Origin of the sequence: Psychrobacter immobilis, assembly GCF_904846235.1 — a bacterium.
Lineage (GTDB): Bacteria > Pseudomonadota > Gammaproteobacteria > Pseudomonadales > Moraxellaceae > Psychrobacter > Psychrobacter immobilis_C.
Window position 1 is genome coordinate 1 of the sequence record NZ_CAJGZN010000015.1, and the last position, 57671, is coordinate 57671.

The 57671-nt window shown below is 43.4% G+C and carries 44 protein-coding genes, 1 tRNA gene, 1 pseudogene and 1 riboswitch (1 of these 47 running past the window's edge); of the genes and pseudogenes, 25 read left to right on the plus strand and 21 right to left on the minus strand.

The window, feature by feature from the left end; translation table 11 throughout:
- Nucleotides 1-115, plus strand: a pseudogene (locus JMX07_RS10425) (IS5/IS1182 family transposase); the annotation flags it as partial.
- Nucleotides 116-350: 235 nt separating this feature from the next.
- Here the strand turns inward: JMX07_RS10425 and JMX07_RS10430 are convergent.
- Nucleotides 351-1541, minus strand: a complete 1191-nt coding sequence (locus tag JMX07_RS10430; protein ID WP_201607909.1) for an MFS transporter — start codon at nucleotides 1539-1541, stop codon at nucleotides 351-353.
- A gap of 541 nt (nucleotides 1542-2082) precedes the next feature.
- Here JMX07_RS10430 and JMX07_RS10435 point away from each other — a divergent pair.
- The 3 genes from JMX07_RS10435 (at nucleotide 2083) to JMX07_RS10445 (ending at nucleotide 4938) form a co-directional block, all read left to right on the plus strand.
- On the plus strand, nucleotides 2083-3015 hold the full coding sequence (locus JMX07_RS10435) for a dienelactone hydrolase family protein (protein WP_201607820.1): 933 nt from the start codon (nucleotides 2083-2085) through the stop codon (nucleotides 3013-3015).
- Nucleotides 3016-3324: 309 nt separating this feature from the next.
- The gene (locus JMX07_RS10440) at nucleotides 3325-4071 is read left to right on the plus strand and encodes a hypothetical protein (protein WP_201607821.1); all 747 of its coding nucleotides are present in this window, start codon (nucleotides 3325-3327) and stop codon (nucleotides 4069-4071) included.
- Nucleotides 4072-4191: 120 nt separating this feature from the next.
- Complete coding sequence (locus tag JMX07_RS10445) at nucleotides 4192-4938, plus strand: hypothetical protein (RefSeq protein WP_201607822.1); 747 nt, start codon at nucleotides 4192-4194, stop codon at nucleotides 4936-4938.
- A 113-nt stretch (nucleotides 4939-5051) separates the two neighbouring features.
- Here JMX07_RS10445 and JMX07_RS10450 read toward each other — a convergent pair whose 3' ends face one another.
- The 4 genes from JMX07_RS10450 to JMX07_RS10465 all read right to left on the minus strand — a co-directional run bounded on the left by JMX07_RS10450 (nucleotide 5052) and on the right by JMX07_RS10465 (nucleotide 9205).
- The gene (locus JMX07_RS10450; protein ID WP_201607823.1) at nucleotides 5052-5567 is read right to left on the minus strand and encodes an Rrf2 family transcriptional regulator; all 516 of its coding nucleotides are present in this window, start codon (nucleotides 5565-5567) and stop codon (nucleotides 5052-5054) included.
- 285 nt (nucleotides 5568-5852) lie between these two features.
- Nucleotides 5853-7106, minus strand: a complete 1254-nt coding sequence (locus JMX07_RS10455; protein WP_201607824.1) for an NnrS family protein — start codon at nucleotides 7104-7106, stop codon at nucleotides 5853-5855.
- Between the two features lie 209 nt (nucleotides 7107-7315).
- A complete protein-coding gene (locus tag JMX07_RS10460) occupies nucleotides 7316-7753 on the minus strand; it encodes a DUF3429 domain-containing protein (protein ID WP_201607826.1) in 438 nt (145 codons plus the stop codon).
- Between the two features lie 69 nt (nucleotides 7754-7822).
- A complete protein-coding gene (locus JMX07_RS10465) occupies nucleotides 7823-9205 on the minus strand; it encodes a DASH family cryptochrome (RefSeq protein ID WP_201607828.1) in 1383 nt (460 codons plus the stop codon).
- Nucleotides 9206-9411: 206 nt separating this feature from the next.
- Here JMX07_RS10465 and JMX07_RS10470 point away from each other — a divergent pair, with 206 nt between their 5' ends.
- Nucleotides 9412-9660 carry a hypothetical protein gene (locus tag JMX07_RS10470; RefSeq protein WP_057760515.1) on the plus strand — a complete coding sequence of 83 codons (249 nt, stop codon included), beginning with the start codon at nucleotides 9412-9414 and terminating at the stop codon, nucleotides 9658-9660.
- A 116-nt stretch (nucleotides 9661-9776) separates the two neighbouring features.
- Here the strand turns inward: JMX07_RS10470 and JMX07_RS10475 are convergent, their stop codons facing one another.
- Complete coding sequence (locus JMX07_RS10475; protein ID WP_201607830.1) at nucleotides 9777-11255, minus strand: aldehyde dehydrogenase family protein; 1479 nt, start codon at nucleotides 11253-11255, stop codon at nucleotides 9777-9779.
- Between the two features lie 532 nt (nucleotides 11256-11787).
- On the opposite strand from JMX07_RS10475, the gene JMX07_RS10480 reads away from it, so the two are divergent.
- The 7 genes from JMX07_RS10480 to JMX07_RS10510 all read left to right on the plus strand — a co-directional run bounded on the left by JMX07_RS10480 (nucleotide 11788) and on the right by JMX07_RS10510 (nucleotide 20264).
- Entirely contained in the window at nucleotides 11788-12387 is a 600-nt protein-coding gene (locus JMX07_RS10480; RefSeq protein ID WP_057760518.1) for a TetR/AcrR family transcriptional regulator, read from the plus strand.
- A 380-nt stretch (nucleotides 12388-12767) separates the two neighbouring features.
- Nucleotides 12768-13979: an iron-containing alcohol dehydrogenase gene (locus JMX07_RS10485; protein ID WP_201607832.1), complete on the plus strand. Its 1212-nt coding sequence runs from the start codon at nucleotides 12768-12770 to the stop codon at nucleotides 13977-13979.
- A 166-nt stretch (nucleotides 13980-14145) separates the two neighbouring features.
- Nucleotides 14146-15195, plus strand: coding sequence for an NADP-dependent oxidoreductase (locus tag JMX07_RS10490; protein WP_201607833.1), 1050 nt, complete (start codon nucleotides 14146-14148; stop codon nucleotides 15193-15195).
- A 239-nt stretch (nucleotides 15196-15434) separates the two neighbouring features.
- Nucleotides 15435-16112 (plus strand): type 1 glutamine amidotransferase domain-containing protein, encoded by a 678-nt coding sequence (locus JMX07_RS10495; protein ID WP_201607834.1) that lies wholly within the window; start codon nucleotides 15435-15437, stop codon nucleotides 16110-16112.
- A gap of 30 nt (nucleotides 16113-16142) precedes the next feature.
- Nucleotides 16143-16772: a glutathione S-transferase family protein gene (locus JMX07_RS10500; RefSeq protein ID WP_057760525.1), complete on the plus strand. Its 630-nt coding sequence runs from the start codon at nucleotides 16143-16145 to the stop codon at nucleotides 16770-16772.
- A gap of 398 nt (nucleotides 16773-17170) precedes the next feature.
- A complete protein-coding gene (locus tag JMX07_RS10505; protein WP_201607835.1) occupies nucleotides 17171-18859 on the plus strand; it encodes an MFS transporter in 1689 nt (562 codons plus the stop codon).
- An 88-nt stretch (nucleotides 18860-18947) separates the two neighbouring features.
- The gene (locus JMX07_RS10510; RefSeq protein ID WP_201607836.1) at nucleotides 18948-20264 is read left to right on the plus strand and encodes an HlyD family secretion protein; all 1317 of its coding nucleotides are present in this window, start codon (nucleotides 18948-18950) and stop codon (nucleotides 20262-20264) included.
- A gap of 142 nt (nucleotides 20265-20406) precedes the next feature.
- Here JMX07_RS10510 and pdxH read toward each other — a convergent pair whose 3' ends face one another.
- The 5 genes from pdxH to cysS form a co-directional block, all read right to left on the minus strand.
- Entirely contained in the window at nucleotides 20407-21078 is a 672-nt protein-coding gene (gene pdxH / locus JMX07_RS10515) for a pyridoxamine 5'-phosphate oxidase (RefSeq protein ID WP_201607910.1), read from the minus strand.
- Between the two features lie 109 nt (nucleotides 21079-21187).
- A complete protein-coding gene (gene glmM, locus JMX07_RS10520; protein WP_201607837.1) occupies nucleotides 21188-22555 on the minus strand; it encodes a phosphoglucosamine mutase in 1368 nt (455 codons plus the stop codon).
- A 211-nt stretch (nucleotides 22556-22766) separates the two neighbouring features.
- On the minus strand, nucleotides 22767-24239 hold the full coding sequence (gene guaB, locus JMX07_RS10525; protein WP_201607838.1) for an IMP dehydrogenase: 1473 nt from the start codon (nucleotides 24237-24239) through the stop codon (nucleotides 22767-22769).
- A gap of 277 nt (nucleotides 24240-24516) precedes the next feature.
- Nucleotides 24517-26502 (minus strand): mechanosensitive ion channel family protein, encoded by a 1986-nt coding sequence (locus JMX07_RS10530; RefSeq protein WP_227684787.1) that lies wholly within the window; start codon nucleotides 26500-26502, stop codon nucleotides 24517-24519.
- Nucleotides 26503-26655: 153 nt separating this feature from the next.
- A complete protein-coding gene (gene cysS / locus JMX07_RS10535) occupies nucleotides 26656-28116 on the minus strand; it encodes a cysteine--tRNA ligase (protein ID WP_201607839.1) in 1461 nt (486 codons plus the stop codon).
- 231 nt (nucleotides 28117-28347) lie between these two features.
- Between cysS and JMX07_RS10540 the strand changes: the two genes are divergently transcribed.
- Nucleotides 28348-28944, plus strand: a complete 597-nt coding sequence (locus tag JMX07_RS10540; RefSeq protein WP_102091468.1) for a cob(I)yrinic acid a,c-diamide adenosyltransferase — start codon at nucleotides 28348-28350, stop codon at nucleotides 28942-28944.
- A gap of 133 nt (nucleotides 28945-29077) precedes the next feature.
- On the opposite strand, the gene JMX07_RS10545 is transcribed toward JMX07_RS10540, so the two are convergent.
- The gene (locus tag JMX07_RS10545) at nucleotides 29078-30016 is read right to left on the minus strand and encodes a hypothetical protein (RefSeq protein ID WP_201607840.1); all 939 of its coding nucleotides are present in this window, start codon (nucleotides 30014-30016) and stop codon (nucleotides 29078-29080) included.
- Nucleotides 30017-30347: 331 nt separating this feature from the next.
- On the opposite strand from JMX07_RS10545, the gene JMX07_RS10550 reads away from it, so the two are divergent.
- From JMX07_RS10550 to JMX07_RS10580, 7 genes are all read left to right on the plus strand, one after another.
- Nucleotides 30348-31076 carry a glycerophosphodiester phosphodiesterase gene (locus JMX07_RS10550; protein ID WP_101205086.1) on the plus strand — a complete coding sequence of 243 codons (729 nt, stop codon included), beginning with the start codon at nucleotides 30348-30350 and terminating at the stop codon, nucleotides 31074-31076.
- A 471-nt stretch (nucleotides 31077-31547) separates the two neighbouring features.
- On the plus strand, nucleotides 31548-32726 hold the full coding sequence (locus JMX07_RS10555) for an acyl-CoA desaturase (protein WP_201607914.1): 1179 nt from the start codon (nucleotides 31548-31550) through the stop codon (nucleotides 32724-32726).
- 335 nt (nucleotides 32727-33061) lie between these two features.
- Nucleotides 33062-34528, plus strand: a complete 1467-nt coding sequence (locus tag JMX07_RS10560; protein WP_201607841.1) for a protein adenylyltransferase SelO — start codon at nucleotides 33062-33064, stop codon at nucleotides 34526-34528.
- Nucleotides 34529-34894: 366 nt separating this feature from the next.
- A complete protein-coding gene (locus JMX07_RS10565) occupies nucleotides 34895-37213 on the plus strand; it encodes an NADP-dependent malic enzyme (protein ID WP_201607842.1) in 2319 nt (772 codons plus the stop codon).
- A gap of 277 nt (nucleotides 37214-37490) precedes the next feature.
- Nucleotides 37491-38672, plus strand: coding sequence for a tRNA nucleotidyltransferase (locus JMX07_RS10570; RefSeq protein WP_201607843.1), 1182 nt, complete (start codon nucleotides 37491-37493; stop codon nucleotides 38670-38672).
- A gap of 37 nt (nucleotides 38673-38709) precedes the next feature.
- Nucleotides 38710-39522, plus strand: a complete 813-nt coding sequence (locus JMX07_RS10575; protein ID WP_201607844.1) for a pteridine reductase — start codon at nucleotides 38710-38712, stop codon at nucleotides 39520-39522.
- 95 nt (nucleotides 39523-39617) lie between these two features.
- A tRNA-Ile gene (locus JMX07_RS10580) sits at nucleotides 39618-39694 on the plus strand.
- Nucleotides 39695-40033: 339 nt separating this feature from the next.
- Here JMX07_RS10580 and JMX07_RS10585 read toward each other — a convergent pair.
- The 6 genes from JMX07_RS10585 to JMX07_RS10610 form a co-directional block, all read right to left on the minus strand.
- Nucleotides 40034-40609 carry a manganese efflux pump MntP family protein gene (locus JMX07_RS10585; RefSeq protein WP_201607846.1) on the minus strand — a complete coding sequence of 192 codons (576 nt, stop codon included), beginning with the start codon at nucleotides 40607-40609 and terminating at the stop codon, nucleotides 40034-40036.
- A 7-nt stretch (nucleotides 40610-40616) separates the two neighbouring features.
- Nucleotides 40617-40784, minus strand: a riboswitch (yybP-ykoY riboswitch).
- A gap of 191 nt (nucleotides 40785-40975) precedes the next feature.
- A complete protein-coding gene (locus JMX07_RS10590) occupies nucleotides 40976-43363 on the minus strand; it encodes a TonB-dependent receptor (RefSeq protein ID WP_102091428.1) in 2388 nt (795 codons plus the stop codon).
- Nucleotides 43364-43713: 350 nt separating this feature from the next.
- A complete protein-coding gene (locus JMX07_RS10595) occupies nucleotides 43714-45195 on the minus strand; it encodes an MFS transporter (RefSeq protein ID WP_201607848.1) in 1482 nt (493 codons plus the stop codon).
- Nucleotides 45196-45402: 207 nt separating this feature from the next.
- Entirely contained in the window at nucleotides 45403-47598 is a 2196-nt protein-coding gene (gene fhuB / locus JMX07_RS10600; RefSeq protein ID WP_201607850.1) for a Fe(3+)-hydroxamate ABC transporter permease FhuB, read from the minus strand.
- The gene (locus JMX07_RS10605; protein WP_227684789.1) at nucleotides 47595-48506 is read right to left on the minus strand and encodes an ABC transporter substrate-binding protein; all 912 of its coding nucleotides are present in this window, start codon (nucleotides 48504-48506) and stop codon (nucleotides 47595-47597) included. Before JMX07_RS10605 ends, fhuB begins: the two co-directional genes overlap by 4 nt.
- A gap of 113 nt (nucleotides 48507-48619) precedes the next feature.
- The gene (locus JMX07_RS10610; protein WP_101205244.1) at nucleotides 48620-49384 is read right to left on the minus strand and encodes an ABC transporter ATP-binding protein; all 765 of its coding nucleotides are present in this window, start codon (nucleotides 49382-49384) and stop codon (nucleotides 48620-48622) included.
- A 193-nt stretch (nucleotides 49385-49577) separates the two neighbouring features.
- Between JMX07_RS10610 and JMX07_RS10615 the strand changes: the two genes are divergently transcribed.
- Together JMX07_RS10615 and JMX07_RS10620 are read left to right on the plus strand one after the other, a co-directional pair.
- On the plus strand, nucleotides 49578-50882 hold the full coding sequence (locus JMX07_RS10615; protein WP_201607852.1) for an SIP domain-containing protein: 1305 nt from the start codon (nucleotides 49578-49580) through the stop codon (nucleotides 50880-50882).
- A 278-nt stretch (nucleotides 50883-51160) separates the two neighbouring features.
- Nucleotides 51161-52078: a haloalkane dehalogenase gene (locus tag JMX07_RS10620; protein WP_102094449.1), complete on the plus strand. Its 918-nt coding sequence runs from the start codon at nucleotides 51161-51163 to the stop codon at nucleotides 52076-52078.
- A gap of 115 nt (nucleotides 52079-52193) precedes the next feature.
- Here the strand turns inward: JMX07_RS10620 and JMX07_RS10625 are convergent, their stop codons facing one another.
- The 3 genes from JMX07_RS10625 to JMX07_RS10635 form a co-directional block, all read right to left on the minus strand.
- On the minus strand, nucleotides 52194-52778 hold the full coding sequence (locus tag JMX07_RS10625; protein ID WP_101205246.1) for a TetR/AcrR family transcriptional regulator: 585 nt from the start codon (nucleotides 52776-52778) through the stop codon (nucleotides 52194-52196).
- 117 nt (nucleotides 52779-52895) lie between these two features.
- Nucleotides 52896-54050, minus strand: coding sequence for an IS200/IS605 family element RNA-guided endonuclease TnpB (tnpB, locus tag JMX07_RS10630; RefSeq protein ID WP_201607853.1), 1155 nt, complete (start codon nucleotides 54048-54050; stop codon nucleotides 52896-52898).
- 186 nt (nucleotides 54051-54236) lie between these two features.
- The gene (locus tag JMX07_RS10635; protein ID WP_201607854.1) at nucleotides 54237-54917 is read right to left on the minus strand and encodes a glutathione S-transferase family protein; all 681 of its coding nucleotides are present in this window, start codon (nucleotides 54915-54917) and stop codon (nucleotides 54237-54239) included.
- Between the two features lie 594 nt (nucleotides 54918-55511).
- Here JMX07_RS10635 and JMX07_RS10640 point away from each other — a divergent pair.
- From JMX07_RS10640 to yghU, 3 genes are all read left to right on the plus strand, one after another.
- On the plus strand, nucleotides 55512-56066 hold the full coding sequence (locus tag JMX07_RS10640; protein ID WP_201607855.1) for a carboxymuconolactone decarboxylase family protein: 555 nt from the start codon (nucleotides 55512-55514) through the stop codon (nucleotides 56064-56066).
- A 110-nt stretch (nucleotides 56067-56176) separates the two neighbouring features.
- A complete protein-coding gene (locus JMX07_RS10645) occupies nucleotides 56177-56830 on the plus strand; it encodes a DsbA family protein (RefSeq protein WP_165597614.1) in 654 nt (217 codons plus the stop codon).
- Between the two features lie 70 nt (nucleotides 56831-56900).
- Nucleotides 56901-57671, plus strand: partial view of a glutathione-dependent disulfide-bond oxidoreductase gene (yghU, locus tag JMX07_RS10650; protein ID WP_201607857.1) — the 5' portion only. It continues 117 nt past the right edge of the window; 771 of the gene's 888 nt are visible here — the first part of the coding sequence; the start codon lies at nucleotides 56901-56903; its stop codon lies off the right edge, out of view.

Sequence of the window (57671 nt, forward strand, 5' to 3'; positions counted from 1 at the left end):
GTTTGCAAGGCTTAAGCATTTTCGTAGTATCGCTACTCGCTATGAGAAGTTAGCGCGTAATTTTAAGTCAATGCTTTATCTGGCGTGTACTATCGTTCATTGTAAGATGAATTGAAGACACGCCCTAAAATCACCCCAAACGTTGTTGCAAACCTAGCTAAGGTCTCGACATTATCGTCGGCTTGCGCCTCGTTTGGTGCACCTTTAGCAATCAGCAGCCCTAATATTTGAATGTTCAACAGACCCTAACATCGTTATTGATAGTAAGAAAAAAGTGGCGCCGTGTAAAGCGGTCTTACATTAAGTATCACAAGACGGCCGACCAGACCTATGCTACATAAGGCAGCCAGTCACTTTGCCCGTACTGTGGTTTTAATCATGCCAAAACTGGCTATTAATAACGCCAGTATCTGCACAAACAATAACAACCATACGGTAAGAGACCACTGCCCTCGCGCATAAGCTATGCCACCCAGCCATGCCCCTAGCGTACCGCCTGTGTAATAGCCCATATAATATAGACCCGAAGCTAATGAGCGACCCTTTTTCACATTGACCGCGATATAGCTGATGGTCGCCGACTGCGTGATAAATACACCTGACGACATAATGGCCAGTCCTATAATCACCCCCCATAATGGCGTGACCAAAGTTAATAATACTCCGACCATAGATACGACGATAGCCACCCGTACTGTACGCGCTGAGCCAAATCGGCGTAGCAATGTCGTAGACAGCGGCGTGATGATGACACCAAGCAAATATACTGCAAAAATATTGGCGAGCGCACCAGTACCAAGCTCATAAGGCTTATCTGCCAAATGTAAATTGATAAAAGTGAAGCAGCCTACAAGGGAGAACAGCACGCAAGCGCCAAGCAGACATGCTGTTACCACATAGCGATTGGTGACATGCTCACCCAGCGTCTGTATCGCTGAGCGAAAATTAGGATTGGCCACAAAGTGACGAGACGATGGTAGCATCTTGCCGACCCATATCGCGCCTAGCAAGGTCATTGCCGTCATCACATAGTAACCATGACGCCAGCCAATCAGCTCATGCAAATGCCCAAGCAAGAACCGACCCATAAAGCCGCCAAGCACGCATCCTGACACATAAAAGGACATCAGCTCAGTCATCGCCCGGCCCTCAAACTCCTCACCGATATAAGCAATCGTCACCACCGTAATACCTGGTACAGACAATCCTTGCATGAAGCGCCAAATGCCGACCCATTCAATGCTCGAGCTCTGGGCAATGAGTGCTGTTGGTATCGCTAAAAACAATAAAGCGCCAACGATAAACGACTTGCGCCCGACCGCATCTGAGAGCATGCCTAGAAATGGTGACATAATGGCAATGGCTAACACAGTGGCACCAACGATCATGCCAGCCTGCACTTCGGTCGCAGCAAAGTCCACCATCATGACCGGTAGCACCGCTTGGATAGAGTACACTTGTAAAAAAGCAAACATACCTATCAGGCCAATTGTGAGCTTCAATATCCACGACGTTGAATGATTGGAGGTGACTGGTGGCACAGCTGTTATGTCTTGGATCTGATCTTTAGAATTATTCACAGGGGATCTGACTATATTGGTTATACCATGACTGCAAATAATAACCGTCACTGGCGTGGATGATAGAGAGGAATAACGGTGATTTTGCTTATGCTAAATGTATAAGCAAAATCACCGTTATTAAACGATAAATGCTCATCATAATGACAGGCAAATTATGGTAGCACATTCACTAATATACTCAGGTTTAAAAGTGTTATTGCCTCTTGATAGATTCTTTATTTGGGTTCGAGATTATCGTAGAAAAACTTGACTAGGAATCACATTTCGACTTAAGACGGTGAAGACAGTTTTCGACTCACGAGGTCATGATTAACGTTACGTTTATTGCATATACAGGATAGTATGGTTAGATGCTGTTGACGCATTTGTTAATCATTTAACTACTTTAACGATTGATAACAGTGACAGTTAACAATCACTACCTACGTCTATTTTTTCTAACCTAGAGACGTGCACGACTACACAATCTTTTAGAATACAATTTACTATGATGAAAAATATGGTGCTTTTAAAACTTATTATTGCGGTGAGTACATTGGTTTTCTCTACGATGGCTGTAGCAGAAATAACTGTGTCCGAAACTAGCGTTAAAAGTCTCAGTCCAGTTGGATCAACACTCGACGCTACAAACTCACTAGCGGCAGTAGACTGTATAAAGGATGATACTATCACTGCTACTGAGCTCACAAAAACACGCGATAACGGTCCGTTTTCTATCAGTACCAAGCACGTGAGTCGCCAATCAGCCAATGGCTTTGGTGGCGGTACCATACATTATCCAACGGATGCTGGTAGCTGTGGTCTGCTAGGTGGTATCGCGGTAGTGCCAGGTTACGTGTCTTATGAGTCTTCTATCAAATGGTGGGGACCGCGTCTAGCCTCTTGGGGATTTGTCGTTATCACTATTAATACTAGCTCCATTTATGATAATCCGGATAGCCGTGCTGAACAATTGAGCGCGGCTCTCGATCACCTTGTCGCTGATGAAACAGTGGGGCATATGATAGATCCAAATCGTTTGGGCGCGATTGGCTGGTCAATGGGCGGCGGCGGTGCGCTACGATTGGCAACTGAACGCAGTACGGTGCAAGCCATCATTGCACAAACACCCTATCACGATACGAGCTATGGCGCGATGGATACGCCTGCTCTATTCATCGCTTGTGAAAATGACCGTATCGCCCCGAATAAAAAATACACCAATACTTTTTATCAAAAAGCTGACGGTCCAAAAATGAAGGTCGAGATTAACAACGGCAGTCATTTCTGTGCCAGCCATCGTTTTAACGAGAAACTATTAAGCAAACCTGCTATCGCATGGATGCAACGTTATATTAACGGCGATACCCGTTTCGATAAATTCTTATGTGGCAATGAAAGCTACAAAGATGATCCTCGTATATCTGCCTATGATTACGAAGACTGTTTGTAAGCTATTTTTAACCTACTTACGGAAGGGAGAACAGCTTTCACTGCTGATGATGACATTTGAATAACAACTCTTTTTTATTTTTACACATTTACATTGCTTCTATCTTTTTTCTTACAGACTTTACTCCTTTAAAAATTAATAATCATATAGTCAATCCTCTATAAATTGGATACGGTGTCAGGCTCGCTTAGTCTACAACTTGTAGTACTTTCACTCGCCTTCCTTGTATCCAAATTATATTAAACCGACTATAGGGTGCTATAAACAAGTAAAACGATTGAATAAATGAACGATTAAGGAGCAATGTTGATGACTGATAAGATGTATGATTTGGGTGCAGGATTTTGGAGTATTCGAGGATCATTTATCAAAAACGGTATCCTTGATATCGGTGTCCAGTGTGCACTCATAAGACTATCATCAGGACGGTTTATCTTTTTGGATAGCTATACATTAACTGGCGATGTGCGTCAGCAAGTCATGGCATTGACCAATGATGGTCAAAATGTCGAAGCCGTCCTCAATGTTCATCCATTTCATACAGTACACTGTGCTCAAATGGCAGAAGACTTTCCGCAAGCGACGTTTTATGGCAGTAGCCGACATCCAGAGCAAGTACCTGAAGTCAATTGGGCAGATGACTTGGTCGAAAGCGATGCCATTGCTGCACGCTACCCTGAACTCCAATTCTCTATACCTCAAGGCATCTATTACATCTCACCTGACGAGACGGTTCATGCCAGCTCCTTATTGGTCTATCATCCTGCTAGCCAGAGCATTTATGTCGATGATACCTTTGAGATACCCCCTTCCAAGTTAATAAATACCGTGCAGCCTAACCTGGGCTTACACCCTACTACCAAAAAAGCGCTCAAAGATGAGCCAAACGCAGCTAAGCACTATTGTGATTGGGCAGTAGAGCTAGCACACGAGTGGCGCGATGGTCGTCATTTTTGCGGTGCACATTCAGGCTTAGTGGTATTTAAGGAAGGTCAGTTTGAGACAGCACTTATCTCAGCGATTGATTTGGCTCGCCCTGAGCTTGAAAAAGCATAAAAGCGTGAACCTTTAGAACACATACTACTAAAACAACTCGAAAAACAAAGTTTACGGTGAAAAAGTAGCTTCGTTTTATTTACATATTTTATTTAATTAACTAGACGAGGAAAACTATAAATGTCAGATAAAATTCATGATTTAGGGGCAGGGTTTTGGAACATACGCGGAACATTCCGTCTCGGTGGCGTGTTAAATATCGGCACTCAATGCTCGTTGGTCAAGCTGCCATCAGGGAAATTTATCTTTTTGGACAGTTACGCTCTAACGGGTGATGTTCGAGATGAGATTATGGCACTCACTAACAATGGTCAAGATGTCGAAGCGGTGCTGAACGTACATCCGTTTCATACAGTCAGCTGTGCTCAAATGGCAAAAGACTTTCCGCAAGCGACGTTTTATGGCAGTAGCCGTCACCATAAAAAAGTGCCAGGAATCGATTGGGCAGATGACTTAGTCGAAAGTGACGCAGTCGCTGCACGCTATCCTGAGCTCAAGTTCTCAATATCAGAGGGCATTTACTATATCTCGCCCAATGAGATGATTCATGCAGGCTCTCTATTGGCCTATCACCCTACCAGCCAAAGCTTGCACGTAGATGATACGTTTATGAGTCCACCAACGAAGCTATTAGAAACTGTATTGCCTGAATTAATATTGCATCCTACGACCAAAAAAGCTCTGAAAAACGAGCCAAACGCTGGCGCGCAATACTGCGACTGGGCGATCAACTTGGCAAGTGAGTGGCGCGACGTTCGTAATTTCTGTGCAGCACACTCTTATCTTGTTCAGTTCAAAGAAGGCGAGTTTGAAAAGGCCTTATTAAAAGCCATTAAGAAAGCTCGTCCCAAACTAGAAACAGCATAGCTTTTATCGCATTTTGACAGACGTCTTTGATAAACATAAAAACGGGTCGCTATTACTGTATTTACTAATGTAGCGACCCGTTTTTTAAGCCAATGACTTTATAAAACATGCGATTATCGAAACAGCAATGTCGCCAGCTCATCTTCATTGTTCAGAATATCTGCCAATGTATAACGCTCGAGCACATTAATAAATGCGGTGAGCGCTTCAAAGAACACGCTTTTAAGCTGACAGGCTGGACTGATTACACAGCCTAGAGATTTATTCTTTTCTTCCTCAATGAATGTCACTGGTAAATCCGCCTGATGAGCGCCCTGCTCGCTATCCTTATGAGATGCTGGTACGGCAAAGCACTCTACCAGATTAAAATCAGGCTCTATCTGTTTGATCAATACGCCCAAATTGATATCCTTAGGCGCACGTGCCAATCGTATGCCGCCATTTTTGCCACGCACACTCTCTATATAACCGAGCTGGCCCAGCTGATGAATAATCTTGGTCAAATGACTTTTGGAAATACCATAACTATCAGCAATATCGCTAATATTAGCCAATAGTGATGGATCTGGTCTCACGGCTAAATAAATCAATGAGCGTAGCGCGTAGTCACTATAGTTGGTCAATCGCATGTACTTGCGCTCCTATTTTTTATAAATTTTATATATTAAGCTAGGGCGTGTCATCAATTAGATTATGAGCATTAAAATAAGATAAATTGCCGTCAAACGAGAAAAATAGTGCAGATAATATCGAGATATTGACCAACTATTTGACGATGTTTGGCAAAATTTAGCTATTTTTAGCCCATTTAAAGGACACTCGTTCGAATTGAGGACACGCCCTAGACAAAGTAAGTCGCATTTTTGGTAATAACGTTTAGACATAGCATTTGTAAACAGTATCGTTAGCCCGCTTCAACCAAATAAACCATCAGGCCGAGGACGTGCCAGCATGGGCAGATAACTGATGCAAAATAGCACAAAACACACAATCCAAGCACTTTGCGCCATCATAATCCACATTAGGTAATGACTCATATCTACTAGCGGTAGTAGTACGCGGCTAATAAATACCAATATCATCAAGCCATACATAACGCTTACCGTTTTTGGCGGTTGATGAATACTGCGACCTGTATGTCCCAGAGATACTCTAGTCATCATGGCTAACGTCATCATACCAACACCAGCGATCGCCAGTCCATGCATAGCGATGCTGTGCGGATAACCGAGCCAAGGCTGTAATGCGTATAATAAAAAACTCAAACACAAGCCTAAAAATGCAATATACAACGACCAAAGTAATGGCTTTTGCCAAATACCTTGATGATACCATCCTATCAGACGAACGATATTAATCACTGCTACACCGAGCGCGGTCACCGTCAGCAAATATTTATTTGGATAAAATACATCACTAATAAAAAAGGCCAAGAAAAACACTAAGCTTGCTATATCTTGTACCTTACTATTACGTAACTTAATGGGTTCTGACGTTTCCACACCTATACTCATACTAAGACCACGTTCGATAAAAAATGGCACTACGCGGCGGCCAATAGTCAGCACCAAACCGATGATCAAGTAGAACCCAAGATAAATACCTATCTTAGTTGTATTCATATCAGCATCAATAATGCCCCAATAGCAGAGTCCGTTGCCAAAGGTCAGCAGTGCCAGTTTTGCCAAGATACCCATTTGCTTGTACTGCTTAACTTGCCATACTGCTCGACATATCACATATGCCATCGAGGCGACAAATACTACATCAAAAATGGCTGCTATATATAGCCACGATATACTATCACCTATGAGCGTTATGCCAAGCCCAAAACCCAACCAGCTCAGACGAGCCAGCAACCAACAGACAAAGATACCTAGCAGTTTATAACCATGCGGCATCATCACCCCTGTCCATGTCTTGACCGCGGTTAGCAAAAACCCGGCTACCACTGCTAGGGCATAACCATACACCATTTCATGGCCGTGCCAGTATAACGGGTTCAAAACCTGTGCATCGATATCTGTGTGACCAGTGAACACAAACGCCCATAGCAGCATCGTTACTACGGCAAATAGCGCAGCAGCACTAAAAAATATGCGAAAGCTTAAATTAAGGATAGGATTCGGAGAGCTTGGTGGTTTGCTAGGTAACTTGATAGATTGCATAGCCATCTTCTTAAAGAATATAGATGGCTTTAATTATAACATTCATTTTAAATGAACTTTATTAATTTTTAGTCTAACTATCAAATATTTTACTCATCGAAGTGCTACGCTTGCGGAAATCTCTGAAATAAATTTCCCAATTATAAAAATAGAGAAATCAGGCTGGCTGTTCTTTAGCTATTATTTAGACATGACTTAGTCAATACCACTTACAACTGTAATACCGCGATGACTAACGATATGACCACTATCGCCGTGACATACTGCCTAACTTTAAAATATGTGTGACTGATAATCTGCGCTTGATGCAGGCTATAATCAATAACCAACAGACTTATAAACCCAATCACTAATAGCCAAATAAAACTGCTGGCTGATAAGATTAAAAACCCAAGCCAAAGGCCAAGCGCAATGACATTGCTATATAATGGAAGCCTAACTGCCCACTTATTGTCTTCAGCTAAATCTAAATGATTACCCCAATGCGCACCTGCCATAAATGATGCAATCACTAGTCCATAAGCACTCAATACATCGAGTACTGAACCAAGCATAGGCACGGTAACAACGTCTATCATCAGCAAAAATGCACAGGCGACAAACGGAATAGCACCTGCAAAAGTTAAATAAGGACTGGGCTTTTTCATCGTTTAAACCTATCTTATGATTACTCTAATAATAGTTATCACCTGTTGAGTGGGAGTTTTCAACATACATTAATCGCTCTTTTGAGCGTTGCCTTGCCACTGACGGATAAACTCACCATTTGGATCGTATTGCTGAGTTTGCTTGTCGAGATTAAACTGCCTGCACCCTCTTGGGTCAGCGCCGACGCCTGCCAGATATTGCCAATTACCCCAATTACTGCCTACATCATAATCAACAAGATGTTGCTCAAAGTAAGCTGCCCCGTAACGCCAATCAAGGCCTAGCTCATGAATAAAGCAACTAGCAACCAGTTGTCGTCCGCGATTCGACATATAACCTGTCGCATTCAATTGGTTCATGCATGCGTTGACGATAGGATACGGTGTCGTACCATTCTTCCATTGTGCTAACAGACTCTCAATCAATTGATTTGAAGGCGCGTGCTGAGCGATGCCCTTAAACCAAAATAACTTTTGCTGATGGGTGACAGCATACCAGTAGAAATAATCACGCCACAGCAGCTCGAACCATATCCAGTAAGTAGAGTCATTTGCGATAATATCGCGCTCATAACTGCGCAAACGATTCAATATCGTGTTTACAGACAGTGATCCGTTTGCAAGCCATGCGGAAAACTTCGTAGAATGTGTCCAGGCATCTAGCGCGTTTCGGGTTGTTTTATAAGTGCTGGGTGCATCGGAGTCAAAATAAGTATGTAAGTGCTTGAGGCCATTTAACTCACCACCTCTAAAACTGGATGGCTGCTGTGGTGGCTTATCACGCCCTGCCTGATTAGACAACTGAGATTCAAAAAAGCACTCGTCCCTACTCAACATATTGTCAGGCAATGGAGCAAGTGTTTCTGGCGTTGGAGAAATGGCTATATCTTTTTCTGCATGCAGCAAATCATAGTCACTTTCTATGTGTTTACGAAACTGTGTAAAACTTTTGGGTAAGCTCTCTAGCGGTAACTCGTCAAACAAAATTGCCGTTGTTTGAATGTGCCACTGTATCTCTGGATATTTCGCCTGTAGAAGGTCATATACTTTGTTTTGATTATAATCTGCCGTTTGACTGATGCAGATATCTGTCACTTGTTGCTGCGCTATTAGATCATTCAACTGAGTAAAGACGTCCAATGCTTCATCGTCTTTCTGTAAATACAGCAACCTATTACCCCGCTGCATCAATGACGCATTTAAATCAGCTAGGCTCTCATGCAAAAACTGCTGGCGGGCTTGGCCCATAGCCTCATAGCGATAGGCATCGTAATGGTCTTTATTATCTAATATATCTGTCAACGATGACGCGTAAACCAATAGCAGCTTTCCATTAATGGATATCTTAGATGCTTTCAATAAAGTGGCATTGTCCGCCACTCTCAAATCATTATGAAATAGTACCAATGTGACATTGTTGTTCTCTAAGTTGTTCGCTGCTTGATTTGACATACCCTATCCTTCTGGCTGTTTAGCGCTGGTTTATTATTTTTAATTTTTAATCTTAAAATATCATATACGGTACAACACATACTTAGCATTCAATTTTGATGCTAACCTAATACTTGTAAGGCAATGCGCTCAGCCCCAGAAACCACTTATAAGCATTGACTCTCATGTGTCTGACTGCTTAAATGGCTTACCTCTAGGAGAACATCATGACTCAAAATAATACTACGACTGAAGAAAATAAATCAGATGAAAAGCGTAAACTTATCAATCGATTTTTGATGAGGTTGACAAAAGAGCAGCCTCAAATGTATTACGCGACCACCTCTGAGATATCACGAAGTATTCATACGATGATAAAAGAACATACCAACCGCTTGTCAGTAGAAGAGCAAGCACTGGTAAGACGGATGACGATGGAAGAAATTGAAGGATTACTTGGCTTTCATGCCAGATAACTTATTGACTAGCTTTCAAATATATCGCTCTCAGTAAAACACTGAATGTCTCACAAAAAAAGACCGCTATCAAAGCGGTCTTTTTTATTAGCTATCAGCATTCTATTTTAGGACAATTAGAATGGATATTCACGTGGTTCATTTTGCATTGAGATCCAATGTGTTCTGGTGAATTCTTCTAGTACCCACTCACCGTTGAAACGGCCGATACCTGAATTTTTCTCACCACCAAAAGCCACGTTACTTTCATCGTTTACTGGAATATCATTTATATGGGTCATACCTGCTCGGATACCACGAGCGAAACGTAAACCTTTTTGCATGTCTGCGGTAAACACCGCACTAGATAAGCCATACATAGAATCATTAGCTATCGACAAAGCATCCTCTTCATTTTTGGCTCGAATAATGCCTATCAATGGTCCAAATATTTCATTATAGGCAATATCCATCTCTCTAGTAACTTCGGTAAAGACATGGGGCGGGACTAATTGACCATTGATTTCACCGCTCAAGAGCATTTTTGCGCCCTCTTTCTGTGCCTCATCAATCTTATCTCTAAGTGACTGAACTTGTTTCTCATTGATGATTGGGCCAATAGCAGTACCTTGATCGTTAGGATCACCTACCTGTAACGTTTTAACATGAGACAAGAAACGCTCTACAAACTCATCGTACACTTCATTTTCAACAATAATTCGGTTAATAGCCATACAAATCTGGCCTTGATGCAAGAACTTACCGAACACGGCTGCTTTTACTGCCTGATCAATATCTGCATCCTTGAGTACAACAAATGGACTGTTTCCACCTAACTCAAGTGCCACTTGTTTGATATGCTCACCACCATTAGCTAGCTCACCGATGTGTTTACCCACTGAAGTTGATCCTGTGAATGACACAAAACTTGACGCTTTGTGTTCAACGATTGCATCGCCTATCTCGCTACCTGAACCCACAACCACGTTTAACAGACCTTTTGGTAGACCCGCTTCTTCAAATACTTTGGCCAATAGCAAACCACCAGTCACTGGCGTATCGCTAGCAGGCTTGAGTACCACTGCATTGCCAAGTGCTAAGGCTGGTGCGATAGAACGCTGGGTCAAATGCAGCGGAAAGTTCCATGGGCTAATAACAGCGACAACGCCGATTGGCTCACGATAAATGAAGTTTTCTTTACCAGGGGTATTCGATGGACGAATCTCACCATGGACACGGTTAGGAAAAGTCGCTGCTTCAAGGGTAATCGCGCGCGTCGCACCGAACTCGACCATGACTTTGATACGGGTACTGCCCGACTCTTTGATTAGCCAATCAACGATTTCTTCTTGGCGCTGATCAAGTATGTTTACGACTTTATACAATACTGCAGAACGCTCTGCTGGCGTCTGCTTGGCCCACGCTTCTTGAGCTTGGGTCGCAGCATCATAGGCTTCGTTCAACTGATCTTTGGTCGCTTGCTGGATCTCTACAAGCGTATCACCGTTATATGGGTTGGTATTGGTGTTGGTGCTGTTGTCTTTACCGGTTTGCCATTCACCAGAGATGAACTGCAAATGGAAATCACTGTATGCACTCGTAGTATTGGTTGACATAATCATCCTTATTTTTGATTTATTGTGTTAAGTATTGGTTTGCGATTATTAAAATAAAATTATCAAGTCGGCGATATCTTAATGAGAAAATATCTGGCAAGTAGTAAGTCTAAAATCGTTACCGATCTATAGTCATCACACTATAAAAGTATTACAGCGTTAACCTTGCTTGAGGTATCAAATATACATCTGCACTCGGTTGCCTTGTACTACTCTTAAATTGCATCGACTAGATCAATTAACAGTCATCAATTAAAAAAGCTCTAATGAAAGATGTTCTTTAGCAATAAATACTAACGGTAACGGATAACAACAAAACCTACCTTGCTAGACGACTGGTCTAATGCTACCATAGCTATCAATAAAACAAGACTACTTTGTCAGTTAATATTGTTGATAAAACGTAACACATATAACTATATCCTATTACAATACGCCATCAACGTGACGTTCAAGTGAACGCTAACTGTTTTAACTGACTATCTAATGCATACGCTAATACAAGCAACTACTAAGGGAGATAATCCTGTTTATGTCTAATACAGACGCAACGACACCAGATACTAAAGCTCATTTACTTGCCACTGGCTACCAATTAATCGCCAAAAAAGGTTTTACCGCTGTTGGTCTAAAGCAAATTTTAGATACAGCAGGTGTGCCAAAGGGTTCTTTTTACCATTATTTTGCTTCTAAAGAAGCCTTTGGTGAAGCCATTATTAATCATTATTTTAGTTTATATAAAACTCGGTTGGATGTCATCGATGCACAAGATGTCAGTGCGCAGCAAAAGCTATATGATTATTTTCAAAACTGGTATGACACTCAGCAGAACGGCTGTGACCATGAGAAATGCTTGGTAGTGAAGCTCAGCGCAGAGGTGGCCGATATGTCGGAAACCATGCGCAAGGCACTCGATACTGGCTATCAGCAAACCACCATGTGGCTTGCTAAGCAGATCAAAGCTGGCTGGCTCGATGAGTCTGTTCCTCGTCACGATAACATCTCGGCTGAGAGTATGGCCAAGCGTTGGTATTTTGCATGGCTTGGCGCAAGTCTGATCGCAAAGATTAGTCAAACCAATACGCCTTTAGCAGAAATTTGGCAGATGACCACGACCCAAATGGGACGCTAATCGTCAACTGTTCGGATTTCTAGCGACTGCACCTCTAGCACAAACAGCATAAGCATTAAGGCATATTGAATATTCATAACGCTCATAGACAGTAGCGGTTAGTACTATGCTTGATATTCAGTGTGCTTTATTGCCTTCTCTTTTTTAAACAAATTTCTTAAAGACATTTGCAGACGGCTTAGACAGTTATACAAGAGTTTTGTAAATATCACTAGACGACTGGTCTAATTGGTGTACAATGCGCACAAATATTAAGAATGAATGTCTATGCTAGTAGCATTGCTTATCATTCATTGATTGATATCAGACAATATCTCATGTCAAAACCATTTGATTGAACCGTTTTTATTAAAAACTTTTTATTACTAATTAGGAATCTTATGAATAACTTCCAATACTACAACCCAGTCCGTATCGTTTTTGGTGAAGGTCAAATCGAGCAACTATCAGATCTAGTCCCTACTGATGCGCGTGTACTCATTACTTATGGTGGTGGTTCAGCACAGCGTACTGGTACTTTAGACGAAGTAAAAACTGCCTTAGCGGCAAGCGGTAACCGTACTGTATTTGAATTCGGCGGCATCGAAGCCAACCCAGAATTCACTACGCTATTAAAAGCCGCTGATATGGTTAATGAGCACAACATTGACTTCTTATTAGCAGTTGGCGGTGGTTCTGTGATTGACGGTAGCAAATTCGTCGCACTAGTATCTTCATTGACTGAAGAAGACGGCACTGTCTCACGTGACCAAGCTTGGGATGCCTTAACTGGTTATTGCAAAAACATCGATTCTGCTGTCGACTTGGGTGCTGTATTGACCATCCCAGCAACAGGTTCTGAGATGAACTCAGGCGGCGTGATCAACTATAGTGAACGTCAAGCAAAACTACCGTTTGGTAACCCACTTGCCTTCCCTAAATTCTCAATTTTAGATCCAATCAAAACACTTACCTTGCCTGAGCGTCAGGTTATGAATGGTGTGGCTGATGCATTTGTTCATGTAATGGAACAGTATCTGACTTATCCAGTAAACGCTAAAGTACAAGATGCCTTTGCTGAAAGCTTGCTTAAAATTCTTATCGATGAAGGTCTAGTCGTTAAGCAAGATCCAGAAAACCTAGAAACACGTAAGAACATTATGTGGACAGCGACCATGGCATTGAATGGTCTGATCGGTACTGGTGTACCACAAGACTGGACAACTCATATGGTTGGTCATGAGCTAACATCACTACACGCTATCGATCATGCACGTACGCTAACCATCGTATTGCCATCAGTTATGCGTGAACTAAAAGAAAGCAAAAAAGAAAAACTGCTTCAGTATGCACGTAACGTATGGAACATCACCGATACTGATCAAGACGACGATGCCATCATCGAAACTGCCATTGTTTACACTGAAAACTTCTTCCGCGAGCTTGGCTTGCCAGTTAGCCTAGAAGACGTTGACTTGACGGAATCAGCGATTGATCCAATTATCAAGCAACTTGAAGTGCATAACATGGTTAAGCTTGGTGAACATGGTACCAACGACTTAGAAGTATCACGTCGTATCTTGCAGCGCGCTGTAACTAGCAAAGCGTCTTAATAAGCGCTTTAGCAAGAACTGTTTAAAGAATTATAAGAAAAATCGCGACAGTAACAATAAGTACATATCGTTATGCTATTCATATAGTAGCTATTCCATGCTGAATAGCTACTACATTTACCACCACTATAATAATGACAATTAATAAATACAAAGGAGTCCTACAATGAGCTTCGACAAACAACAGAATCAACAAACAAATCGTCAAATCAAATTGGCTAGCCGTCCTAATGGTGAGACAACTGCTGACAACTTTGACATGGCAACTAGCGACATTCCTACGCCAAAAGATAACGAGATGCTACTACGCACGGTATATCTGTCACTAGATCCGTATATGCGTGGGCGTATGAGCGATGCAAAAAGCTATGCAGACCCGTTAGAAGTCGGTGACGTCATCATGGGTGGTACCGTAGCGCAAGTGGTCGAGTCGAATATCGACAGCTTCGCGGTAGGCGACTTAGTCGTATCAAACTCAGGCTGGCAGGAATACAGTGTCAGTGATGGCGAAGGCGTCCTCAAACTAGACAAAAATATGTCAAATCCTTCTTATGGTTTAGGCGTGTTAGGTATGCCAGGGTTCACCGGTTACATGGGGCTGACTGATATCGGTAAACCACAAAAAGGCGAAACCTTAGTTGTGGCAGCAGCCACTGGACCCGTCGGTGCCACTGTCGGTCAAGTGGGTAATCAATATGGTCTGCGCACTGTCGGTGTGGCAGGCGGCAAAGAGAAATGCGACTTTGCAGTCAATGAGCTTGACTTTGATATCTGTATTGACCACAAAGCTGACGACTTCGCTGAGCAATTAAAAGCAGCATGTCCAGATGGTATCGACATCTACTATGAAAACGTTGGCGGTAAAGTATTTGATGCGGTAATGCCATTACTTAACGACCACGCACGTATTCCAGTATGTGGTCTGGTATCGCAGTACAATGCAACTGATTTACCTGATGGCAAAGATCGCCTAGGTATGCTGATGGGTCTTATCTTAAGCCAACGCCTAACTGTCAGAGGTTTCATTATCTTTGAAGAGTACGGCGACCACTTCCCAGAGTTCTTAGAAACCATGAACAAATGGGTAGAGTCAGGCGAAGTGAAAACCAAAGAGCACATTACTGACGGTCTAGACAATGCCCCAGATGCATTTGTCAGTATGTTAAACGGTGATAACTTTGGTAAAACCGTAATCAAAGTATCTGACGTTAAATAATTATTGGTTAAGCATTGACTAGTTAAGCAGCTACTGACAGTTAGCAATCGTTGTGAATAACTACTTAACAACATAAATTGTTAATATCACTACTGAAAGTTGCTTACAAAGCAGGAATAATGCTAACAGTCATTATTTGCATCTAGGCTAATTAAGTAAAAACAGCTAATAATGCAACGGAAAACTTATGACTGTTGGCTACATAGTTACTAACACATAAATAATAAACAAGGATAATTATGAACATTTTAATGGTACTAACGTCTCATGACCGTTTAGGCGATACTGGCAAGAAAACTGGTTTTTGGCTAGAAGAATTTGCTGCTCCTTACTACGCATTTCTTGACGCTGGCGTAAATGTAACCCTAGCCTCTCCAGCTGGTGGTCAACCACCACTAGATCCTAGTAGTGACACAGAAGACACGCAAACCAAAGACACCACTCGTTTTAAAGACGACAAAGACGCTCAAGAGCATCTGGCTAACACCAAAAAACTTGCTGACATGAACGCTGAAGACTTCGATTCAGTATTCTATCCTGGTGGTCATGGCCCATTGTGGGATTTGGCAGTAGATAAAAATTCTATCAATCTGATTGAGACTTTTGTTAAGCAAGACAAGCCTGTTGCTTTTGTTTGTCATTCTCCTGCAGCACTTAAAAACGTTAAAGTCGATGGCGAGTATTTGGTAAAAGGCAAAACAGTGACTGGTTTTACTAACTCTGAAGAAGATGCAGTTGGCCTAACAGACGTAGTACCGTTCTTAGTAGAAGACGCATTGAAAGCCAATGGCGGTAACTACGAAAAAGCGGCTGATTGGGAATCATTTGTCGTTGAAGATGGTTTACTAGTCACAGGTCAAAACCCTGCATCATCAGAAGAAGCTGCTAAGCGTCTAATGACGAAGCTGAAAGGTTAGTCAAATCCACTACGCAATAAGGTCGATACTATGATTCGCTTACATCATCTCAATCAATCACGTTCATTACGTACGCTATGGCTTTTAGAAGAGCTAGGCGTTCCTTATGAAGTAGTCAGTCATCAGCGCGATGCCAAAACTCATTTAGCACCAGATTCTCTAAAAGCTGTACATCCACTCGGTAAGTCTCCGGTTATCGAAATGGATGGACAAATTTATGCTGAGTCAGGTGCTATCACTGAGCTGTTGATTGAACGGTTTGCGCCAGAGCGTCTGCGCCCTGCTACAGGAAGCTCAGACTATGGCTACTATCTACAGTGGATTGATTTTGCAGAAAGCTCGCTCATGTTGCCATTAATGCTTGAGTTATTTACTAACAAAGCAGGCATCAACGACAATGAGTTTTTAAACGGCTATATCGAGACAGAAAAAACCAGATTGTTTAAGTATCTGGATACCTCGGTTGAAGGTAAGTCATTTATTGTAGGTGATAAGCTAAGTGGTGCCGACTTTATGCTGTCATTTGATTTGATTATTCTTGCGAAGCGTCAGAAACTTGACGCCTATCCGCATATCAAACAGTATGCTGAAAAGCTAGCCAGTCTTGATAGCTATCAGCGTGCGATGCAGCTAGAAGCGAAATACGATGAATCAATTTAGTATTTGATATTCATTGATACCTTGGTATTAGCCAAAATATTATGTATTAACTGACCAATTTTTCGATACACAAAAACAGCTCTGTATAGAGCTGTTTTTTATGCGTATAGTATTTTTTGCTTGTTGCATCGTTTGTTTTAATGTTCGTTAAATTGCATGAGACACTGCTATATCTTTATTCAGCAGCGCCGATGAGTTACGCGGTGATGACAAAAGCACTGTAAAAGTTATGATAAAATATGCCCTGCATTTCTTAGGTTATCTTTCCAGTTTGACCAGCATTTATATCAGCTACCCCGCTGTTTTTTAAGCTATGAACATTCATCGTACTGACCTGATTTTGCGTCTGGAATCTGTTCTATGCCATTCTATTTCCTTATACAGATGATGGTACGTCCATGAGTAACGAATATCAGTTTAAGCCCCACGAACAGCCAATAATGGTGGGCTCTCCAGCCAATCCTGACCATCCTGCACGCCGTAAAATATTTTATTTGTTTATTGGGATTTTTGTGGGTCTCACAGCCAGCTTCCAAAATGGTCTACTTGTCGCCAACCTGACGCAAATTCAGGGTCAGCTAGGCTTAACGCCAGCTGAAGGTGGTTGGATATCGGTCAGTTATAATATGACTAATGCCTGTATCACCGTTCTGCTGTACAAAATTCGTCAGCAATTTGGCATGTCGCTTTTTAGCAAAATCACCCTGTCATTTTTGTTAGCTGCCACCAGTCTACAGTGGCTGATCAGCAGTCACTTGTTAGACACACCTAATATTAGCATTGAGCCCTATTATTTAGAGATTGTCGCTAGGGGACTTAGTGGTATGGTGGCAAGTGGTATGACCGTATTGGGCTTGTTTTATTGTCTTCAGGGAATGCCAACCGTCAAACGTACTAGTGGTCTCATATTGGGTTTTGGTTTGGTACAGTTTGGTATTCCATTATCACGTGTCATCTCGCCCTACCTCGCCATCGACGGTCAGCTTGAAAACTTATTTTTATTTCAATTTGGTCTGGCGCTGATTTGTTTTGGGCTGATTAATATATTGGAGCTACCACCAGGGAATACAGAAAAAGTATTTGAGAAATTGGATTTTGTAAGCTTTGGTTTTTTCGCCAGTGGTCTGGCTGCATTGGCTGTCGTTTTGGTACAGGGTCGAATTTTATGGTGGACGACACCTTGGCTCGTCTATCCACTGATGATTGCTATCGTCGGGATTAGCATCGCGTTATGGATTGAGACGCATCGCAAAAATCCGATGCTACAAGTGCGCTGGATGCGTAGCCGCAATATTATTGCCTTTATGGTGACGGGCGCTGTCATGCGGATTTTGCTATCTGAGCAAAATGTCGGAGCGGCAGGATTGCTCGCTAACCTCGGCTACGGTAACGATCAGCTGGTTACTTTTTATGCTGTTATTATAGCCGCCAGTGCACTGGCTTTGATTATTAGTATTTTTAGTACCAATGCGATGGATTTGCGCCGACCTGTTATTTTTGCAGTGGCATTGATTGCCTTAGGGTCTTGGATGGATGTTGGTGTGTCTATTAATTCAGCGCCCTATATGTTTTATCTTAGCCAGTTTTTGATTGCCTTTGCTGCAGTCTATTTCATGGGGCCTTTGGTTTTTGAAGGGTTTTTGCGGGCTATTGGCAGTGGCCCTGCGTATATTATTAGTTTTTCAGTGATTTTTGGCATCTCCCAAACAGTTGGCGGACTGGCAGGTGCGGCAGCCATTCAGGCATTTACGACCATTCGTACACAAATGCATTATGCAGATATGGTCAGCTCATTGAATTTGGGCGATCCTGCATTTAGCGCTCAGGTGGCAGGCACTCGTAACATGCTGTCGAATCAGACCACTGACGCGGCCCAAGCAAATATCAGTGCAGTTAGCCAAGTACTGCAAGGCATTCAGCGCCAAGCAACGGTCGCAGCATACAGCGACCTGTTTTTTCTGATGGCCTGTCTTGCTACTGCCGTTACGATTATTTTGCTGCTCAATTATCTTTATAACCGCTACCACAAGCGCAATCCACTGGCCAAAGAGCTCGCCGTCATCGCCAAGATGCGCGAAACAAAATAATTCAACTTATTATCTTAGTGATTTTTTATCATATTTATTTATAGTCAGACCAATCAGATATCTGCTTATTAACATTTAGGAGCATGTCATGAGCCAAGAAAAACCAAATGAGCTTAATAAAATACCTCAGACGTCAACTGATGCTCCAGCAACAGACACACGTACAGAGTCTGCTACGGCTCCAGTAGAGACCGCTACAAGCGCTACGCAAAAGAAAACGGATACATCCGAGATACAAGCAGCTACTGATACGCCTGATAGCGTGCGTGAGGATAACTCTGTAGAAGGCTCTATAGAAAATCAAGACGATGATAATGAAACGCCTATGCCGCCAAAAGAGCCGATATCAAATACGGCTGGCTGGTCTCCCAAGAAAAAATCCTATCTAAATTTGGGATTATTGATTGCGCTGATTGTCATTGGTGTGGCCTTGATTTTATATGCTTGGAAGCTACCACCATTTACGCCTACGGTGCAACAAACCAATAACGCCTTTGTCAAAGGTCAAACCACTATTATTAGTCCGCAAGTTTCCGGCTATGTCACCGAAGTGGCGGTGCAGGATTTTGCTGATGTAAAAGCGGGCGATCTACTGATAAAAATAGATGATCGAACGTTTCAACAACAACTTGAACAAGCCGAGGCCAATACTGAAGTGGCGGTCACCAGTCGCTCTACCAATGTTCAAGACACGCAATCTAGCCAAGCACAAATCGAAGCACGCAAAGCAGACTTATATAGTGCCAAAATCAATGTCGAGAGCGCTCGTGAAGACGTCAATCGCTATCAAGGCTTAGATGCTATCGGTGCGGTATCAAAAGCAGAAGTGGCTCATATCAAGGCGCAATTGGCCCAAGCACAGGCAGGTGTACAGCAAGCAGAAGCCAATTTACAGGCCGCTCAAGAAAACCGTGAAAAGACTAGCGGTAGTCGCTCATCGCTAGATGCAAATATCAAAAATGCTGAGGCAGGCGTCAAGCAAGCGCAAATCAATCTAGACAATACTATTATCACTGCGCCTGAATCTGGCCAGCTAAGCCAAGTCAGTGTCAAAGAAGGCCAATACGTCAGCGCTGGTACGCAGCTTATGTATATCGTGCCAAAAGGCATTTGGATCATTGCAAACTTTAAAGAAACTCAAATAGCCAATATGGCAATCGGTGAGCCTGCGACCATTCATGTCGATGCGCTTGGCGGTGCCAAATTTAATGGTCACATCAGTAATATCTCGCCAGCAACGGGCAGTGAGTTTAGTGCAGGTGCAGCCAACCCTGCGACTGGTAACTACATAAAAATCGCTCAACGTATCCCTGTACGCATTGACTTAGACCAAGATCAGCCTGAACTGGCACGCTTACGTCCTGGTATGTCAGTCTCAGTGGATGTCGATACCAATATTAAATGAAAGGTTAAATAAAAAGTTAATTAAAAAATAATGCTAATTAAGGTCAATAGCTAACGTAAAAAAGCCACCCTAGATACCAAAGAAATTGGATTTAGAGTGGCTTTTTTAGTTTTGTATAATCTATAGCTTCAAACTATAACAACTATGGCAATAAACGTTTGGTCGTCCAGCTTGTATTGCCTTCATTGACTTTACTATCATCGCCGCTACTCTGCGTATACACAATTCGGTCATGCATCCGATTGGCTCGACCTTGCCAAAACTCAATACTTTCAACCGTAATCTCATACCCACCCCAAAACTCTGGCGTTGGTACGGTAGTATTATCAGGATGTGCTGCTTGAAGCTGTTCAAACGTTTGCTCCATGATTTCACGATTGGCCACTTCACCACTTTGCGGTTGACTGACCCAAGCGCCTACTTGACTATCGTGAGGACGCTTTTGGAAGTAAGCAGCCGATTTATCAGCATCTATTTTAGCGATACTACCGCTGATACGGACTTGACGCTCCAGCTCATGCCAAAAGAATAACGCTTCGGCATTAGGGTTTTCTACAATATCCTGCCCCTTCGCGCTTTCATAATTGGTATAAAAAACAATACCCGTCTCAGTAATCTCGCGTAGTAACACAATACGGACGCTAGGCTTATTGTCTGCGCCACATGTTGCCAAACTCATTGCATAAGGCTCTTGCACCTTTTGCACTAACGCTTCATTCATCCAAGCTTTTAAAAGCTCGAATGGTGACGTTGGTACTGACTGTTGGTCAAGCTCACCTTTCTCGTATGAGAGGCGTTGGTCGGTAAAGTCCATGCTCATGGCAGCTCCTTATTTGAAAACTATAATGTTGTTGTCTCGAATACCAGTCATTATCTTAAATACCAGTTACTATTTTGAATACCAGTTATTGCCTAGAATGCTATTAGCCTAGTACCGACTTTATAAGATCAGCTAAGTCATTAGCCATTACATCACATTCTATTTCATCATCTGATTCCACCATCACACGAATCATAGGCTCTGTACCTGACTGACGTATCAATAGACGACCTCGACCTTCTAGTGTTGCCTGTGCTTTATCAAAAGCAGCAACCAACTCCTCATGTTTGAATGGATCTTGCATTTGAGACAAACGTACATTGACTAGCTTTTGCGGTAACACTTCAAAACCTTCAACAAGCTCACTCAACGCACGCTCTTTGGCTTGCATCACTGCCAGTACTTGCAAACCAGCAATGATAGCGTCCCCTGTGCGACTTTTATCTAAGCAGAGAATATGACCAGATGGCTCACCGCCCAATATCCAACCATTAGCTTCTAAGTCCTGCATCACATAGCGATCACCCACCTTTGCACGGGTAAAGTGGATGTCTGCATCTTTTAGCGCCAGCTCTAACCCCATATTGCTCATGAGTGTGCCGACAACACCTTCAGCTTTGGTTTTACCTTGGGTAGCAAGCACATATAAAATACCGTCGCCGTCGACTAGCTTACCCGTCTCATCAACCATTACGATACGGTCACCATCACCATCTAGCGCAATACCAACATCTGCGTCATGCTCAAGCACAGCCTTCTGTAAGCTCTCAGGATGGGTAGAACCACATTCAGCATTGATATTGATGCCGTCTGGCGTATTATTGATGGCAATCACGTTGGCCCCCAACTCGCGCATCACTCTAGGTGCTACGCTATAGCCTGCGCCATTGGCACAATCCACTACTACCGTCAGATGACTGAGGTCATATTGATAAGGGAAGCTGCCTTTGCAAAACTCAATATAGCGACCTTTTGCATCATTAATACGATTGTTCTTACCTAAATTTGCAGGATCAAGAATAGGCATCATAGCAACGTCACTACTAACGTCGTTCATAATTGCCGTCAGTTTATCATTGATTGCAGTTTGCATCTCATCAGTAAGTTTTTTACCGTCACCTGAGAAAAATTTGATGCCATTATCGTAGTAAGGGTTGTGCGAGGCTGAAATAACCACACCAGCATCTGCATTAAAACTACGGGTCAAATGCGCAATCGCTGGGGTTGGCAATGGACCAAGCATATAAACATCAACACCAGCCGCATTAAAACCCGCTTGCAATGCTCCTTCTATCACATAACCTGACAGACGTGTATCTTTACCAATCACCACACTTGGCTTACGCATAGGGTTTTCATTTTTTTCTATGAGTACAAGTCCAGTGACATAGCCTAGTTTTAAAATAAAATCCGGTGTAATTGGTAATTCACCAAATTTTCCGCGAATTCCATCAGTGCCAAAATAGCTCATTATATGTTCCTCAAGTCAAAAAATAAAAGGCCAAGCATATACGCAGGCAATACTATTGTTGTAATAATCTGTTTCTGTATTTTACAAAAAAAACAGCCAACAATAACAGAGCATTGTTGGCTGTTTGTATCTTAAGCTCGCTGAAGCTTTACGTCTCAGCTAACATCAATACATTTTAAATCTACAAAAGAGAAGTATTTCACGGAACGATCTAGTTTACTCGATAGTTCGGTGCTTCTTTAGTGATTTGCACGTCATGCACATGCGACTCTTTCATACCCGCTGAGGTTACTTTGATAAACTGCGGATTGGTACGCATATCTTCAATCGTGGCAGAACCCGTATAACCCATTGATGAACGTAAGCCACCAACCAACTGGTTAACGATACCTGCAACTGGTCCTTTATAAGGAACACGGCCTTCGATACCTTCTGGCACTAACTTCTCTACGCCATCTTTTGCATCTTGGAAGTAGCGATCTGAAGAACCGTTTGATCCTGACATCGCACCCAGACTACCCATACCGCGATAAGCCTTATAATAGCGACCTTGGAACAGCTCAACTTCACCTGGCGCTTCTTCAGTACCAGCCATGAGTGAACCAACCATGATACATGATGCACCAGCAGCGATTGCTTTTGCCATATCACCTGAGAAACGAATACCACCATCAGCAATCAATGGAATACTGTCTTGCAAAGCACTAGCGACATTATCAATCGCTGAGATTTGTGGAACACCGATACCTGCGATGATACGCGTGGTACAGATAGAACCAGGGCCAATACCGACTTTTACTGCATCAGCACCTGCGTCACGTAAAGCGATTGCTGCCTCACCTGTTGCGATATTGCCACCGATTACTTGCACATGCGGGTAGTTTTTCTTAATCCAAGATACTTTATCGATCACGCCTTTTGAGTGACCATGCGCAGTATCAACGACGATAACGTCAACGTCAGCAGCGATTAATGCTTCAACGCGTGCTTGCGTGTCTGCGCCTGTACCAACAGCTGCGCCAACACGTAGGCGACCTTGCTCGTCTTTACAAGCATTTGGATTGTTTTCAGCTTTGGCAAAATCATTAACAGTAATCAAACCACGCAGGCGGAAGTTATCGTCAATAACGATGACTTTTTCGATGCGATGCTCATGCAACAATCTTTTGATATTTTCGTTGCTTTCACCTTCATGCACAGTTACTAGCTGCTCTTTAGGCGTCATAATCTGACTAACTGGCAATGACAAATTGGTCTCAAAACGCCAATCTCTATGGGTAACAATACCCACAACGTTATCTGTGCCTTTTTCGACCACAGGCACACCTGAGATATTGTTATCTTGGGTCAAACGCAGCAATTCACCAATCGTCATCTCTGGGTGGACAGTGATAGGATCAACAACGGTACCCGCTTCAAATTTTTTGACACGGCGTACTTGTGTGGCTTGCTTTTCGATGTCCATGCTCTTATGCAAAATACCCATGCCACCAAGCTGTGCCATTGTGATAGCCATTTCAGACTCAGTCACCGTATCCATTGCCGCAGAGATTAGCGGAAGATTAAGTGTGATGTTTTTGGTCAAACGAGTAGACAGATCAGCAGTTTTTGGTAGAACTTCAGAATAGGCTGGTAATAATAAAACGTCATCAAAGGTTAAGGCTTCATCGACAATTCGCAACATACAGACCCCTAGTGGTGGTTATTTTGATGGGTAGGAGCTCAGGGTTAAGCGTATTAATCATTGCAGCTGCAAGCACAGTGCCGATTCATCGCCAACCACTCAGTTATCCTATAAAAATAACGCCACATTATAACAAATAAGCGCCTCACTGACACACTATATTTGTCAGAGTATTTTACACAAGTGCGTCTTTATCGATGTCAGTCATGTCGCAAACCATGAATACCTCGCTTTTAAAGCTATTCAAGTTCGCAAAGCTCATCGCTACTCCCAATTTCTAGTCATCTTTTGTTAACGTAAAGCGCTCTGTAGGTAGATACTTGTTCTGCTGTGCGTGCAGGTAACCAAGCATTTGCTCCCGTATCTCACAGGCCAGCGTCCATGCCTCTATAGGCCCTACCGATGAAACAGCGCCGCGCAGTTGAATGGTATTTTCGGTCACATCAACCACATACATCTCAGGTTCTGTTTTATTATCCCAAAGCTTATTGTCCTTGACCATCGATATAAACGCCTCTCGGATAGCGTCGATATCTGCGCCATAATCGATATACAAAAATACAGGACAAGTTTGATGAACCTCTGTATGCGACCAGTTTTCCACTCGATCAGTGATTAGCTCACGCATTGGCACGATCAAGCGACGCTCATCCCATGTTTTTAGCACTGCATAAGTGTAACGCAGGTCTTCAACCGTACTAAAATTACCATCCATGATCACACTATCACCAATCCGCACTGGCTGCGTCACTGCCACCTGTACACCAGCGATGATATTCCCCAATATCGGCTGTGCTGCAATACCGATAACCACACCTGCAATACCCGCTGAGGTCAATAAAGTTTTGCCAAGGCCTTCCATATTGGCAAATTCACTAAGACCTATCCAGAAACTTCCCAAAATCATAACGAAAATAAAGACACGACGAAATATCGATACGTAAGTACGGCGACGACGTTCTTTATCGAAATGCTCTGCAGCCAGATTCTCAATCTGCATGTCTTGATAGCGATTGGCAAAAAAGTTAATGATACGAATACCCAACCACATAGTACTAAATACCAGTCCAATCCAAATCAATGGACGAGTAGATGAGGCGACTGCATCTAAATAAGGAAAACCACCAGAAACCAAGGTAAAAACCAGTGAAAAACTGATGGCAAAGGTTAATGGTACTGTCAGCTTGCTAACCAAATCTGCGACACCGTTGGTACTGCCAACATACATGCTGTATTTTTCTTCATCGATATAATGATTGATGATTTTTGCAGTACCTTTACTCAGTAGCCAACCCATCCCCATGGTTAATAAAAAGAACAATATGAGCGCTGAGAATTCCCATAGCGCAATTCCAAAAAACTTTAGCTTTAACCAAGTGGGCAAATAACGCTCAAACTCGGCTGGATGATACTGCTCATAGAGATTATCAATATTGCCTACTGTCTGCGCCGAAAACACCCAGACAGGGGCTTCATCCCCTACTCGTACTCGTTGCAAATAAATAGGAACACGGCGCTCGCGATAATCAACATAGCCAAGCTGAATAGAACGTCTGGCAATACCCATGACACTGCTATTATTACCAAGAGGTGGTTCAATTAAGCCATCGGGACGATCTGGCATATCGTCGAATACATAGAGCTCTTTTTCAGACAATAAGAAATCCAGTCGCTTTGTGAGATCAAGCGCACGGCTACGTTGGCTTTTCTCATCAATCAAATTCATGTTTAGTGCGTAAGCGGCCAAATCATACTGCTGCTTCATTAACGCTGATTGAAAAAACTCTAAGGCTGCAAGCGGTGTTTCTAAATTAGCTGGCTCAGATAACGGTGGCAACCCTGCATTTAGTTTATCGAGAATATAGTAGCTCTCACTATATTCTCCGGTCAGTGCCGTATCCCCTTGTAGCCTGCCTGCCTGCTCTACTGCGTTACGTTCAGTAGGATCAAAGATTTCTTCAGTAATACCAGAAATACTAACACTTTCATCTTTAAGCGCATTGACTTGCTGAGCGGCATATTCAGAAAAACTATCAGGCTTACTAGGCGTTTGTTTTTCCGGCTCGCTCGCACTCTGTGCATTTTCACTATTTGCTGCATAAACGGGTGAATAGATGACATTTATAGCGACAATCAAAAAGCCCAACAATACTTGCAGCACATGGCTTTTAAAACGACTTTTCTCTACATCTACTTGATGATTATCATCTGAGCGCAAAACGGCACAATGATGGTCCATAGGATTGTCTTTAAGTGTATTCATGTTTTCAAAGCCATCAGTCTACAAAAAGAAAGTATAAAAAATATATCGCTGCTGCTTTAACCTAATTCAGTAAGCAAAAAAAAGCCAGCCTAAAGCTGACTGAATTTATTACGAGATTTGTAGCTATTTACCTTATAAGCGGCAAAAATTATTTTAAGCGCGGCGCCATGTCGTGCCAGCACGGCTATCTTCGAGCTCAATACCCGCCTCTTTTAGTTGCTCACGTATCTCATCAGCACGGGCAAAGTTTTTATTGGCTTTAGACTCTGCACGTTCGATAATTAAATTATCAATAACCGCATCCGTTAGACCATCTTCTGCCTGATCACCAGTCACTGCTTGCAAAAACTGCTGCACTGGCTGCTGTAAAATATTTAATACCTGAGCCAATGCTTTTAGTTTCTGGGCTAATTGCCATGCGGTATCGACGTCTTCCGCTTTAATGGCTTTATTGATATCGCGAGCCAATCCAAATAAGACGCTGATGGCGGTCGAACTATTAAAGTCGTCATTCATTGCCTTGATGAAGTCTTGTCCAACTGCGCTATTATAAACTTCAGCCACTAAGTCTTCATTGATTACGATTGAATGTCCTTTTTGCTGCTCAGCCAATTTTAATGCATTGTATAGTCTGCTTAGGCTATTATGTGCTTCATCCAATGCGCTATCAGAGAAGTTAACTTGGCTGCGGTAATGGCTCGATAATAAGAAAAAACGCACCGTTTCAGGTAAATACTTTGCCATCACATCACGAATGGTAAAAAAGTTGCCCAATGATTTAGACATTTTTTCGCCATCGACATTGATAAAACCAACATGCATCCAGTTGCGTGCATACTCACAACCAGTCGCTGCCTCAGACTGGGCGATTTCGTTTTCGTGATGCGGGAACTGTAAGTCATGACCACCGCCATGAATATCAAAGGTGCTACCTAAGCACTTAGTCGACATCGCTGAACATTCAATATGCCAGCCTGGACGCCCTTGACCCCATGGCGATGCCCACTGCGGCTCGTCAGGTTTTGCCGCTTTCCATAGTACAAAATCAAATGGATTGCGTTTATCATTTTCAACCTCGACTCGCGAACCTGCCTGCATATCGTCCAGATTGCGCTTCGATAATTTACCATAACCGTCAAAGCTATCAACAGCATAATAGACATCACCGTTGTCGCCTGCATACGCGTAGTTGCCAGTGACTAACGTCTCAATCATATCCTGCATATCATCGATATGATCGGTCGCACGTGGCTCAGCATTTGGCATCTCACAACCAAGCGCAGTCGCATCTTCATGCATTGCTTCAATAAAGCGCTGCGTCAATGTACCAATCTCTTCACCGTTTTCAGCAGCACGGGCAATGATTTTATCATCGATATCAGTGATATTACGTACGTAATTCACGTTGTAACCCAAACGTGCCAACCAACGAACGGCCATATCAAAACCGACCATCACTCGCGCATGACCAATATGACAATAGTCATAAACAGTCATGCCGCACACATACATACCAACCTGCCCTGCTTTGAGTGGTACAAACTGACGCTTGCTGCCAGTCAATGAATCGTAAATAGCAAGTTGGGACATCGCATCTGCAAGTGGTGTGGTCATAGTAAAAAAGCCTTGTAACGTAAATAAAATAGAAAATGTGAAATCTCAGCCGCCATGTATGAATAAGCCATACCAACGACTGTAACTATAAATCAAGAAAATAAAAATTCAGACCAAAAAACGTCGTGATATAAAACGTAACCCATTATCTTAGCGAAAACAGGCGTAAAATACTACAATGAGCGTGCAACTAACGCTATTCAATCATAAAAATCGTTTAAGGATGTAAAGATGGGCAATCGCTTAAGCAAAATATACACACGTACTGGAGATGACGGCAGCACTGGTATGGCTGATGGCAGCCGCCTTAGCAAAGCGGACGATCTATTTAGCGTCATGGGTGACATCGACGAGCTCAACTCACATATCGGCTTGGTACGTGCGCAACTAAAGCACAATAAAGGGCAATCTATAGAGAAAGAGTTCTCTGAAGCCTTGGTCATCATTCAGCACCTGTTATTCAATATAGGCGGCGAGCTTGCTATGCCAGAGTATGAAGGGGTTAATGCCACTCATATTGAATGGTTAGAGCAGCAAATAGATATGATGAATGCCACATTGCCACCGCTAAAAGACTTTATTTTGCCGACAGGTTCTATATTGGTGAGTCAATTACACGTGGCGCGTAGTGTATGTCGCCGTGCTGAACGTCAAGCTGTGATATTGCAGCAGCAGCGTCCACAAGCGATTCGTCTTACTGCCGTCAGCTTTATCAATCGCTTATCTGATTGGTTATTTGTCGCTGCACGCTTTTGTACAGACCCAGAAAAAGTCTCTGAGGTGTTGTGGGACAGTCAAGCATTGAAAACGTTCACTGACAGTCAATAATACAAACTAAGTATTTAACAATAAAGAGCTTAAACCCAAAAAAACCCCGCGACATAATTGTTGCGGGGTTTTTATTATTCAGCGATAGCAATTCGCTCTACTGGATATCGCTATCTCTTATTACAATGACCAATTAATAAGTCGCGCTGTTGTCTTCAATGATGACCATATCGATGGTTTCATCTTTAGGTACGGCTTTTGGCGTGGCGGGCTTACTAGGCTCGGCAGCATCTGCTTGAGTGTTTGCAGTCGAACTGTTCTGACTTTCAGCAGGTTTATTGATGGTTGGCGGCGGCGTAGGTTCAGTTGGACGAATTGGCTCAACTGGCGTTACGGTTCTTGGCTGACGGATTGGCGCTGTTTGAGCCGTATCGTTGTTCTGTGTTGCACGGCGCTCAGCAGCACGTTGGGCGCGTTGCTCATCCATTGCAGTTTTAAAGACAGAACCTGCCATCACATCTGCAACAACAGTAATTAAAGCAGGTTGACCTGCAATACGCGTACGCACTTGACCGCCTTGAGTACCGACGATGTAAGTAAACGCGTCATCAACGAGCATATTGTTATTGATGCGGATATTGTCTTGCGCTAAACGTGATTGTAGACTTGGCTGATTATTGGCCGCTTGTACCTGACTGGCTTGATACAAGTCTTCACTTGGTAGCGTCATGCTGACACTTGCTTGACAAGTGGTCATGCCGTTCTCGTTAGCTTGTTGCAAGATAGCAGCGTTTTGGACATCAATGACAACACCATTGGTTTTTTCGCTAACCACACCGTTTGCTAAACTGATTTCAGCATCATTTGCATAATTGGCCGCCAATGACTGTGCTTGTTGATTGAGCGTATTTTTCAGAGCTGACTTAAGGCGATCTTGCACCATAGGATCATCACAGCTGATCGCAGGCGCAACGCTATTTTCAGCATCGACAGTCTCTTGTTCTGTTAGCTCTGCCTGCTCAGCAGTGTCTTCTTTATCTGAGCGATCACAGCCTGCAAGCGCCAAACCACATACCAATCCAATCCCAGCAACTTTATGCCACTTGCTCAAACTTATATTTGCTACGCTCATACTAACTCTACTCCCAATTTACAGGTTCGTACCGCCACTGACTGACAGTGTTCAACATTCAAATCGCAACGCTAGCTGCTACAGATATGAAAACCACATTATTATACGGTGTTTAAATCAAATGGTCATTAGTGTAGCCCATGGATATACAAATAGTGCCCCTTATTATGGGAAAAACCTGCGTTTGGTTGCAAAAACATAACAAACATTCGCAGATTTGGACTCTAAAAAGTCATATTCAAAAAAGTACGGATTGCATCGCAGTTTTTGTTAGACGTCGTTGATATGACGCTATATGATTGGGCATAAAAATCATCGATAATTGGTGCATATGATAAATTTTAGAGATACGTTATTACTAGGTCATCGAGGCGCACGCGGTGAAGCGTTAGAAAATACCTTTTCAGGCTTTCAATACTCTCAAAATCTTAAGTCAAGAGGTTTAGCAGGCGTAGAGTTTGATATACAACTAAACGCTGATGGTCACTTAATTGTATTCCACGATGACGATCTAGAGCGTATGTGCGGTCGGCAATCACGTATTGACCAGTTAAAACTGACAGAGATTCAATGCCAGTTGCAGTTTGGTCAACCCATTATGACGCTCGCAAGCATAGCACCTGCGCTTAGTGGATTTAACGTTATTGAGCTTGAAATTAAGACGCATAGCCGTACCAACTACGCGGTGTTGATTGCAGCGCTTCGGCAGGCATTTATTGATACACCTCTTGCCAGCTTACCAGTTGTATTGACGAGCTTCGATGTCGAGTTACACAACCGTTTGCAACGTCACAAACTATTATCTCATATGCCTCGCGGCTTGCTTATTCGTACGCCAGAAGCGTTGGCAAGCGCGACCAATACCGCATTGCAACTCGGCTGTATTCAACTGGGCATTCATTATCCGCTTTTGACCCAAGCCGTCATCAAGCATAGCCACCGTTATGGATTGCCCGTAAGTGCTTGGACGGTTAATGATATTCCCACCATTGAGCAGCTCATCAAATGGGAGACTGATGTCATCATTACGGATTTTCCAAGTCATTTGCTGTTGCCTTGACCGAGTTATCCGTACTTTTTTGATATTTAATCATTTTTTCGATAAACGCATTCTTTCCTACATATCTACCCTTCTTGTTACACTTCTCCTTCATGTCTGATAAGTCACTCGTATTTTTGATCAATACATTCTATAATCCATACAAGTTATTGTTATTTAGCAATATTTTTATAGTGTATAAGTGTTCACTTTACACGCTTTTTAAGGTACTATGGTGGCTTAAATTAATACCGTTAGGGATATTATATGATTGCAAAAAAAGCACTTGGCTTACCGCTTAAAGGCTTACGTTTCGCTATCAAATCTGGTGATACGCTTGTAAAGACCGCCAGCACTCAAGTAACGCGTTTTAAAACTCGTTTCGATGAGAAAAAAGCGCAAATGGCGCTTGATGAGCAGCCTGTTGCCAAACGCAATTATGCGAAAGCTTCTGAGCAAGCGGATCTTTCTGCGCAAGAGCAAAGCATTGATATGCGTGAGTTTGAATTTACCAAAGCACCAATTAACTGGATTCCAGCGGCTATTTTAGTAGCGACGCCAATTGCTGCTGCTGTGATTACGCCATGGTATCTATGGACTCATGAAGTTAGCGCTCCTGTTTGGGGTGTGTTTGGTGCCTTTATGGTATGGACAGGTATCAGTATCACGGCGGGTTACCATCGTCTGCTATCGCACCGTGCTTACAAAGCGCACCCTATTGTCAAAAACTTTTTATTGTTAGGTTCAACCTTAGCCGTACAAGGCTCAGCGTTTGATTGGGTTTCTGGACATCGTACTCACCATCGTCATGTAGATGATCGTTTGGACGATCCATATTCAGCACAGCGTGGTTTTTGGTTCAGCCATATTGGTTGGATGCTACGCAACTACCCTAGCGGTAAATTTGATTATAAAAACATTCCTGATTTGACCAAAGACAGAGTCTTACAGATTCAGCATAAATATTATGGTTTGTGGGTAGTTGCCATGAATGTTGGTGTGGTTGCTGCTATTGGTTGGCTCATTGGTGATGTTTGGGGTACTTTACTGATCGCTGGTTTGCTGCGCTTGGTATTAACTCATCACTTCACCTTCTTCATCAATTCGCTATGTCATATGTTTGGTACACGTCCTTATACGGATACTAATAGTGCTCGTGATAACTTTTTCTTAGCTATCTTTACGTGGGGCGAGGGTTATCATAACTATCATCATTTCTTCCAGTATGATTATCGTAATGGCGTGAAATGGTGGCAATATGATCCAACAAAATGGTTGATTGCTGGTTTATCAAAAATCGGTTTAACGACGGATTTGCGTACTGTTGATGATACGACTATTAAGCATGCCGAAGTGCAAATGCAGTTCAAAGCAGCACAACAGCAGATCGATACAGCCACAAGCACTGGGCTTGATCTTCCTCATGCGATGAAGAGCTTCCAAGACCGCATTAAGTTTGAATACGATGCATTTAAACAAACTGTCGAAGAATGGCAATCACTGAAAGCTCAAACTATTGAAATGAAAAAAATAGAATGTGCTGATCGCTTACGTGAAGTTGATGATAAGCTAAAGCATGATTATGCGAAAATTGAACAGAAAATCCTTGAGCATAACAGCAATCTAAAAACTGCTTTCCGCTCTATTGGCGCGAACGAAAAAGCGGCTTAATTAACCTCTGATTTATTTTATAATTTTGAAGCTTCTCCATCCCCCTATCCGTCCTAGATAGGGGGATTTTTTTGCTTATACTTTATCGATTATGTCATTACAGCTACTTCTAATGATTTTATTATCATAATAAATGGTCAAATACATTGGCTGAACCATTGCTTTCTCTAATCCAAAAACAATAACCATCTCATCCATCATATTCAGTTAATTAAAGACCGAAAAATTTATTTTTTGTCCAGATATTACAAGAGACGGACAGAGTGCAACGATGCCATATGAGAGCTATGCTATAGTGACATTCTCACTTTTATATTTTAATGGAAACGGCCTGTATGCGTTATCAAAACACTTACGTCAACCTAGACACGCGCCTTTATCATGAGCAGCCACCGACGCCACTAGACAATCCTCGTGTCGGTCACTTCAACACTCAAGTTGCACAGCAGTTAGGTTGGACAAACGACGAGGACCTGATGACCAATTGGGTTGAGATATTGGGCGGTCTATACTTGCCAGCTGATTTTAAACCACTATCGATGGCATATGCTGGTCACCAGTTTGGACAATGGGCTGGGCAATTGGGTGACGGACGCGGTTTGCTAATGGCGCAGGTACTCGATGTTGATGGACAGCCACAAGACTTGCATCTCAAGGGTGCTGGCTTGACGCCCTATTCACGCATGGGTGATGGGCGCGCAGTCTTGCGTAGTACTATTCGCGAATACCTGTGCGGTCATGCATTGACGCAGCTTGGCATACCCTCGTCTAACGCATTGGGGTTTGTGGTATCTGATACGAGAGTGCGCCGTGAGCGTATCGAAGCAGGTGCAGCGTTGATGCGTGTGGCAGACAGTCATATTCGTCTCGGTCATGTCGAATGGATTGCCAGCTTTGCCCCTGATGTACTGGGTGAGTTCACTGACTATATGATTGACACCTACTATCCAGAGTGCCGCGATAGCGAAACGCCTGTCTTAGCTTTCTTAACCGCAGTGGTTGAGCGTACGGCTCGTATGATTGCTGATTGGCAATTGATTGGTTTTGCTCATGGTGTGATGAACACAGATAACTTATCTATCACAGGCAGTACTTTGGACTTCGGGCCGTTTGGCTTTATGGAGCGCTTTAATCCTGCATGGATCAATAATCACTCAGACCATACGGGTCGCTACGCTTATCAGAATCAGCCTGCTATTGGGCATTGGAACCTAAACGTTTGGCTGCCACACTTTATGCGCCTAGAAGGCGTTACTCGTGAGACTCTATCTGACTGCCTAGCGCCTTACGAAGCAACCTTTATGCAGCACTATCAGCAAGGTCTGTGCCGTAAGCTTGGCTTACCGCATCAAAGAGAAAGCCTCAGCTTAGCCTTTGAATGGTTGACGCTATTAGAAGACAACTTGCTCGACTACACCAATAGCTTCCGCGCACTACTCGGTTTGGTCGCACCAGCAGATCATCCTTATGAGCAAAAGCTACTGGATACCATGACCACTGAATTAAGCGGTGATGCGCAGCAAGTATGGCAAGACTGGTCAGCACGTTATCTGGCACAGATCGAGCAGCTGCTACTTGAGCAGGCAGTTAACGACATGACAACCAACAATCCTGTTTATGTTCTTCGTAATAGCATGGCGCAGCGTGCAATTACTGCCGCAGAGCAAGGTCAGTTTGAAGAGGTTGATCGAGTGTTTCGTTTATTAGCCAATCCTTACAGCGTGCAAGATATCGCTAATGATTTAGATAGCAGTGCGCCTGCGCCTGATACACCGCAGATGCCAATTAGCTGCTCATCTTAGTAGTTGCCCGCTTTAACACTTTTCAATTCTGTAATATTTTGAAATATTATGAAATTAAGGTTGATATCCAACTGCATTTTTTGGCATTATCAACGAGATAAATAACGAATATCATTTTATTATATTATTCGCACAATTCACCGTTGTTGACTAGGCAGTGAATTGGCAATAATGCTAGAATGAATATTTTAGCTGGTTTGCTTTTTTGACCTGATCTTTGATCGTCGACCATGATTCTGATGGTCGTGAGTCGTTTAACGTCTTTATCCCTTTCAATTATTATCATTCAATGATCTTTGGAGGGTTAGACGTTGTTTTTTATCACCATTTAATTTATTCCAATTTATTCCAACCATGGCAATTATTATGAATGACGATACCACTTCGAATACGGATAACCTCAGTACAGAAAAAGAGCAGTTTGAACAAGCTGCCTTACATTACCATGAGTTTCCACGCCCAGGTAAAATTTCGGTAACCCCTACTAAGCAGCTAGCCAACCAACGTGATTTAGCACTCGCCTACTCTCCAGGTGTTGCTGTACCTTGTCTTGAGATCCAAAGAGATCCAAAACTTGCGTCTAAATATACGGCACGTAACAACTTAGTTGGTGTTATCACTAACGGTACTGCTGTATTGGGTCTGGGTAATATCGGTCCATTGGCATCGAAGCCAGTCATGGAAGGTAAAGGCGTTCTATTTAAGAAGTTCGCAGGTATCGACGTTTTTGATATTGAAATTGCTCAAAATGATCCAGACAAATTCATCGAAGCGGTTGCCTCGCTTGAGCCTACCTTTGGTGGTATCAACCTAGAAGACATCAAAGCACCAGAATGTTTCAAAATCGAGCGCGTACTACGTGAGCGCATGAACATTCCTGTGTTCCATGATGACCAACATGGTACGTCAATCATCGTTGCCGCAGCCATGCTAAATGCTTTGTTGATTACTAGCAAAAAGATTGAAGAGATTAAAATTGTTTGTTCAGGCGCAGGCGCAGCAGCCATTTCTTGCCTAGATATCATTTGCGCGCTTGGCGTTAATAAGAACAACATCATTGTTTCAGACTCACGCGGTATCATCAGTACTAGCCGTGAAAACCTCGATGAAACCAAACAGCGTTATGCTCGTGATATCACGGCTACTTCTATCGAAGAAGTCATGGACGATGTCGATATGTTCCTAGGCTTATCAATGCCAGGTACATTATCAGAAGATATGGTTCGCCGTATGGCAAAAGACCCTATCGTCTTTGCACTTGCCAACCCTACACCTGAAATCATGCCAGAATTGGCCCATGCGGTACGTCCAGACGTCATCATGGCAACGGGTCGTTCAGACTATCCAAACCAAGTAAACAACGCGCTATGCTTCCCATATATCTTCCGCGGTGCATTGGATGTTGGTGCAACCACTGTTAATGAAGAGATGAAAGTCGCTTGCGTAAAAGCAATCGCTGCGATGGCACACGTCGAAGCCACTCCAACTACCAGCGCTAGAAACATCGAAAAGATGCAGAGCTTTGGTCGTGACTACTTAATCCCAGGCCCTCTAGAACCAAACCTAATCATTGAGATCGCATCTGCTGTTGCCAAAGCAGCGATGGATTCAGGCGTTGCCACGCTACCGATCGATGACATGCAAGCCTATCGTCAGCGTCTGTCTGAGTTTGTTTATAACTCAGCGTTTGTGATGAAGCCAATCTTTGCTCGTGCTAAAGCCGATCCAAAACGTATCGTGTACTGTGAAGGTGAAGACAACAACATCTTGCTTGCTGTACAAGTGGTCGTTGATGAGAAGTTAGCACAACCTATCTTGGTTGGTCGTCCTTCAGTTATCGAAGCCAACATCAAAAAGCTAGGCCTACGCCTAAAAGCTGGCGAGAACATTACCATCGTCAACGTTGATGACGATCCTCGCTACAAAGACTACTGGCAGGGCTACTATGAGAAGAACAAACGCCGCGGTGTAAGCATTGAGCTTGCTCGTCGTGATGTTCGCCGTAAGACGACTTTGATTGGTTCTTTGCTGGTTGAAAATGGTGCGGCGGATGGGATGGTATGTGGTACATTTGGCCATTACCAATTGCATCTAAAATACGTTGAAAGTGTCATTGGCAAAAAACAAGGTATGAACGACTTCTATGCGATGAATGCGGTACTCATGCAAGATCGTAATATCTTTATCGCAGATACTTATGTCCATGAAGACCCAACAGCTGAGCAATTGGCTGAAATGACTGTCTTGGCAACGGATCAGCTACGTCGCTTTGGTATCACGCCACGCGTCGCGCTAGTGTCTCATTCTAACTTTGGTGCTTCAGATCGTGCCAGCGCTGTCAAAATGCGTAAGGTTCATGAGCTATTGACCAATATGAACGTTGACTTCGAATTTGAAGGCGAAATGCAAGGTGATGCCGCACTTAACGAAAATATTCGTCTAAACGATATGCCATCAAGCCCATTAAAAGGCGCAGCGAACTTGCTTATCTTGCCAACGCTTGATGCATCAAACATCGCTTTCAACCTGCTGAAGACAGCGACTGGCAGTGCTTCTATTGGCCCTATTCTATTAGGTACTAATAAGCCGGTACACATTTTGACGCCATCAGCGACAGCACGTGGTATCGTCAACATGACTGCATTGACCGTTACTGAAGCGCAAGACCTAGAAAACGAAAAATAGTCATATATCATACCCAGTATGAATGCACTGTATCGGTTCAATATAATTTGGATACAAGGAAGCCGAGTGAAAGTACTACAAATAGTAGACTGAGCGAGGCTGACACCCTACCAAATTTGTAGAGGATTGATTATATTAAGAAGGGCTCTGTCATCCATTGACAGAGCCCTTCTGCTATACTAAAACCAGTCAATGCAACTTATAGAGCATTGGCTGGTTTTTTGATTCATAAAAATTGAGCTAGTGATATAAAGCTCGATAATAACAAGAGGCTTCTATGCAAATTTATCTCGTAGGCGGTGCTGTACGCGATCGACTGCTTAAACGTCCTATCAAGGACAAGGACTTCGTCGTCGTTGGCGCTACTGTGGCAGAGATGGTTGATGCAGGGTTTCAACAAGTGGGCGCTGACTTTCCTGTGTTTTTGCATCCGACCAGTCACGAAGAATATGCCCTAGCACGCACAGAACGTAAGCAAGGCTCAGGCTACAAAGGTTTTAGCGTACATGCCAGCCCTGATGTTAGTCTAGAGGATGATTTGCGCCGTCGTGATTTAACCATCAACGCGATGGCAATTGAAGTTACCAGCTTAACTGACGACACCCCTATTGACGGACAGGTCATCGACTACTATGGCGGACTGCAAGACTTAGAAAGCAAGACATTACGTCATGTATCCAGTGCTTTTAGCGAAGACCCATTACGTGTACTTCGCACAGTGCGTTTCTATAGCCGTTACTACGATTTGGGGTTCACCATCGCGGATGACACTTTAACGCTGATGCGTCAATTGGTTGATACAGGAGAGCTGGCTCATTTAAGCGCCGAACGTATTTGGCAAGAATCGAGCCGTGCAACTATGCAGTTATCACCGCAAGTCTATTGGCAAAAACTGTTTGAAATTGGTGCGCTCATAGAGTATTTCGCGCCATTGCATCATGCTTGGGACAATATCCAAATAAGAGAAACAGCGCAGACAGCATTATATTTTGCAGGCCAAATGCGTCTAAACTTGTCACAGCGTTGGGCGCTACTAATGACTAGCCTGTCTTCATCATCATTTAATAGCGAAAACTCTGAGTCTACGTCTACCGTATCAACCGCTATAAAAAATATTAACGCTATCGGTAATAAAGCCAAAGTCCCAAAAGCACATACTCAATTCGCGACTTTATTCGCTCAGCAAGCTGAAAAACTAAGCACAATAAACAGTCTAACTGCGGCTGAAAAAATCGATCTAATCCAAGCCTGCGGTGCGCATAAGGAGCCTGACAAGCTCTCTCAGCTGCTAGTGTGCAGTCATGTATTACAGCTAGCAACACAGCATCGCCAAATGATGCTAGCACTAAACAGCTTTCACGCTGTCGGTATGACCGACATTGCGCCAGACCTTAAGGGCCCCGCTATTGGTTCAGCCTTACGCCAAAGCAGGATTGAACACTTGCAAGCGCAACAATGATATAGACAAGCACCTTAGAGAAAAAAGTAGTATTGCTATGAACCAAGAAACTAATGCCTACCAAACAGAAAATATAAATAACCAAACGCCAGTGATGCTTGTCACAGGTAGTGCTAGGCGCATTGGGGCGGCTATTGTTAAAGCGGCTCATAGGCAAGGTTACCGCGTCATTATTCATTGTCACCATAGTGAACAAGAAGCTAATGACTTGGCTGACCATCTGAACGACATCCGTGCTAATAGTGCAAAAGTTATCGTTGCTGACTTGACAATAGTTAATGATAAAACAGCTTTAGACAGCTTTGTTAAAAATATCGTAGAGGCATTTGGACATCTTGATGTACTGGTGCATAATGCCTCACGGTTTTATCCTAGCCCACTCGGTAGTATCAATCATGCACAATGGGATGAGTTGCTTTTGACCAACGCGAAAGCCCCTTTATTACTGAGCCAAGCCCTATTACCTTATCTAAAGCAACAACAAGGCTGCATTATCAGTTTATTGGACATACACGCGCATGATAGACCGTTTAACAACTATACTGTTTATAATATGGCAAAGGCTGCGCATCGAATGATGGTACAGTCGCTAGCGTTAGAGATGGCGCCAGAAGTGCGGGTCAATGGGGTGGCACCTGGGGTCAATATTTTACCTGACCCTACTAGCGACCAAGCTATTGATAACGAACAGCAACAAAGTATTATCAATGCTATCCCCATGCGGCGCATAGGCCAACCTGATGAGATTGCTCATAGCGTACTGTATCTTGTGCAGGCAAATTATGTCACAGGAGAGATCATCACCGTGGATGGAGGCCGTAGTCTAACCATAGCTGGTGGTCACCTGTAATACAAAAATATGGCTCAATAAAAAATATCTTGATTACTGCCTATCTTTTACTTGAAAAATTAGAAAAATCAGGTATCATTGTGCGTCTAACGTTAGGGCCCATAGCTCAGTTGGTTAGAGCAGAGGACTCATAATCCTTTGGTCGTAGGTTCAAGTCCTACTGGGCCCACCATATTTGAGTTTTAATAAAAAAGACCTTCAAGAGATTGGAGGTCTTTTTTATTGTCTGTTGTTTTTTTAGTAAATAACAACTATGTGTATAAGCATAGATATAGGCACTTTATTCAAGCCTCTTCGCTGACAACGGATAATTATTGATAGTTTTGTAGTGCTAATTTTTTTAGACCTCTTGCGAGCCGCTACAGCGTAATGTGCTAGTTTTAGACCCAAAAAGCCTAATTATTAATATAAATAGGCTTTTCTTAGGTAAACAGGTTTTCTACATCCAAAAGTCAGTAACAGATCTATACATGTAATGACTATCTGTTCGTAGTAGACAGTTTTTATATAATCATTGAAGATGGCTTAATAAAATCCATGCACCGATGGCAATTAGCATCACACCACCAAATATTTCAGCTCTATGACCGATTAGGGAGCCCAATGCTTTTCCTAACATCACCCCTAGCGTGACCATTACTGTAGTGGCCAAGCCAATAAGACCTGCCGCCAGTAAAATATTGACCTTTACAAATGCTAGGCTCACACCGACAGCCATGGCATCGATGCTGGTACCAAATGCAGTCAAAGCAAGTTTGAAAAAAGAATGTCTCGACGGCGCTTCTGCCGTTTCATCACTTGGTTTCAGTCCCTCATAAAGCATGTGCAGACCGAGAGCTGCAAGAATGACAAACGCGACCCAATGATCCCATGCCTCAATAAAAGACGCATCTATAAAGGATGTAGCAGAGTGACCAATTAACCAACCAATAATCGGCGTGATCGCTTCAATGGTGCCAAAAATAACACCCATTCTGAAGGCTTCGGTAAAACGAGGATTTTTAAGAATTGCTCCTTTACTGATTGCCACAGAAAAGGCATCCGTAGACATAGAAAAAGCAAGTAGTAGAAGTGCGATAGGATTCATGTGATTTTCTCTGGTCGAGTATAGAGTCCACGACATAGCCACACCCCCGACCTGCAGTGTAGATATATCGATGGTCTCGCCAACCGAGAGGTGTTCGCACCATGGCATGTGGCCAAGTATGTTGATACGAACGCTTTCGCAGTACGAAAGCAGGCTACTCCCCAAAGAGAGGTTAGATTAGCATTGATACGCTATAAGTCAATCATAAAATGCCAAAAAATAATTTTTGCACCTGATAAAGCGTAAAGTTGGAAACGCTAGCAAATACTCTTGGAGCAGATGAATTCTTTAGAGAGTTATGAACATAAAAAAACCCTTCACGCTAACTTTTAATAGCCTGAAGGGTTTTTTAATGCGTGGCGCTTTTTAGTAATCGACGGTATAGCTTAAGCCATAAGTGGTGCCTGATGCAGGTAAGCGGTTTAAATCACCAAATGTGGTTTGATGATACACGGTCTGATAGTCTTTGTTTAAGATATTATACACGCCGTAGCCCATACGTCCGACAGGTAATTTGACTTGCCCAAGCACATCAAAGGTCGCATAGCCTGTCAATGGCTGCGCACTCGCGTCTGGGTCGTTCTGTTGGTCTTTATAAGCCTTGTCGCTACCGCCGACTGCCAGCGCTTGCAAGCGAATGTTACTGCCTTCGCTAAAGTTATACTGCGCGTATGCCGTGCCTTTGAGTGGCGTCAGGCGTACTGCATCCAGCTCCAGCCAGTCGCCGTCTTTTTTGTATTGCCCGCGGGTATAAGCAACACTGCCGCCTACTTGCCAGTCTTTGTTTAAATCATGCGTGAGCGAGGCTTCAGCGCCGTAAATACGTTCGTCCGTATCGACGACTTCGACGGTATAGTCGTTGGTAAAGCGCACGGTTTTGTCTGAGTCGTTATAAAAACCGCTAACCTTTGCGCTGGTATCACCGCGCGTACCTGTCCAGCCCAGCTCGTAGTTATTGATAGAAATGGGCTGAATATTGTCTGAGTTGACCACAAATCCAGCGCGCACGTCACGTAAGGCGCGCTGCACGTCAGCCGTGGTAAAGCCTTGCGAGAAGTTAGCAAAGACTTGGTCGTCATCGGTCAACTGATAGCTGGTACCAAGGTTAAACAGCACTTTGTCGTGCTTACTGCTACCCGCCTCAACCGCGCCTGCTTCGTAATCAATACCGTAAGCGTCAGCAATATCACTGATGCCATTGGTCGCAAAATAATCCGCCAATAGCTGTTCATAAATGGGCACAAAACGGTCGGTATCCGATTTGATGTTTTGATAGCGCACGCCAGCGCTGGTGTGCCATTTGTCGGTCATATCCACATCGGCATTGACGAACGCGCCCCATTTATCGATAGTGGTTTTTGGTCCGCCGTTATAGCTCAGACCATTACTTGTTGAAGTCAAGCCATTACTTGCAAGGAAGGTAGTCAGGTCTTGGCCATAATAGGTCTGCTCACTCTCTTCACGTTCAAAGTCCGCGCCATAGCTGAACAAGGTATTTTTACCCATAACATCGGTTTCAGTCTGCATAGCGGCGCGCAATCCCATCACCTCAATGTCCGCTTCTGATTGAGTAACCACAGCCGATGCAGCCAATAATTTTCCTAAGGTTGTTTCATCCGTCAAGCCATTATTTACCCATACCTCTTGGGCTTGTTTGTTAAAAAGCTTTCCTGACGGATAAAAGCGCGCCTTTTCGTCACGGTAATAGCCTGTCAGACTTAAGTTAGAACCCAAAAAGTCGCTGTCATTGTAGTTTAGGTTGACCGAGCTTTTGGTATTGTAGGGCTGGTTTTCGATATTGGCGCCATCGATAGCACGTAGTGACGGTATAGTACCTTTTACTAGCAGTACAGACAGATCATTGCCGTAATCGACGCCATAATCGGTATCTTGCTCGCTGTCATAATAAGTCGCCGCAAGATTCATGGTTTTGGTATCGCTAATATCAAAGCCAAGGTTGGCGTTGACGCTGATAGTATCGGTGTCTTGGTTGTCGGTTTGGTTGGCATCAGGGCTGATGCGGTCGCCATGACTGTCAAACTTGCCACCTGTGGTCTCGTAGTCTACATCGACATTACCATACACGCGCTCGCCGCCGTAGCCGATGCTTTGTCCCACATGATAGCCGAGCGAGTCGGATTTAAACTCGCGGCTGCTGTTGATGCCAAGGCGCGTCTGTCTTGTCAAGCCATAGCCTGCCGTCGATTTGGTCACAATATTAATCAGACCGCCGGCTGCCCCCGCGCCATAGATGCTGGTCGCACCTGAGAGCACTTCGACGCGCTCAATTTGCTCAGGGTCGATGCTGTTTAGCTCGCGTGACAGACTGCGCGAGCCAGATAATGGCACGCCATTTAGCAAATACTGTACAGGACGCCCGTGCATGGTCGTGCCGTAGTTACTAACCGAGCCGCTGCTCACGCCAAGGCTGGGCACGAGCTGGGCTAAGATGTCCCCAACCGTGCGGTTACCTGTCGCCTGCGCCTGAATGTCCGCCTCATAAATCACTTGCGTGACAGCAGGCATTTCACTGATTTTCTGTGCCAGCGCTGTGCCTGTTTTGGCATTGGCACTAACTGTAATAGCATCTAAAGTCACACTAGGTACATCGCTTGATGATGCATTCGGGGTCGCCGCAGCGGTGGCCTGCACACCTGATGCACTTTGCACTGAATTGGTATTAGTTTGGGCGTATAACTGCTGGCTGATACAAAGGGTAAGAAGAGATAGAGCAACATGATGGTGGCTTTTCATAATTACTTCACTTAGGTTATTTCACTTAGTTGGATAGGTGGACAGTGATACGCGTTATATTTAGCAAATAATACTGTATGTACTAACTTTGTGAATGACATTATAAATGATAATGATTTTTATTTCTATAAGTATTTACAAATAGGTTTTTATAAGTAGCGAGTGACCATGTTGACTGACTTACTGCAATTACCGTCCGTTTCTTTGGTAAATTTGGCGAAATGGTTAGACAGTGACATAAGCGGCTTGTCTCAAAGTTTGTTCAAATAAATAGATAAAAGGGATAAGCCTTCAAGCAGATCGTCATTGACACCGGTAATCTACATGCTGCCCAACTATGAAGTTGATCGTTATGGCGCGCGGGGTAATTTGCAGGCAGAAGGAAGTGTGAACAATAGCATCAACGCGATTATCACCAGTATTTCTTGGATAGCGCTTGCTATGCCAACATCACTACCTGCGGCTAGTAGCTGCGCGCTTCGACTATGGATATAAAGGGTTGTCAACGTGATAACGATGGTAGAGATGATACGGCGACTGATGTTATTAAGTGCGGCACCTTCAGTGACCGCGTCTTTGGGTAAGCTGCTAAACCCAACAGTCGTGGTTGGTAGGTATGCTAGACCCACTCCGACACCTCGCATACTCATAATTAGCATTAATAGCCAAAGCGTGGGCTGATACAAGCACCATGCCAGCATCAAAGTAGACAGCGCACTAAGCGCAATTCCTACGATGCCAATCCCTCTAGCACCTTGCTTATCTACCATCTTGCCAGCGTAATGCGTGGTGACACTGGCTACGAGCGTCGCGACCATCAGGACAATACCTGTCCATAAGGCACTCTCACCCATTACATCTTGGATTAACACGGGCAATAGCAAGAGACACAGCATCAAACCGACTGTTTGGCTAATGCTAATTATATTACTGTGCAAATAGGTTTTATTGTTAAACAAGCGTACGTTTAATAATGGATATTTTTGACGCTGCTCAAAGGCCCACCAAACCACCGCGGACAGTAGAAATCCGACAGACAATAAACCCAACGTGGCTATCTTTAATAACCCGTCGCTGCTGAACAATCCACTAGTGAAGTCTATCTTCAGCGTGCTCAGCCAAACCATCATTGCAAGCAGCCAAGTGAGTAAGCTGACAAACCCGATGGTATCGAAAGGGCTTTTTTTATCATGTGAGCGCATGTCCGGTATTAACCACCACACCATCGCCATGACCGCCATACTAAGTGGTAACGTAATGGCAAACAGTGTCCACCATGCAAACTGCTCAGCCAAGTAAGCACCGACCAAAGGGCCAAACGCCAACGACATCATAATAACGATGCCCCATAGCGCCATTACTCTGCCATGCTGCTGCTGCGGATAAATCTGATATAGCATGCCAATAGATAGTGGAATAATCAGACCGCCACTCAGCCCTTGTATGGCTCTAGCAATGATAACAAAGCTCATACTATAGGCTAGCATGCCAATGACTGAGCCTAGCATAAACCCAAAAATTGCCGCTAAATAAATATATCTAAAAGGAAATTTTTTGTTTAGGTAGCCGCTGAGCATCAGCCCCACACTCATGGCCAATACATAAGCATTTAGCACCCAGCCGCCCATCACAATATCGACATCAAACACCGACATAAAGACAGGAATCGCTGGATTAAGTGCACTATTACTAAAGCTGACGACCGTACCGCCGAGTAATAGTGTCAGTAATACCTGCTGTACTTGTTTGTTGCTCAAGCCATCACTACTATTCGAGGCTTCGTTTATAGGCGACTCATTGGTAGATGCCTTATTTATAGGGGCGTTGCTCATTAAGCAGCGGCACCATAAAATTGGGTGATGGTCGGCATGACTTGCTCCTAGTTATTATTTTGCTAGCCTGCCGAGCACGTCATCCAATCTCGCTGAAACTTAGCATCATTATTCTTATCAAAATACTGATCAAATAAGGTTAGATAAGCCTCTGCTGAATGAAGTCAAAATTGTCGGCTATTCAAATTCAATGCTTGCAGACATGAGCTACCTTTTTGCTGAGGCTGGTACCTTACGAATGAGCCATAAGAAATACCCACCACCGATAATGGCAGCAATCGTACCAGCTGGCAGCTCATAAGGGAAAATAACATAACGGCCAATCCAATCCGCTATCACCATTACCCCTGCCCCTAAAAGTGCAGCTAGTGGCAATTGTCGTTCAAGCTTCACAGCTCCCAGTGAAGTAGCCAAATGCGGCACCATCAAACCAATAAAGCTCAATGGGCCAACGGCAAGCGTGCTGGCCGTACTAAGTGCTGCTACTAATGCCAATAACGACAAAGTCACTGGCGTAACCGCCACACCCAAATTACGCGCCACACCTGTACCTAGCCCAAGAACTCGCAAAGGCTTAATCAGCAATAGACTGAGTACAAATAAGATAGCGGCAATGCCAATGAGATACCATACTGTACTAGGCTGAGCGCTATAAGTCGTCCCTGAAAGCCAGCTGAGCATCGCTTCTAGACGCGGATCTCCTGAGAGCTTGACCATATGCATCACCCCATCCATCATGGCGGCAATGCCTATACCTACCAATAATAAATAACCTGAGCTGACCCTGCGTGCTAGCCAAATAATCAATAGCAGCACGGCCATCGCCCCTGACAGTCCTGAAACCAGCAACGTCCCTGCTCCTGCAGATAGTCCTAAACTTGGCAGTAATAAAAACCCTAAAATAACCCCAAGTGCCGCGCCTGAACTGACCCCCAGCACCTCAGGACTGGCCATGGGGTTCCGCGTTAAAGTTTGCAGTAGCACACCGGCGACCGCCAACATCAAGCCTGTGGCCGCAGCGCTCAAACTGCGAGGTAATCGGTACTGCTGCGTAAGCGCCCAGTCCGTACTTAACCCCCAACCATTGATATCTTGTACAAATAAACAGGCAAACATGATAATAGCGAGCACGCCAACGCCCCATCGCCAAAAGGCAATGGATGTATGCTTACCTGCAAGCATCGGTGTCACTGTCTCTATCCGCTCGCGACGCTGACGCAAAATCAGCCAAATAATCAGCGGTGCACCCAAGATACCTGTCATGGCACCAGCTGGAATCTGCATATCAAGTAACGGCTCAAGCAGTAACGCGACATTACTGGTCAACAACAACAGCAGCGCCCCCAACCCAAAAGCAGTAGCCAAACGCTTACCAATAGCAGAAATACCTAGCGCATTGACCAAACTTGCCGCACCAAGACCAATAAAACCAATCAAGCCCACTTCACTAACCACTAAAGCGGTCACAACGGCGACCACCAATACAACAAGTGCGCGAATCCCATTAATAGGTACACCCAGACGTTTTGCCTGCGTGTCATCTAGACTCATCAGCGTTAATGGTTTTAGTAATGGCAGACATACGACCGCCATCAAAATAGCAGTGATGACTAGCGCTATACTGGTATGCCAGCTATTTTGTGCCAAAAACCCAGCCGCCCATGACAGCATGCCATTACTACGCTCAGCAAAAAACAGTACTAGAACATTGGCTACTGCGGCCAGCAAAATATTGACGACCAAACCGGCCAATATCAAAATCAATGGATTAAATCGACTGGGTGCTGACAAGGCAAATACCAGACCCATACTAATGATAGCCCCCACAAAGGCCACGTAAATTCCGCCATAAATAGCCAAGCTTGGCAAAAACAACGTGACAATGAGCATGGCCAACTGTGCACCCACGCCCACACCTAGCGTCGTATCTGATGCTAAGGGGTTTTTTACCAATTGCTGTAGTAAAATACTGACCACGCCTAATAGCCCGCCAGCCAACAACGCCACCACGCTGGTCGCCACTAGATGCAGCTGTATCGCCATACTGGCAATATCCAATTGCGAGCTTGGTATAAGCAAGTCACTGACTGGGCGCGTCCACTGTTGATCTAACAGCGCCCAACTACTCCATAACGACAAAGCCGCTAGTCCGATGAGCATGGTCCATAGTCGCCAAGACAAATTGGCAAACAAGGAAGTTTGAGAATTGGGTTGATTCGGTGGCTGATTCAGTGGTGATGATGACTGTTTCGATGACGTTGATGAGGGTGACGATAGCGATGAATCTGAAACCGTTGCTGCTTGAGAGGCTAATGTTATCGTGTGAGCACTGTCGTTATGAGAACTGTCGGCGTGGTTATTGATATTATTGTTTTTGTTGTGAGTATCTGCATTGGCGCTCATAGTACTTCCCCGCCTTTTAATGAAACGTCTGACAAGTTATTTGCTAGGCTAACCAATGATGACATCCCACCATAAATCCATACTGGTGGTAGCTCGCCCACACAGCGGGTATTACCATAACCCAGGCGCTGCCAAATTAAGCTGTCATCAATTTCAGCTCTAGTGATTGGGCCCAGCGGGTCGATAATTAATAGACAAGTCTCATCATCTAATTGCGCCAAATCTCCCATCCGTATCGGCACAAATCCCCAATTATTGCCTTTGCCCAATACCACAAGCTCTCTATCCATCTGCTCTAGCGCAGGCTGAAATAGGCTGTTCGCCACATACATACGCATGTTATTGGCATCCGCAAACTGTACCACTGCGAATTTCTTGGCTTTTGGATAACGCTCCTTGAATTGCTGACTGGCCAGCTGTATGTCTTTCTGACTTTGTGCAATATAGTCTTCAGCCATCTTTGGGTTATCGATCAGTACGCCAAGCTCCCGCGTCGGCTCGGTATAGTCAGCCCACGTTGCCGTCTCTCCTTTGGCAGCAAACATCACAGACTCCGCAGGGACATCGCCGTATAAGTTGCGTGCATGCTCATAAAAATAATTATCTATGACCATATCGACAGGCAGTTGAGCGATTAGCTCAGCGTTGGGCTGATAGCGGATGCCTAAGTCTGTGATCGACGTTGGCAGTTTAGGGCTTCCCACCCATCTGTCCCAAACCCTGACATCACCTGTTGCAATTGGCGCATGTCCCATCGCCGTCAAAGTCGCTGCATTACCCCAGTCAGGAGAGACAATATTCATCCTATCGCTATGACTGTTTTCTGCTTCTGAGGTAGTGGATGTCTGACTATTACAGGCCGTCAATACCAAGCACAATGCGAGGGCGAACCATTTTAGTGTTGTCATTACTGATACTGACGTAACTATTGGATGTTTTGATAATTTATCTGTATAAAAAACGGGAGGCATAGAAGCGTATCTTTGTAGTCGAATTAAAAAGAAGGAGCAAAAACCAAACGTTAAGCGACTGCGACAGGCTGTCCAGTAATAGGATGACTGAGTAGCTGCATATCGACATTAAAGATATCGTGTAGCACGGTAGGTTGCATGGTACTGGCGATATCGCCGTTGTGACATATTTGGCCATTTTTCAGCGCGATGACTCGATCGGCATATTGAGCGGCCAGATTAATATCATGGATAATAATTACCACGCTTAATCCTTGCTCATCCACCAAACGACGAATGAGCTGAATGACCTCGATTTGATAATGCATATCAAGCGCAGCAAGTGGCTCATCGAGCAATAAGTAACGGGTATCTTGTGCCAGACACATCGCGAGCCACGCACGAGCGCGCTCACCACCTGATAGTGTGGCAGTAATTCGATCAGCAAACGCTTCGGTTTGAGTCACTTTTAATGCTTGTGCCACTTTATCTTTATCAATCTGGGTGGGCTTTTGTAGCCATTTTTGATGCGGATACCGTCCCAACATAACCAGTTCACGCACCGTGAATCCAGCAGCTTCTGGCAATTGCTGCGGCAGATATGCCATTTGCCGCGCTAACTCCTTACTGCCGTAGTCATTGATACTGTGCTCATCTAATGTGACATTGCCGCTACTACTTGCCATCTCACCTGCTAGCGCTTTGATCAAGGTCGACTTGCCAGACCCGTTATGCCCAACCAAAGCCACCAGTTGATTGGTATCAATCTCACAAGTCACGTTGTCTAATAGAGTATTTCCTTGACGGCTGATAGTCAGCTGGTTTGCACGTAGCATATAAGCACTCATTGTTGATAAAAATAATATGTCATAAAAATGATGGTTTATCGGCCATCGGTTATAGACCGATTTTTGATGATCAAACCACAATAAAAATTGATTTTACTCGTAAATGATAACAAAAACAATTATCATTAACTATAAACTCATTCACTTTAATTTCAACGCTCTGTTGATTGCGAGTATTTATATGACCAACCTTCTTTTAGCTTCTACAGAAAACATCGATAACCAAAACAGCCAATACACCCCCCTAAACGACCCTGAAATAGCAAGTGTGGTCGCTCATATTAATGAAGAGCACCTCGATGAACTGCTTGGATTCTTGAGTGCATTTACCTCATTATCTACCACCGAATTAGATCTGGTCGATGCGCAGATAACTGATATTTATGCTGAAGGTATTGCTATACAGACTTGTCCAAAAGGCGTAGAGAATCAATCAACTGACGCTCAAAATAACTCGCTTCATAACCAGACTTTCTTTATCGCTTTTGCTGCACCTATCTCCCAGCTTGATGATTTGCAAGCCCAATATATCTTGCTAAAACAAAGAGCCGATAAAAAGCTAGGCAAAAAAACAATCAAACTGACCAAGCAAGTATTTGATGTGCAAAGTAGTTATAGAGTCAGCAAAAATATGCTGCGCCTTGAATTGAGCATGCCGTCATTAAATAGTGATACGCCATTAAATAATACCGCTCAGTTAAGTAATGCTAAGGGCGTCACAAGCTCGACGTCAGTACCTACCAACGAAGCGGGTTACGCGTACTTGTTTGATTTAGAGCACAATGCAATGACCGATGCATTGATGACTGACAGCACTGATGGCAATAAAGCTGGTGACCATAAAACTAATGGTAGCGATAAGGAAAACGTACGCCCTGCCCGTCCTCACTGCTATTACACTTTGAGAAAAGCATGGCAAGCTGATAATGGAATACGAGCATGGGTCGATGTTTTTTTGCATGGAGATACACCAGGTGGCAACTGGGCAGCAGCACTACAAGCAGGCGAGACCGTCGTCACAAAACGAGAGTTTCCGGAAAAAGTAGAGCACTTACGAGCCGGTCAAGCGGTACTGATTGTCGATGAGACCTCGATGCCAACGGCAGCACGACTGCTAGAGCTATGGAACAACCCTACGCCACCATTGGTCATTTGTGTAACGCAAGATGCAGGCGATCAAAGCTATTTTGATACTGTAAAAATGCGCAGTGGCCTTGGTGGCCTTGATTGCGAAACTGAAAGCCGCAAGGATGATCATTTTACCGTACTGCCCATAGTAACCAATCAGGTTAACTCAGGGGCAGAGTTAGCCACGCTAATTGACAGTGAATTGGGCGATTATTTGACTGACAATCCTTTAGAGATTGATAAAGTTTGGGGAGCACTAGAAGCAAATACTGCCAAAGCATTGCGCCCATTACTGAAAGACCGACTTGGACTAAGTCGTACCGATGTCGTGGTAAAGGTCTACTGGCGTCACGATTAGTTTAGCCTTATAAAATGAAACTCAAAACCTACCCTTATCAAAACTTATCCTATATATAGTGGATGCTACTGACGCATCCACTATTAATGTTTGCAGCAACGAATGCATGTAGGGTATAGTTTTCATTTTGAACGTTTAATCAATATAAACTATAGGCAGATAGCCTTATCGCTAGGATTACCAGTGATAGTCGAGTAGCACTAAGAGACCCACCTTTAATAGATTGTCTAACACCAGTGCCAGAATGCACTGTTATTTTTCTAAACCAAGGATGATATATGAAAAAACTCAGGACGCCTGATTCGTATTTTGCTAACTTGCAAGATTACGATTTTGAACCGAATTATTTGATGGTCGATGATACAGAGGGTGGCGAGCTGCGCGTACACTACCTTGATGAAGGCCCAAGCGATGCCGACCCTATCTTGTTATTACATGGCGAACCTTCTTGGGCGTATCTGTATCGTAAAGTCATTCCAATACTAACAGCAGCAGGACACCGCGTTATCGCGCCAGACCTTCCTGGTTTTGGACGTTCAGACAAACCTGCATCGCGTACTGATTACACTTATCAGCGCCATGTCGATTGGATGCAATCGGTACTTGATCAATTAGATTTAAAAAATATCACACTGTTTTGTCAAGATTGGGGCGGTTTAATCGGCCTACGCTTAGTAGCAGCGCATCCTGATAAATTCGATCGCGTCGCAGCAGGCAACACGATGCTACCGACTGGAGATCATGATCCTGGCGAAGGTTTTCGCAAGTGGCAGAAGTTCTCTCAGGAGACGCCGCAGTTCAATGTAGCAGGCACCATCAAAAGCGGCACCACAACGACATTGTCTCAAGCCGTACTGGATGCTTACGATGCACCCTTCCCTGATGAGTCCTATAAAGAAGGTGCTAGACAGTTTCCTATCCTAGTGCCCACGACACCAGATGATCCTGCTTCAGAAAACAACCGTGCAGCTTGGGTCGTGCTAAGCAAATGGAGCAAGCCATTTATTACACTGTTTAGTGATTCCGACCCTGTAACTGGGGGCGGCGATCGCATCATGCAAAAGCTAATTCCTGGTACCAAAGGCCAAAATCATACGACTATCACTAACGGTGGTCATTTCCTACAAGAAGACCAAGGTGAAACGCTGGCTGAGCTTCTACTGAAATTCATCAATGACAATCCGAAAGCACAGTAATAGATAACAAAAACCCTGATTGCTAATGTACTAGCAATCAGGGTTTTTAGTAATACTATGATGATTGGTCAACGACAAAATATACGAGCTGTCATAATCAGATTATACAACTTTGCTATACGATATTTTTAAAAATATCATCGATATATTTTTCTACTGCATCATTGTCGTTAGTGACTTGCGCATAAGTCCTGAGACCTATAATTTGAATTTGGAAATAACGCGCCAGCTCAACGGGATCTTTTTCTGCGCTAATCTCACCGCTATCAATGGCTTGTCCAAAGAGCACAGCAAACGATGCCTCTATACCTTCTAAGATATTCGTTGCATGTGCGAGTAAATCTGGACTATCATTTTGAGTAAGCTCAGCGACTGTCTTGACGATCATGCACATACCGCTAGGCGCAGTAGCACTATTACAGACAATCACCGTATGGATAAAATGTTTTAAGCCATCTAGCACTGTGTCTTTTTGCTCAATACAGTCGGCCAATCTCTTGGCACCATCTGCAGCATAGCGATTCAGTGACTCTGTAAATAGTTTATCTTTACTACCGAAAGCTGCATAAATACTACCTGGATGCATATTCACCACATCTTGCAAATTGCGCATTGATGTCGCGTGATAGCCTTTTTCCCAATAGAGGTTTTTTGCTTTTTCGATCACATCCTCACGATTGAACTTTATCGGAGCACTCATAATTTTCACCTTAATAACTTTGCCATGAACTATCCACTACCTTGCTTATAGGTAGAGGTTTCTTAGGTAACGCTCTTACTTAATACGCTATTCTGTATCAGCGGTTAAGCGAATTTACTAAGCTAACCCTATCGCACCGACAGTTTTTGATTGTTTAACCAATATCAATCCTTGATTTAAGATATTGATGCTGGCATTGATGTCTCGATCATGGGTCTGTAGACACCTTGGGCAGTCCCATAATCTATCGCTGAGTTTAAGGTCATCTTTGCCAAGGACATAATCACAGCCTGAGCATGTTTTAGATGACGGATACCATTGGTCTATTCTCACAAGCGCTTTGTCATACCATTCTGCTTTATAAGCAAGCATAATTGTAAAGACTGACCATGAACTATCGTTAATAGCTTTGGCAAGCTTTCTGTTTTTAACCATCCCTTTAATGTTCAAGTCCTCTATAGCAATGACATCGTGGTTTTTGATGATATTGAATGAGAGTTTATGTAGAAAATCAAGACGCTGGTTGGTTATTTTTTCGTAAATCTTCGCGACTTTAGCTTTTTGCTTTTGATAATTACGACTGTCTGACAGCTTACGCTGCTGAGCTTTAGCAACCTCTCTACGTTTGGCTAAAATCTTTTGCTCACGCGCAAGCTTGTCTTTCAGCTTCGATAGAAACCTAGGATTAGCAACTTTAGTACTGTCTGATAAGACAATAAAGTTGGTCAATCCTAAATCAATGCCTATATTAGAATAAGTCTTTGGTAGCGGCTCCACTACTGTTTCAACCAATAGGCTGACAAAGTACTTACCAGATGGGGTTGCGCTGATAGTGGCACTTTTAATAAGCCCATTAATGCGGCGATGTATTTTTGCTTTGATATGACCAATTTTAGGGAGTTTGACACTGTTATATGTGAGTGCAACCGTCCCTTTTTGGTTATTAGTGGTGTAGCTGTCTTTGATACCTTTTTTCTTGAATTTAGGGAAGCCTGTGCCTTGTTCGAAAAACTTTTTATAGGCGCTGCGAAGGTTCTGCTGCACGTTAGCTAACGCTAAGCTATCTACTTCTTTGAGCCATTCAAACTCTTTTTTATACTGAGCAGGGGTGTTGCTTAGAATCGTTTTATTTGCTTTATAATGATTAACCTTATCAGATAACATCTTATTCCAAATAAAGCGGGTGCATCCAAATGATTTAGCAAAGAATACTTGCTGTTCGTCATTTGGATATAATCTCACTTTATAAGCTTTTAAGATTTGTTTGGGCATAAGGTATGATAACATCCTAAGCTATACTAAAAAATAATGATATACTCATCCCTCTACTTTAAAGGTAGAGGAATTCTGCACATAGTCATTAAAATCTATTTTAAGGCAAAGTTTGTAGAATCAACCTTAGTTACTGTTTTTAAACACTTTTTATATTATAAAACTTCTTGAGTCTCTTTGCTATGATTAACTGTTTTTATCAAAGTTCTGCGGATAAAGCGCGCGTGCAGCAACATCGTCAAACTCAGTTTTGAAATCAATACCTTTAGGAATGTCACGGGCTTTTTGTACCGCTGGACGAGCATTAATGCTATCAAACCAGCGCTTTAGATTTGGATAATTATCCAAGCCGCCTTCGCCTAGCACGACAGTCGCCTTATCAATCCAGCCCCAAGTAGAAATATCAGCGATTGAGTAGCTATCACCAACCATATATTCACGGCCTTCTAGATGCATATCTAGCACTTCATAATGACGCTCGGCCTCACGAAGGTAGCGATTAATCGCATATGGGATTTTCTCTGGTGCTTTATGTCTAAAGTGAACAGACTGACCAGAAAAAGGGCCCAATCCAGATGCCACAAACATTAGCCATGACAGCATCTCGCTACGATCTTCTGGTTGTCCTGCCAGCTTGCCTGTTTTTTCAGAAAGATACATCAAGATAGCTGTAGAATCAAATACGCGTTTACCATCATCTTCTAGGGCAGGCGTTTTGCCGTTTGGGTTGATAGCACGGTACTCAGCTGTATGCTGCTCACCTTTTAGCGTATCTACTGCTACAAGCTCATAAGGCAGACCAGTTTCTTCAAGAAACAATGCTACTTTCATTGGGTTTGGCGTTTGATGGAAATAAAATTTAAGCATAACTTTATCCTATTATATGAAGACAGTCGTCTAATGACTACAAAAGCTGACAACTATAAAAATTGTAATGAGATAACAAAAACAAGCATCTGATTTGAAGCACATTTTTATTGTCTGACATACACTATAAACACAACTGAACGGTCGTTCAAGTAATGTTATATATTGATATAATAAGCATCATATCAATACTATTTTCTCTACATGCAATGGATGAAGTCGATCAGCTCCATTTCGATAAGTCTTGTTCGTACTACAGAGCCACTAAAGTTAAAAAATATTTTTATCGTTGTTTTTTCTTACTACTTACACAGTGTTACCTTCTTAAGATATTGATATTAATAGAGTAGTATGAATTAAGCAGAGTAATGTAATTTAGCCATTACAATTTACTTGAACGATTACTCAAATAATTATTGAGCGACTGCTCAATATCATTTATAGTAGTCTCTATTGGCTCGCTTGCTAAGCAAAGTTGCTAATTTTGAGTAACTACTCAAGCCAATAATTAAATGTAAATCAGCGACTGCTTTGAAGCGGGCATGAAAACTCTAAAACACACTAAATCTTAAACCTATTATCAGGAATTATATTATGACCGAATTTACTCTACACGATAAAGACACAGCCCTAGCAGAAAGCAAAGACTTACTTGATTCTTCTATCAAAGCATTTGGTATGGTACCTAACCTACACGCTGTGATGGCTGAAGCGCCTGGTTTGCTTGAAGGCTATCAACAGCTACATCAACTGTTTTTAGACAGTAGCTTTGATGATGAAGAGACCACTGTTGTATGGCAAACTATCAACGTTGAGCATGCTTGCCATTACTGTGTGCCTGCGCATACTGGTATTGCTAAGAGCATGAAAGTAGATGACGCTATCACTGATGCATTACGTGATGAAACGCCACTACCAACTGAAAAATTGGAAGCATTGCGTACCTTCACACTATCTGTAGTCCGTAATCGTGGTAACGTTGATGACAGCGCGGTTCAAGCGTTTTTAGATGCAGGTTACACTAAGCGTCAGATTCTTGAAGTTATCCTTGGTGCTGCTCAAAAAGTAATGAGCAACTACACGAACCACATAGCTAACACACCAGTCGACAAACCATTCCAGAAGTTTGAATGGCATAAAGCTGACTAATACGTTTTTCAGCTAACGCTGACACAGTCTATTTGATGTTTTCATGCTGTTGTTCGAAACATCTTCGGGCAGCAGTTTTTCATTTTAATTCATCGCTAATGAGATATCCTATGGAACAGGTAAAAAAACCCTTACAAATAGACATCGTGTCAGACATTGTATGCCCTTGGTGCGCTATCGGTTATAGTCAATTGGCCGAGGCATTAAAACAAACCAACACGCCGCATGAGATTCATTGGCATCCATTTGAACTAAATCCTAATACGCCGCACGAAGGACGAAACTATCGTGAGCATATTATGGAGAAGTACGGTACAACTGCTGAAGACGTTAAAGAGAGCCGAGCTAGAATGACAGCAGCAGGTGCAGAAGCTGGATTTAATTTTCAGTTTACCGATGATTTCCGTACCTACAATACTTTTAATGCGCATCAGTTGCTGCATTGGGCTGATCAGCAAGGACGTATGCACGACCTAAAACAAGCATTATTCGTTGCACACTTCGTTGATAATAAAAACGTGGCTGACAGTACCGTACTGGCAGATGTGGCAGCAGATATCGGACTGGATCGAGCTGAGGTACTTGCGGTCATCGAAGATCAACGCTTTGCCAATGTGATACGTGAAGCCGTACAGCATTCAAAGCAGCAAGGTGTTCAAAGCGTACCATCGGTTATCTTTAATGGTCGTCATCTGGTGAGCGGCGCACAAGGTGTAGAAAACTACAAAAACATCTTAAAGCAACTAGCAGACATGCCAGAATAAAAACAATAAACTGGATCTGATTTACCAATTACACCCTACTGAGCACAGTATATAAAAAGGTATCATCATTATGTCAAACTCTAATCATTACGAGCCACCCAGCGTCTGGACATGGGATGCAGAAAGCGGTGGTAAGTGGGCAAGTGTCAACCGCCCTATCGCTGGCCCAACACATGAAGCGGATCTACCTCGCGGCAAACATCCGTTACAGATCTACTCAATGGGCACCCCTAATGGCCAAAAAGTCACCATTATGGTTGAAGAGTTATTGGCATTAGGTGTGACAGACGCTGAGTACGACGCGCACCTTATTCAAATTGGTGAAGGCGGACAGTTCTCATCAGGTTTCGTTGAGCTAAATCCAAACTCAAAAATCCCTGTACTTTTGGATACAGAGACTGGTAGCCGTGTGTTTGAGAGTGGCGCCATTTTATTCTATCTTGCTGAAAAATTCGGAAAACTACTGCCTAAAGATGCAGCAGCACGCACTGAAGTCATGAATTGGCTCTTCTGGTTACAAGGCTCTGCCCCTTACTTAGGCGGCGGTTTTGGACATTTCTACTTTTATGCGCCAGAAAAGTTTGAGTACCCTATCAATCGATTCACGATGGAAGTAAAACGTCAATTAGATGTACTAGAACGTGAGCTTGCAGAAAATCGCTATCTAGGTGGCAATGAGTATACGATTGCAGATATCGCCACTTGGCCTTGGTATGGCAATCTAATACTAGGTGAAGCATACAATGCAGGAGAATTCCTACAAGTTGAGAGCTATCCAAATGTACGTCGCTGGGCAACTGAGATTTTAGAGCGTCCTGCTGTGCAACGTGGTCGCAAGGTA

Coding starts and splice junctions, on each gene's coding strand:
- JMX07_RS10435 (WP_201607820.1), top strand. CDS start 2,083: ATGGTGCTTTTAAAACTTATTATTGCGGTGAGTACATTGGTTTTCTCT.
- JMX07_RS10440 (WP_201607821.1), top strand. CDS start 3,325: ATGACTGATAAGATGTATGATTTGGGTGCAGGATTTTGGAGTATTCGA.
- JMX07_RS10445 (WP_201607822.1), top strand. CDS start 4,192: ATGTCAGATAAAATTCATGATTTAGGGGCAGGGTTTTGGAACATACGC.
- JMX07_RS10450 (WP_201607823.1), bottom strand. CDS start 5,567: ATGCGATTGACCAACTATAGTGACTACGCGCTACGCTCATTGATTTAT.
- JMX07_RS10455 (WP_201607824.1), bottom strand. CDS start 7,106: ATGCAATCTATCAAGTTACCTAGCAAACCACCAAGCTCTCCGAATCCT.
- JMX07_RS10460 (WP_201607826.1), bottom strand. CDS start 7,753: ATGAAAAAGCCCAGTCCTTATTTAACTTTTGCAGGTGCTATTCCGTTT.
- JMX07_RS10465 (WP_201607828.1), bottom strand. CDS start 9,205: ATGTCAAATCAAGCAGCGAACAACTTAGAGAACAACAATGTCACATTG.
- JMX07_RS10470 (WP_057760515.1), top strand. CDS start 9,412: ATGACTCAAAATAATACTACGACTGAAGAAAATAAATCAGATGAAAAG.
- JMX07_RS10475 (WP_201607830.1), bottom strand. CDS start 11,255: ATGTCAACCAATACTACGAGTGCATACAGTGATTTCCATTTGCAGTTC.
- JMX07_RS10480 (WP_057760518.1), top strand. CDS start 11,788: ATGTCTAATACAGACGCAACGACACCAGATACTAAAGCTCATTTACTT.
- JMX07_RS10485 (WP_201607832.1), top strand. CDS start 12,768: ATGAATAACTTCCAATACTACAACCCAGTCCGTATCGTTTTTGGTGAA.
- JMX07_RS10490 (WP_201607833.1), top strand. CDS start 14,146: ATGAGCTTCGACAAACAACAGAATCAACAAACAAATCGTCAAATCAAA.
- JMX07_RS10495 (WP_201607834.1), top strand. CDS start 15,435: ATGAACATTTTAATGGTACTAACGTCTCATGACCGTTTAGGCGATACT.
- JMX07_RS10500 (WP_057760525.1), top strand. CDS start 16,143: ATGATTCGCTTACATCATCTCAATCAATCACGTTCATTACGTACGCTA.
- JMX07_RS10505 (WP_201607835.1), top strand. CDS start 17,171: ATGAGTAACGAATATCAGTTTAAGCCCCACGAACAGCCAATAATGGTG.
- JMX07_RS10510 (WP_201607836.1), top strand. CDS start 18,948: ATGAGCCAAGAAAAACCAAATGAGCTTAATAAAATACCTCAGACGTCA.
- pdxH (WP_201607910.1), bottom strand. CDS start 21,078: ATGGACTTTACCGACCAACGCCTCTCATACGAGAAAGGTGAGCTTGAC.
- glmM (WP_201607837.1), bottom strand. CDS start 22,555: ATGAGCTATTTTGGCACTGATGGAATTCGCGGAAAATTTGGTGAATTA.
- guaB (WP_201607838.1), bottom strand. CDS start 24,239: ATGTTGCGAATTGTCGATGAAGCCTTAACCTTTGATGACGTTTTATTA.
- JMX07_RS10530 (WP_227684787.1), bottom strand. CDS start 26,502: ATGAATACACTTAAAGACAATCCTATGGACCATCATTGTGCCGTTTTG.
- cysS (WP_201607839.1), bottom strand. CDS start 28,116: ATGACCACACCACTTGCAGATGCGATGTCCCAACTTGCTATTTACGAT.
- JMX07_RS10540 (WP_102091468.1), top strand. CDS start 28,348: ATGGGCAATCGCTTAAGCAAAATATACACACGTACTGGAGATGACGGC.
- JMX07_RS10545 (WP_201607840.1), bottom strand. CDS start 30,016: ATGAGCGTAGCAAATATAAGTTTGAGCAAGTGGCATAAAGTTGCTGGG.
- JMX07_RS10550 (WP_101205086.1), top strand. CDS start 30,348: ATGATAAATTTTAGAGATACGTTATTACTAGGTCATCGAGGCGCACGC.
- JMX07_RS10555 (WP_201607914.1), top strand. CDS start 31,548: ATGCGTGAGTTTGAATTTACCAAAGCACCAATTAACTGGATTCCAGCG.
- JMX07_RS10560 (WP_201607841.1), top strand. CDS start 33,062: ATGCGTTATCAAAACACTTACGTCAACCTAGACACGCGCCTTTATCAT.
- JMX07_RS10565 (WP_201607842.1), top strand. CDS start 34,895: ATGAATGACGATACCACTTCGAATACGGATAACCTCAGTACAGAAAAA.
- JMX07_RS10570 (WP_201607843.1), top strand. CDS start 37,491: ATGCAAATTTATCTCGTAGGCGGTGCTGTACGCGATCGACTGCTTAAA.
- JMX07_RS10575 (WP_201607844.1), top strand. CDS start 38,710: ATGAACCAAGAAACTAATGCCTACCAAACAGAAAATATAAATAACCAA.
- JMX07_RS10585 (WP_201607846.1), bottom strand. CDS start 40,609: ATGAATCCTATCGCACTTCTACTACTTGCTTTTTCTATGTCTACGGAT.
- JMX07_RS10590 (WP_102091428.1), bottom strand. CDS start 43,363: ATGAAAAGCCACCATCATGTTGCTCTATCTCTTCTTACCCTTTGTATC.
- JMX07_RS10595 (WP_201607848.1), bottom strand. CDS start 45,195: ATGAGCAACGCCCCTATAAATAAGGCATCTACCAATGAGTCGCCTATA.
- fhuB (WP_201607850.1), bottom strand. CDS start 47,598: ATGAGCGCCAATGCAGATACTCACAACAAAAACAATAATATCAATAAC.
- JMX07_RS10605 (WP_227684789.1), bottom strand. CDS start 48,506: ATGACAACACTAAAATGGTTCGCCCTCGCATTGTGCTTGGTATTGACG.
- JMX07_RS10610 (WP_101205244.1), bottom strand. CDS start 49,384: ATGCTACGTGCAAACCAGCTGACTATCAGCCGTCAAGGAAATACTCTA.
- JMX07_RS10615 (WP_201607852.1), top strand. CDS start 49,578: ATGACCAACCTTCTTTTAGCTTCTACAGAAAACATCGATAACCAAAAC.
- JMX07_RS10620 (WP_102094449.1), top strand. CDS start 51,161: ATGAAAAAACTCAGGACGCCTGATTCGTATTTTGCTAACTTGCAAGAT.
- JMX07_RS10625 (WP_101205246.1), bottom strand. CDS start 52,778: ATGAGTGCTCCGATAAAGTTCAATCGTGAGGATGTGATCGAAAAAGCA.
- tnpB (WP_201607853.1), bottom strand. CDS start 54,050: ATGCCCAAACAAATCTTAAAAGCTTATAAAGTGAGATTATATCCAAAT.
- JMX07_RS10635 (WP_201607854.1), bottom strand. CDS start 54,917: ATGCTTAAATTTTATTTCCATCAAACGCCAAACCCAATGAAAGTAGCA.
- JMX07_RS10640 (WP_201607855.1), top strand. CDS start 55,512: ATGACCGAATTTACTCTACACGATAAAGACACAGCCCTAGCAGAAAGC.
- JMX07_RS10645 (WP_165597614.1), top strand. CDS start 56,177: ATGGAACAGGTAAAAAAACCCTTACAAATAGACATCGTGTCAGACATT.